Below are 57,272 nucleotides of genomic sequence, written 5' to 3' on the forward strand. Positions count from 1 at the left end.
TCGATGAACGCGGCGCCGTGCCGCGCGGCCAGGTCCGGGCGGTCGCCGAAGGCGCGCACCCCGATCACCGGGTTGAGCGGGTCGGAGTTGACGTCGGCCACCGGGGAGAGCGCGGCGTCCACCCCGACCCCGGCGAGCTCCTCGCCGAGCCTGCGGGCCGTCTCCCGGGTGAGGCCGGTGTCGTCGGCGGCGCCCAGTTCGGCGTGGGACGGGTAGGGCGGCGTGCCTCCGGCGTGCAGCCTGCTGACCGCGCCGCCCTCCTCGTCGGAGGCGATGAGCAGCCCGGGGGCGAGCCGGTGCAGCTCCGCGGAGAGCCGGGCGGTGTCGCCGGTGAAGTTCTGCCCGAAGTACAGCACCGAGCCCAGCCCGCCCTCGATGGCGCGGACCAGCCAGGGCGGCGGCTCCGTGCCCAGGAACCCCGGCATCAGCACCGAGGCGGCCGCCCGCTCGATCCGCTCCGCCGCGCCCATCAGCCCTTCACCGCCCCTTGTACCAGGCCGGAGACCAGCCCGCGCTGAACGAACAGGAAGAACACCATCACCGGGATGGTCACGATGGTGGAGGCCGCCATCATCGCGCCCCAGTCGGTGGTGTTCTGGCCGGCGAACTGCCGCAGCCCCACGGCCACCGTGTAGTACTCCTCCATGTCCAGGAACGCGTACGCGATGAGGAACTCGTTCCACGCGGTGATGAAGGAGAAGATGCCGGTGGCGACCAGGCCCGGGGCCACCAGCGGGAGCAGCACCGACCAGAACATCCGGCCCCAGGAGGCGCCGTCGATGTAGGCGGCCTCCTCCACCTCCACCGGGACCGCCGCGGTGAACCCGCGCAGCATCCAGATCGCGAACGGCAGCGAGAGCGCCACGTAGACGATGGAGAGGCCGAGCAGCGAGTTGAGCATGTCCAGCGAGGAGGCCTGCAGGAACAGCGGGATGACCAGCGCCTCCAGCGGGACCATCTGCACGACCAGCACCATCACCAGCACCGTGGTGCGGAACCGGAAGCGGAACCGGGAGACCGCCACCGCGGCGAGCAGCGCCAGCAGCGCGCTGCCGAGCACGGTGGCCACCGCGATGAACAGCGAGTTGCCCAGGTAGCGGACGAAGCCCGCGTCGCCCAGCACGTAGGTGAAGTTGTCCAGGGTGACCTCGTCGGGCAGCAGCACCTCGGTCCCGGTCACGGTCCGCTTCGGCGCGAGCGCGCTGGAGAGCATGAAGTAGGCCGGGAACAGGGTGAACGCCAGCAGCCCGGCGACCGCGGCGAAGATGCCCGCCGAGGCCCAGGGCGAGCGCGTTCCGGTCCTCATCGGATCTCCTCCTCGCGGAACAGGGCGCGCAGGTAGACCAGGGTGACGGCGAGCAGCATCACGGTGAGCAGCACCGCGATCGCCGCGCCGGTCCCGTAGGCGGTCTGCACGATGCCCTGCTGGTAGGACCAGACGCCGAAGTTGAGCATCGCCGGGTTGGCCCCGTCGCCCCCGGGCATCAGGAAGACCTGGGCGAAGACCTTGAAGTCCCAGATGGTGGAGAGGATGGTGACCACCGCGAAGACCGGGCGCAGGGTGGGCACCGTGACGTTCCAGAACCGCTGCCAGGCGCCGGCCCCGTCGATCACCGCGGCCTCGTACAGCTCCTTGGGCACGGTGAGCAGCCCGGCCAGCACCGTCACCGCCACGAACGGGAAGCCGTGGTGGACGATGTTGAGCGTGACGATCGCGTAGAACGCCAGCCGGTCGGCGAACCAGTTGAACCCCTCGGGACCGAGCGCCCCGACCGCCTCCAGGCCCTGGCGGACGATGCCCCGGTCGACGTCGAAGATCCACACCCACACGTAGGTCCCGGACACCGCGGGCATCGCCCAGGCCACCATGATGCAGCTGATCACGATGGTGCGGGCGAGCGGCCGCAGCGCGGCCAGCAGCAGCGCCACCAGGGTGCCGAAGACGACGGTGGCCCCCACCGCGACCACCGCGAAGAGCACGGTGTTGGGCAGCGCGGTCCGCCACAGGTAGGAGTCGCTCAGCAGGTCGGTGTAGTTCGCGGCGCCGACGAAGTTCGTCCCGCCCTGGAACAGCTCGCGCAGGCCGTAGTCCTGCACCGACAGCCACAGCACCCGGCCCAGCGGGTAGAGCAGCAGGCCGCCGATGACCAGCAGGCCCGGCGCGAGCAGCGCCCAGGGCAGCGCGCGCCGGCGGGCGCGCAGGGACATCCGCCGGCGGCGGTTCGGGGGCGGCGGCGGGGCGGCCGGCGCCGGCCGCCCCGCGGTCACGGTCTCACTCACCTTGCTCGGGCCCTCACGACTCCTGGTTGAGGGTGCCGTCGATCTCTTCGTCGGCCTTCTTCGCCGCCTCCTCCGCGGTGGCGTCGCCGTTCAGGATCGACTGGGTCATCTCCGGGATGACCTGCTTGCCCTCGACCTGGCCCCACTGCGGGGAGACCGGGGCCGAGGCGCCGGCCTCCAGCGCCTGCACGGCGAACGGGGCGACCAGCGGGTCGTCGGACTCGGCGAGCGCCTCGATCTGGTCCTGGCGGCCCGGGAAGTAGGTGCTCTCCTCGGTCCAGCGCTGCGCGAACTCGTCGCCGGTGAGCAGCTCGATGTAGGACCAGGCGGCGTCCTCGTTCCCGCCGGCGAACATGCCCAGGTGCGAGCCGCCCATGAAGGAGGGGCTGTACCCGCCGTCCGGGCCGGGGATGGGGAAGGCGCCCAGGTTCTCGGCCAGCTCCGGGTCGGCCTCGGCGATGGCGGCCGGGGTCCAGCTGCCGGAGATCGCCATCGCCACCTTGCCGTCCACGAAGTTGTCCTGGACGTCGGTCTCCTTCCAGGTGGCGGCGCCGGTGCTGGAGACGCCGTCCTCCAGCGCCAGGTCGGTGTAGAACTCCAGGCCCTCCACCGACTCGTCGGAGGAGAGCGTCCCGGTCCACTCCCCGCCGTCCTGCTCGGCGATGCCGCCGCCGGCGCCCCAGATGAACGGCATCACCGAGTAGGGGGCGGCGCCGGGGACCGGGAAGGCGGTCATGTCGTCCTCCCCCTCCTCGGCGATGGTCTTGGCGGTCTCGCGCAGCTCGTCCCAGTTCTCCGGGACCTCCAGGTCGAGCTCCTCGAACACGTCGGTGCGGTAGATGATCGAGCGGATGCCGGCGTACCAGGGCATGCCGTAGACCTGGCCGTCGTAGGTGCCGGCCTCGACCAGGGCCGGGTTGTAGGCGCCGGTGTCGCCGACCCGGTCGGTCAGCTCGACCAGGGCGCCGACCTCGGCGAACTCGGGGGTGAAGGTGGTGCCCAGCTCGGCGACGTCGGGCAGGGTGCCGCCGGCCATGCCCTTGGTGAACCGGTCGTGCGCGTCCGCCCAGGGGACGAACTCCACCTCGACCGGCATCCCGTGCTCCTCTTCGAAGCGCTCGCCGACCGCTTCGAAGTACTCGGTGGCGTCGGGGTTGGTGCCCTCCATGATCCAGACGGTGAGGGCGCCGTCGTCCCCGCCGCCGCCTCCTCCGCCGCATGCGGTGGCGGCCAGGCCGAGCGCCGCCGCGGCGGCGGCCGCGGGCAGCGCCCGGCGCGCGGTACGTGCGGGGTTCCCTCTCCGGGTGCGGTGTCCGGTGGCGGGCTGGGGATTCTTCGTCTCCATCGGCGTCCTCCCATCCGGGAACGTCCCCGCGGATGCGGGGCGTCCAGGGCCCCCCGGGGGTTCTGTAGAAAAACTACGCACACCGGTGGGTGCTGTGAAGACAAGTAACGCGGATGTTATGACCTGCCCCACAGGCGGGACCCACTGTGCGCATCACGTTACATTCGGCACCCGGCGCGGGCCGCGGACGCCTCGCGGAACCGCCCGTTTTCCCTTCCCCTTCCCCGGCCTCCCCCGGACCCGGCTCAGAAGGCGCACGGCATCGACTTGACGCCGTTGACGAAAGAGGAGAGGAGCCGCTGCGGCGGGGCGGTGGAGTGGATCCCGGGCACCCGCCGGTGCAGCTCGCGCAGCATCACGGTGATCTCCCGCCGGGCGAGGTGGGCGCCGAGGCAGAAGTGCGGCCCGGGCCCGCCGAAGCCGACGTGCGGGTTGGGCGAGCGGGTGACGTCGAACTCGTCCGGCCGGTCGAAGACCGCCTCGTCCCGGTTGGCCGAGGGGTAGATCAGCAGCACCTTGTCGCCGGCCCGGTAGTGCACGCCGTTCATCTCGTGGTCCCGGGTGACGGTGCGGCGCATCCAGTTCACCGGCGAGGAGTACCGGACGACCTCCTCCACCGCGGTCCCGGCGTGCGCCTCGAAGTCCGACCACCACAGCTCCCGCTGGGCGGGGTGGAGGGTGAGCAGTTCGAGCGCGTGGCTGATGCCGTTCCGGGTGGTCTCGTTGCCGGCCACCGCCAGCAGGATGAAGAAGGAGCCGAGCTCCTGGTCGGTGAGGAGCTCGCCGTCGATGTTGGCGTGCACCAGGGCGGAGGTGAGGTCGTCGGCGGGCCGCCGGCGGCGCTCCTCGGCCAGCTCGGCGAGGATCCCGGAGAGCTCCGCCCCGGCCTCCAGCAGCCGGCGCACCGCGGTGTCGGCGTCCTCGCCCAGGTAGTCCGGGTCGTTGCCGGCCAGGACGATGTTGGAGTCGGCGAAGACGGTCTCCCGCCGGTCCTCCGGGATGCCCATCATCGAGCAGATGATGTTGAGCGGCAGCCGGGCCGCCGCCTCGGAGACGAAGTCGCACGGCCCCTTCTCCAGCAGGCCGTCCACGATCAGCGCGGCCTCGCGGTGGACGTCGTCGTCGAGCTTGGCGAGCATCCGGGGGGTGAAGCCGCGGGAGACGATCCGGCGCAGCCGCGCGTGCCGCGGGTCGTCCATGTTGATCATCGACCCGAAGTACTCGGCGAACTCCTGCGGCATGTCCGGGATGGAGATGGCGCTCGGCTCGGAGGCGAAGACCTGCGGGGTGCGGCTGGCCTCGACCACGTCGGCGTGGCGGACCAGCGCGTAGTAGCCGGGCCCGGCGGGCACCGGGCCCATGTCCGGCTCGGCGAAGAACACCGGGGCGTGCCGGCGGAGCCGGGCGAAGTCGCGGTGGCGCTCGCTCGGCGGCCGGCTCCAGAACTTCATCGCGGACAGGTCGATGTCGGCCACTTCGGCCGGCGGTGTGGAGAGCATGGGGGGCCTTCCGACTGGCGTGTCTCACCCCACACTCTTTACACAGCACCCTCTTGTGTCAAGCGTCCTGGTCCGGGCCTCCTTCGGAGACGCCGGCCGCGATCCGCAGCGTGGAGATGAGCTCGGCGGGCCGGTAGACGGCCCGGCCGACCGCCGCGCAGAACGCGGCCAGCATGTGCACCGCCACCATCGGGTCGCCGTGCGAGAGCCGCTCCGCGGCCTCCTCCTCGCCGACCGAGTACGCCTCCCAGACGGTCACCACGGCGAACTCCAGCTCGGGCGGGAGCATGTCGGCGACGGCCGCGGCCACCGCCTCGCGCGAGTCCGCCGGCTTGTAGACGACACCGGTCTCCTGCACCCGGCGGGTCAGGAAGGCGGTGAAGACCCGCAGCTCCGAGGTGACCGTCTCGACGGCCCCCTCCTCCTCTGCCCGGGCGGCGGACGCGGCCAGCGCGTCCCGGTCGGAGCGGACGTAGGCGTCGATGATCTCGATGGCGAGCGCGGCGGCCCGCCGGCGGTCGTCTCGGGGTTCTTCCGGCATGCCCCCATGATCCCCTACCCGGCCCGCCTCCCCGGTGCCGGGCCCGCCCGCGCCGCCCGACGTGTCGCGGCCGGTCCGCCCCGCGGTGCTCTCCGCGGGGCGGACCGGCCGGGGGCGCGGTCGGGAGGAGGCGGTCAGGAGAAGGACGGGCGGAGCGGCATGCGCGCGTCGGTGCCGTCCGGCTTCACCCCGAGGATCTGGTGGAGCTGCACCACGTTCTTCTCGAAGCCCAGCACGCAGCCGGCCATGTACAGCCGCCACACCCGGGCGGTGCCCTCGCCGACCTCGCGCACCGCCGCGTCCCAGTTCCGGTCCAGGTTGGCGCACCATTCGCGCAGGGTGAGCGCGTAGTGCTCGCGGAGGTTCTCCTGGTGGCGGATCTCGAAGCCGGCGTCGTTCATCTTCGCCTGCAGCCAGCCCGGCCCCTCCAGCTCGCCGTCGGGGAAGACGTAGCGGTTGATCACCCCGCCCGGCTTCATCGGCGGCTCGTCGTTGCGCGGCCGGGTGATGCAGTGGTTGAGCAGCCGCCCGCCCGGCTTGAGCTTGGCGTGCAGCGCGGCGAAGTAGTCCGGCACGTTCTTCTTGCCGATGTGCTCGGTCAGGCCGATGGAGCTGATCCGGTCGTAGGCGCCGTCCGGGAGGTCCCGGTAGTCCATGTGCCGGACCTCGGCCAGGTCGCCCAGGCCCTCCTGGGCGATCCGCTTGCTCGCCCACTCGGCCTGCTCCTTGGAGAGCGTCACGCCGAGCGCCTTGACGCCGTGCTCCCTGGCCGCGTGCATCACCATCCCGCCCCAGCCGCAGCCGACGTCCAGCAGCCGCATCCCGGAGCGCAGGTCCAGCTTGCGGGAGACCAGCTCGTACTTGGCGAACTGGGCCTCCTCCAGGGACGCCTCCGCGGTGGGGAACACCGCGCAGGTGTAGGTCATCGACGGCCCGAGCACCAGCTCGTAGAAGGCGTTGGAGACGTCGTAGTGGTGGTGGATGGCCTCCGCGTCGCGGCTCCGGCTGTGCCGCCAGCCCAGCCCGGACAGGCGCGAGCGGGTCATCTCCTGCGGCGGCGGGGCGACCCGGTTGACGAACTTGACCCAGCCGATGCTCCGCACGATCCCGGCCAGCTCCCGGGCGGAGACCGCCGGGCGGTCCGCGAAGACGACGTCGCTCATCCGCTTGAGCGCGGTGTACATGTCGCCTTCGAGGTCGATGTGGCCGGAGACGTAGGCCCGGGTGAGCCCCAGCGCCCCCGGCGACTGGGCCAGGTAGTTGAGCGCCACCGGGGTGCGGACCACGATGGCCACGTCACTGCCGGGATCGCCTGCCGTGCTGCCGTCATAGGCGCGGAACGCTACGGGCGCGTCGGTGCCCACGACGCGTTCGAAGATCTCCGCAAGCCGCATGTTCGCTCCTCTTCGTCACGGCACGTCGCCCCGACTCCCCCGGAGCGGGGCCGGCGTGTCATCTCACCTGCTGCTGACGCATTTGGCGTAGAGGTCGAGAAGGCGCCCCTGGGGGTCGTAGGCGTCCTTCAGCGCCCGGTAGCCGTCGCCGTTGTAGAGCCGCCAGAACTCGTCCTCGGTGTAATAGGCGTCCGAGTAGAGGGATTTATGCCCGCCCAGCCGGGAGACCTCCTCCTCGACCAGCCGGTTGTGGTGGTGCCGGCGCTGCCCGCGCGTCATCGGCACCATCCCCCAGAACCCGAAGTTCACGTAGAGCCGGTCCCGCTCCAGCGGGTAGAGCGGCCAGGCGGGGCCGTCCTCCCCGGCGCCCGGCGCCGCCGCCCCCTCGGGCCGGTCCCGCAGCCGCATCGGGCACATCCAGATCGGCGACAGCCCGATCTCGGAGTGGAAGAACTCCAGGAACTCCGCGCCGCGCTCCACCCCGACCTCGATGTCCTGGATGACCGGCTCCTGCTGGGGCAGCCCCCGGTAGTGGTTGAGCAGCCGGCTGAAGTCGGTCCGCCGGTCCAGCGCGATCAGCCTGCGGTAGACGTCGGAGCGCTTGAGCGAGCGCGGCCAGAACCTCCGGATCCTCGGGTTCTGCACGCCGAACGCCCGCGAGCACCAGAACCAGTCGGTGTCCCAGCGCCACAGGTAGTCCTCGGTGGTGAGGTAGTCGCCGGGGCCGCTGCCCGCGTAGCGCGGGATCGACGTGTAGTAGATGTCGTTGCCGGCGTAGTCGCTGGTCCACGGCGCGCTGTCGGTGAAGGAGGCGACGGTCAGGTAGAGCTCGTCGGGACCGAAGGCGACCCCGTCCACGAAGTCGGCCCGCTCGCCCTCGTGCTCGCGCTCGGCGCAGATCCGGGAGAAGGCGTCCATCGCCTCCTTCGCGTCGGCGAACCGCAGGTGGCGCAGGTGCACGAAGGGCGCGACCGGCTCCAGCTCGATGCGGAGCCGCAGGCTGTAGCCGAGCGTGCCGTAGGAGTTGGGGAACCCGCGGAACAGCTCGGCGTGCTCGTTGTCCGGGCGGGCCACCACGGTGTCGCCGGTGGCGGTGAGGATCTCGATCTCCTGGACCGACTCGTGCGGCAGCCCGTTCCGGAACGAGGTGGACTCGATGCCCAGGCCGGTGACGGCGCCGCCCAGGGTGATGGTGCGCAGCTGCGGCACCACCAGCGGCATCAGCCCGTGCTGCAGGGTGGCGGCGACCAGGTCCTCGTAGGTGGTCATGCCGCCGACCTCGGCGGTCCGCCGCTCCGGGTCCACCGAGATCACCGAGGTGAAGGCGGAGACGTCCAGCCGGGGGCCGTCGTCGGAACCGCGGAACCGGAACAGGTTGGAGGTCGGTTTGGCCAGGCGGACCGGCGCCCCCTCGGGCAGCGCGGCGAAGTCCCTGCGCAGTCGCTGTACGGCCGCGACGTGGTCGGCGAAGTCCCGCTGCGGAGGCTGACGATGCACGTTCACTCACCCACTCCGGCGCTGCGCGGCGCCATAGACGACGGACGGCCCCGAGCAACCCTACGCCTACCGGTCGGTAGGGCTGCTCCGCCTACGCTGTTCCGCTCGCCACTCTTTCAATTCGAGGGCGCGAAGCCCAGCATCGCCCCCCCGGCATCGCCCCCGGGGCACGGGCCGCCCCGGCGGGTCGCACCCGGGCCGGGCGGGGCGGGGAGGCCATATCATCGGGTGACGTGCGCATAGCCCTCATCGACTCCGGTATCGGAATGCTGTCCACCGCCGCCGCGCTCCGCGCGGCCCGCCCGGACGCCGACCTGATCCTGTCCATGGACCCCGACCACATGCCGTGGGGGCCGCGGACGCCCGAGGACATCATCGGCCGGGTGCTGGCCGGAGCCCGCGCCGCCGCCGCGCTGGAACCCGACGCGATCGTGGTGCCGTGCAACACCGCGTCGGTGAACGGCCTGGTGGCGCTGCGCGCCGAGTTCGAACCGGGCACCCCGGTGATCGGGACGGTCCCGCCGATCAAGCCGGCCGCCGAGAACGGCGCCCCGATCGCGGTGTGGGCCACCCGGGCCACCACCGCCAGCCGCTACCAGCAGGACCTGATCGACCGGTTCGCCCCGGGCGGCGAGGTCGCCGCGGTGGCCTGCCTCGGGCTGGCCGAGGCGGTGGAGTCGGCCGACCCCGGGGCGATCGCCTCCGCGGTGGCCTACGCCGCCGAGCGCACCCCGGCCGGGGTGCGCGGCGTGGTCCTCGGCTGCACCCACTACGACCTGGTGGACGCGGAGATCTCCGCGGCGCTCGGCGGCGGCCCCGCGCTGTTCACCGCGGCGCAGGCGGTCGCCGCCCAGGCCCTGCGCCGGATCGGCGCGGAGCCGGACCCCGGGGCCCGGCGCACCGGCACGGTCCGGGTCCTGGCCAGCGGCCGCCCGGCCGACCTGCCCAAGGCCGCCCTGGCCTACCCCGCCGGCGAGGTACTGGCCGAGCCCGCGCTGCCCGCCTGAGCCAGCTCCCTCGCCACTCCCGGCGGTCCCCCCGGCGGGTCAGTTCGGGGTGGACGGGGTGAGCGCCGCCTCGGTGAGCGTGCGGACCAGGACCCGCACCCCGGCGGTGTCGTTGTCCTGCAGCAGGGTCTCCAGCAGGGAGAGCGCGGCGCGCTGGTCGCCGGGGGCGCGGCGGACCCGGGACCACTGCGGTTCGGCGGCGGTGTCGCCGAGCTTGAGCGTCCGCCCCACCTGCCCGAGGGCGCTGAGCAGGACGGAGTCGTCCGGGCGCTCGGCGCGGGCCGCGACGACCAGGTCGGCCTGGCGCTCGGGGTCGACCGTCTCCCTCGACTCCCTGCGCAGCTCGGCGACGAGGTCGGCGGCGCCGACCGGGAGGACCACCGGGGGCAGGCCGAGCACCAGGCCGCGGGCCTCGTCCAGGTCGGCGGCGAGCTCGTCGGAGCGGCGGATGCGCCCCAGCGCGCGCCGGGCCCGGCCCAGCGCGCTCTCCCCCACCCAGCGGGCGCCGCGCGCGGCCGCCAGCCGGGCCGCGGCCAGCGAGAGCTGCGCGCACCGGCGGTCCGCGCCGACCCGCTCGGCGTAGCGGGACCAGGTGGTCAGGGCCACCCCGGTCTTCCAGTCGTTGGCCAGCGCGCCCTGGGCGGCGAGGTCCTCGGCCGCGTCCGCCCAGGCCTTGCGGAGCAGCGGGTGGGCGTCGGCCTCGGTGACGTCGGGCAGTGCGGCCGCCGCCTCCTCGGCCGGCTTCAGCCCGGCCCGGGAGAGCCAGGCCAGCAGCCGGGCGCGCTCGAACCGGAGCCGCCGGGCCGCGGCGGTGCGCGCCGTCCCGGCCGGAACCGAGGCCAGCGCCCCCTCCTCCAGCCGCTCCAGCACGAGCAGCGCGTCGGTGTGGCGGTCCTGGTAGCGCAGCGCGCGCACGTAGGCGAAGCCGTACTCCATGCCGACCTCGGCCCCGGCCTCGCGGATCTCCGCGGCGCGCAGGTCCAGCTCGCGGACGGCCTCCTCGGGGCGCTCGTCGTCGATGAGCATGTCGGCGTGCGCGACGACCAGCGCCTCCCAGGCCGGGTGGCCCGGGACTGAGTGCGCCATGGCCTCGGCGAGCAGCGCGGTCCGGTCCGCGGTGCGGCCGGGGCCGTCGATGTTGGCGTAGCAGTCCAGCACGTTCTGCGCGGCGCACGACGCCGGGCCGCAGGAGGCCGCCGCGTCGTCGGCGTCCTCGGCCTCGCCGTGCGCGGCGACCAGCGCCTCCTCGGCGGCGGCGAGCGCCGCGGTCCCCTCCCCGCGGTGGCCGACCCGCGCGGCCAGCGGCCAGTGCCGGTAGTAGCCCTCCAGCCACACCGGGAGGAAGCCGTCGGCCTCGCGCAGCGCGCGCAGGGCCGACGGCAGCACCGCGCGGATCCGCTCGGTCTCCCCTTCGGCGGCCAGCAGCGGCAGCCGCACCACCGCGTCGGCCAGCTCCGGACGCTCCTCTTCGCGGAAGCGCCGCGCCGTCTCGGCCACCCACGTCCACAGAGTCACGACAAGCAACCCCCCTCGCCCCTATCGGGCACCGAACGTAGCAGTGCGGTCACTCCGACGTGCGGGAAATGCGAAAAGTCCTGTCGCTTCGGGCGGATAGACTCCTCTGCAAGGGCCGAGCACAGAACCCGGGTACCGCGTGGACGGGAGCACGACGCACATGGGATGGCGAGACCGGTTCGGACTCCGCAGGGCGCGGCGGCGGGGCAAGGCCCGCTTCGACCGCCCGGCCGAGGACTCCGATGTGAAGGCGCTGATCGATTTCGCCCGGTCCAGGACGGGCGTGGAGTTCTACGTCGAACCGGAGACGTTCGCCACCGGGACCACCGCCGTGGGCGTCGCGCACGACGGCGAGTGGACCCGGCGCCGGGTCGGGTCCCCCGAGGTGATCCGCAAGGTGGCGCGGAAGCTGGCGGTTCCCGTCTACGATGTCCTGGTCGTCGGCTATCCCAAGCGGATGCGCGAGTGGACCGCTCGGAACAAGCGCGGGCTCTCCCTGGACGACTGAGGCCTCCGGGCGCGGACGACCGCTCCTCTCCGCGGGTTCGCGGCGGGGGCGGGCAGGGCGGCCTCCGCCGCGCGGCCGGCCGGGGCGGGCCCCGGAACCGGACGCGGGCCCGACGGCCCGGCCGCTCTCGGCACGGCCGGGCGATCCGAGAGACGAGGAGGAAGCGCCGCCTTCCGCCCGCAGGGCGGGAGTCCCCGCGCCAACGCACCCATGACCCAGCCTGACAAGACCGGCATGCCGTCGTGGCTGCCGCGCGCGATGATGCTCGCGGTGTGGACCGTCATCGGCTTCGCCGTCGCCGGATGGCTCTTCTTCCAGCTGCGCGGCCTGCTGGTGCTGCTGCTCATCTCGCTCTTCCTCGCCCTGGCACTGGAGCCCGCGGTCAACTGGCTGCACCGGCACCGCTGGCCGCGCGGGGTGGCCACCGGCGCGGTGATGCTGGCCGCGCTGGGCGTGCTCGCGGTGTTCGTCTCAGTGCTCGGCTCGATGCTGGTCGGCCAGGTGCTGGAGTTCGCCGCGCAGATCCCGGCGATGAGCCGGGCCCTGCTGAGCTGGGTCAACAGCACCTTCAACGCCGATTTCCAGCCGGAGATCCTGCTCGCCGAGCTGACCGACGTGAGCGGCCAGCTCAACCAGTGGGCCTCCAGCGCGGCGGAGAACGCCTGGGGCGCCGGGACGGCGCTGCTCCTGCTGCTCTTCAACGGGCTGACGGTGGCGCTGTTCACCTTCTACCTGACCGCCGACGGGCCCCGGTTCCGGCGCACCATCTGCTCGGTGCTGCCGCCCCGCACGCAGAGCGAGGTGCTGCGGGCCTGGGAGATCGCGATCGACAAGACCGGCGGCTACATCTACTCCCGCGCGCTGCTCGCGCTGATCTCCACCGCCGCCCACTTCGCGGCGCTGGTCGTGCTGGACGTGGACTACGCGTTCGCGCTGGCGCTGTGGGTCGGCGTGCTCTCCCAGTTCATCCCGACCGTCGGCACCTACATCGGCGGGGCGCTCCCGGTGGTGGTGGCGCTGATCGGCGGCCCGTTCCCGGCGCTGTGGATGCTCGTGTTCATCACCGTCTACCAGCAGTTCGAGAACTACGTGCTGCAGCCGCGGATCACCGCCCGGACGCTGGACATGCACCCGGCCGTGGCGTTCGGCGCGGTGCTGGCCGGGGCCGCGGTGCTGGGCGCCCCGGGCGCGCTGCTCGCGCTGCCCGCCGGCGCCAGCCTGCAGGCGTTCCTCAGCGTGTACATCAAGCGCTACGAGGTGGCCGAGCACCCGCTGCTCGAAGGGACCGAGGAGGAGCGGCGGGCCGCCGGGGAGGCCGGTGCGGACGGGGCGGACGGTGCGGAGCCGGCCCCCGCCGACCGGACGGCGGCGGAGCCCGGCGGCTCCGGGAAGGCCGCGGACGGCGGGGCGGCGGAGCGGGCCGGGAAGGCCGCGGAGGGCGCGTGAGTCTCCGGCTCTGGCGCCCGGGCCCGGGTGGAGGGCAAGCTATCTCACAGCGGCGCCGGAAGGCGCGGATCGTCTGGTGCGATTCGGGTAATACGCGGCTTTTTGGCCATTGATCGGCACAAGTTTGAAGCATCTCCCCGAGCCGGGCGGTTCCCTTACCCGCCGCTTCCATCGCATACTCCCCTGGGAGGGGGACTGAGGAATGAAGCGGGATCTCACGGCCTTGTGCTGCGAATGCGGCCAGAGCCGCCAGGTGAGCGACTACCAGGGCACCGGCGAGGCGCAGTCCGCCTACGGCCTGGCCCGGTGCGTCGTCCGGCGCCTCTGCCGCGTCTGCGGCCATCGCACCTACCACGCCTACCTGCGCGACGACGCCGACCGCGACGAGCTCGAAGAGGCCCTGAAGCTGGACGACGCGATGGCCGGGGAGGCCTTGGAGGAGGAGATCCAGCAGCTCCGTCTCTGCGACGTCGAGATCGGGCACGCCCCGGTGCCGGCCGTCTGGGACGGCCAGCCGGTCGGGATGGTGACCCAGCGGCTCGCGGACCGCTCCTACTCGGTGGTCCTGGACCCGGCCGCCTCGGTGGTCGCCCGGCTGAAACTGATCGACCTGGTCTGGAACGAGCTGACCACCGGCGAGCACGACGACCGCTGGCAGTTCCAGCCGGGCGAGGACGAGGAGTCGCCCGGGTACGCGGTACGGCTCTTCGGCTACCGCCTGCGCCGCTAGTGGCGGGAGACCCCCCAGGGCGATGATCTCGACGCTGCGGGGGCAGCAGAGCGCTCTGCTGCCCCCGCAGCGTCGAGATCATCGGGGAGAGGCGGGCCCGGCCGTCAGCCGGCCGCCGCGGCGGGCTCGCGCTCCGCGGCGAGGGCGTCGAGGCGGCGGAGCGCACCCCGGGCCACCTCCGGGTCGCCGGTCTCCCAGTAGGGCGGCAGCGAGGAGCGGAGGAAGCCGCCGTACCTGGCGGTGGCCAGCCGCGGGTCGAGCACCGCGATCACGCCCCGGTCGGCGGTGGAGCGCAGCAGCCGCCCGGTCCCCTGGGCCAGCAGCAGCGCGGCGTGCGTGGCCGCCACCGCCATGAAGCCGTTGCCGCCGTGCGCGCCGATGGAGCGCTGCCGCGCCGAGGCCAGCGGGTCGTCCGGCCGCGGGAAGGGGATCCGGTCGACGATGACCAGCTGCAGCGACGGCCCGGGCACGTCCACCCCCTGCCAGAGCGAGAGGGTGCCGAACAGGCAGCTCTGCTCGTCCGCGGCGAACCGCTCCACCAGCTGCCCGGTGGAGTCCTCCCCCTGGCACAGGACCGGGACGTCCAGCCGCTCGCGCATCTCCTCCGCCGCGGCGGAGGCGGCCCGCATCGAGGAGAACAGCCCCAGGGTGCGCCCGCCGGCCGCCCCGATCAGCTCCTCGATCTCCTTCAGGTACCGCTCGTCCAGCCCGTCCCGGCCGGGCGGCGGCAGGTGCCGGGCCACGTAGAGGATGCCGCTGCGCCGGTGGTCGAAGGGGGAGCCGACGTCCAGCCCGCGCCAGCGCGGCTCGCCCGCCGCGGTGTCGGCGTCGCCGCGCCGCTCCGCCCCGTCCGCGGCCTCCCCGCCGCCGTTCGGGCCGTCCGCACCGTCCGCGCCGGGGGGCTCGGTGTCGGTCCGCCGGCCCAGGCCCCACTGCGCGGCCAGCGCGCCGAAGCCCCCGCCCAGGGCGAGGGTGGCCGAGGTGAGCACGGTGGTGCGGTCGCCGAAGAGCTTCTCCCGGAGCAGCCCGCCGACGCCGAGCGGGGCGACGTGCAGCGCGGGCGCGGTGTGCGGCCCCTTGGCCAGCCAGACCACCGAGGTCCGGTCGCGCAGCGGCGGCTCGAAGGACTCCAGCAGCCGGACCGCGGCGTCGTGCACCTCCTCCAGGGCGGCCAGGGTGCGGCGGCGGGCCGCGGTGGTGTCCGCGTCGCCCTCGGCGCTGACCGCCTTGACCGCGGTGATGCAGGAGTGCGCGGTGTCGCGGACCGACGCGACCGCGCCGGCCAGCCCTTCGTCGATGTGGTCCAGCCGGCCCGGGTCCAGGTCGGCGACCATCAGGGCGAGCCCGTCGGCGGCCTCGCCGAGCCGCTCGGTGGTGTCCGGCTCGACCAGGCGCGCGGCGCGCTTGGCCGCGGCCGAGACGGCCCGGTCGCCCAACACCGCGGTGGCCACCGAGGTGACCCGGTCGACCAGCTCGTGGGCCTCGTCCACGACCAGCACCGGGTGCTCCGGGAGGATGTGGTAGCCCTGCATGGCGTCGATCGCGAGCAGGGCGTGGTTGGTGACCACGATGTCGGCCTCGCCGGCCGCCTCGCGAGCCAGCTCGGCGAAGCACTCCTGGCCGAAGGGGCAGGCCGCGGCGCCGATGCACTCGTTCCCGGACACCGACACCTGGCGCCAGGCGAGGTCGCCGACGCCGGGGACGAGGTCGTCCCGGTCGCCGCTCTCGGTCTCCTCCGCCCACTCGTGCAGCCGCTTCACCTGGCGCCCCATCGCGGAGAGCCGGCGCGGGTCGAAGAGCTCGGCCTCGGGCTCCTCGGCGGCCTCCCCGGTGCCGTTCAGCTTCTGCCGGCACAGGTAGTTCCGGCGCCCCTTGAGGATCGCGAAGGTCGGCTCCCGGCCGAGCATCGGCGCCAGCGCCGCGGCCAGCCGGGGCAGGTCCCGCTCGATCAGCTGGCGCTGCAGCGCGAGGGTGGCGGTGGAGACCACGACGGTGGTCTCCTCGGCGAAGGCGTGGCGGATGGCCGGCACCAGGTAGGCCAGCGACTTCCCGGTTCCGGTTCCGGCCTGCACCACGAGGTGCTCCTGGGCGGCGACGGCGCCGGCGACGGCCGCGGCCATCTCCGCCTGGCCCTCGCGCCGGGCTCCGCCCAGGGCGGTGACGGCCGCGTCCAGCAGGGTCTCGACATCGGGGAGTTCAGGCACGCATGCGACAGTACCGCTCCCGTGGGACGCGCGGGGACCGCTCCGCGGAGGCTGTGGACGGCCGCGCGCGCCCGTCCCGGCCGGGCCTTCACTTGGGCTCGGTGGTGATCTCCAGCTCGTCGTGGAGGAAGCAGTAGTGGTCGCGCACGTCCCTGCCGTCGGAGAGCGGGGCGGTGAAGCTCCAGGCCGCGTCGACCAGGTCCCGGTCGCCGGTGCGCAGGTGCCAGTAGCGCGCCCGGCCCTTGTACGGGCAGTGGTACTCGGTGCCGCTGGGCGCGAGCAGGTCGGTGCGGACGTCGTCGGGCGGGAAGTAGTAGCGGTTGGGCAGGCCGGTCTCGGAGAGCACCCTGGCGTTCCCGCTCAGCGCGACGACCTGGTCGCCGTGGCGGACCCGGACCAGCACGCTCGCCGGCCGGGTGTCCACCCGGTGGTAGGGGTCCCGCAGGTGGGCGCGGACCTCCTCCTCTTCGTCGAACCAGGAGTCGGCGGCGTCCCAGTAGAGCGCGGACAGGCCGCGCAGCCAGGACGCCTCCGGCCTGGGGTCGGGGTAGGCCCAGACCGCGTTCTCCGCGGTGCGCCCGCCGACGGTGAGGTGCCAGTAGGCCGCGTCCCCCTTGTAGGGGCAGTGCGTGGTGTGGTCGCTGGGGGTGAGGCTGCCGCCGCGCAGGTCCTCGGTGGGCACGTAGAGCTGCGGCATCAGACCGGTCTCGTGCAGCAACCGCCCCTGGACCGTGTCGAGCACGGCGGTGCCGGCCAGCACCGCCCGCACCCGGCGCGGGAACGGCTGCATGAACAGCGCGTGCCGCGGCGCCGAGAGGGTGTAGTTCACCGTCGCGGGCGCGCTCCTGCTGAGCGGACCGCCGCCGAAGGTCAGTGACATCCCGGTCTCCCCCGTCATCGCCGTGACCGTCGGCGGTGGTTATGCCCAGGCCGGCCTCTTCTCTACCGGCCGGCGGCGAGCCTGCGGGCGTCCCGCTCGGGGCGGGTGAAGACCACCGCGACCGTGCCGCAGACCAGGGTGAGGCCGCCCCAGAACATCAGCCCGGTGTCCAGGCCCGCCGCCTGGGTGGCGCCGGCGTCGGCGAACAGCCCGGTGACCAGCGGGCCGATCACGCCGGCGATGCCGTAGACCGCGGCGTAGGCGCCCAGCACCCCGGCGCGCTTGCCGGTCGGGGCGATCTGCCCGATGACGGTGCTGCCCACCGGGAAGGCGATCAGCCCGAGGGCGCCGAGGATGCTCACCCCGAGCTTGAGCGGGACCAGCGGCAGCAGCACGAACCCGAACAGCGAGACCCCGGCGGCCAGCAGGCACACCCCGCCGAGCACGCCGCGCGCGCCCCTGCTGCTCACGCCCCGGCCCATCAGCGCCTTGATCAGGAAGGCCAGCCCGATGTAGACGCAGAGCACGGTGAAGAGCTGGCTGGCCATCAGGTAGAGGCTGGTCTGGTGCTCGGTGAGGCCCAGCACGTTCTGCACGTAGAGCGGCATGAAGGCGAGCTTGACCGAGATGCCCCAGTTGGCGGCGAACGCGGCCAGCGAGACCGCGATGAAGGTGGGGGTGCGCACGATCTGCCAGAAGCCGGGCTCCGCGCCGGAGGCCGCCGCCCGCTCCGGCCCGGCGGCACCGGCCCCGGGCCCGCTCCGCTTCGCCTCCTCCGCGCCGGTGGCGCCGGTGAGCGGCCCCTCCCTGCCGATGAGCAGCCACACCGCGCACCAGGCGATGCTGGCCAGCCCGGACCCGAGGAACGCCGCCCGCCAGCCGTGCTCGACGATCAGCCAGGTCAGCACCGGGGCGCCGATCAGGACGCCGAGCGAGCCGCCGGCCGACAGCAGCGAGCTGGCCAGGCTCCGGTCGGCCTCTCGGAGCCACTTGAAGGCGGCGTGGTTGACCAGCCCGTAGGTGGGCCCCTCCGAGCCGCCGAGCAGGAGGCGGGAGAAGAGGATCATGCCGAGCCCGGCGGCGAAGACCATGGAGATCTGGGCGACGCCCCACAGCACCGCGATGACGCCGAGCAGCCGGGTGGCAGGGGCCCTGTTCGCGTAGAAGCCGACGGCCAGGGTGGCGATGAAGAAGGGCACGTAGAAGATGCTGTTGGCGAAGCCGTACTCGGTCGCGGTGAGCCCGAACTCCTCGATCACCGGGTTGGCCGCGAGGCCGAACGCCAGCTTGTCCGCGTAGTTGAGGCCCATCAGGATGACGAGCATTCCGACGATGACCCAGGCCCGCGGGGAGCCGGGGACCCCTTCGCCGCGGGCCGCCGCGGCCGGTCCGGAGGTGCGCAGTGCCATGGGGGACCCTTCCTCGCTCCGACATTCCTAACAGTGTTCGGTTAGAGTGGTGCGAGTCACATTAGGGTCGGCCGCCCTCCCGGACAACCCCTTACCGACCGGTAGGAATGTGCGCCGCCCCGGAGAGCCGCCGGAGCCGGCCGGCGCGGGCGCCCGTAGCATCGGGCCCATGGAAGCGGGTACGGACGACGACCGGTCGGAACTGCGCCGGATCAGCGGGGAGGCCGCGGTGCTCGGCGGCGCCGCCTACGCGATCCTGATGCAGGTGAGCCATCCCGGGGTGGGGCAGGGCGTCGCCGACCACAGCGACTTCGCGCAGCGCCCCGTGGACCGGCTGCGCGCCACGCTGACCTTCGTCTACACCATGGCCGCGGGGACCCCGGAGGAGGTCGACCGGGTGTCCCGCACCGTCCGGGCGGCGCACGCCCGGGTCCGCGGCCCCGGCTACGACGCCCGCGACCCCGACCTGCAGACATGGGTCGCGGCCACCCTGTACGAGGGCGGCCTCCGGCTCTACGAGACCGCGCTGGGGCCGCTGCCGCCGGACCGCGGGGAGGCCGCCTACCGGCAGGCCGCGGTGTACGCCACCGCGCTGGGCTGCCCGGCGGACCACTGGCCGCCGACCCGGGGCGACTTCGAGCGCTACTGGTCCGAATCGGTCGCCGCGCTCCGCCCCGGCGAGACCGCCCGGGGCATCGCCCGCGACCTGTTCCACCCGCGGAACCCGCTGCTGGGGCCGCCGATGCGGCTGCAGCGGTTCCTCGCCGCGGGCCTGCTCCCCGCGCACGTGCGGGACGGGCTGGGCCTGCCCTGGGGGCCGCGCTCGCAGCGCCGCTTCGACCGGTTCACCGCCGCCCTCCGCGCCGTCTACCCGCGGCTGCCGCTCCGGGTGCGCACCGCCCCCATGGCGCTGTGCCTGTGGGACATGCGCCGCCGGGCCGCCCGCGGCGGCCGCCCGCACCGCGGTTCGCCGCCCCGGCGACACCGCCCGGCCGGCTGACCCCGGCGGCGGGGCGGACACGGATCGGCGCGCGCCGCCCGGGCAGGCGCCCGGCGGACTCCCGGGCCCGCTCCGCCCGGGCGGCCCGCGGCCGCCCTGCGGCGGCGGGGCGGGCGGTCAGTCGTCTCCGGAGGCCGAGGAGCGGGAGCGGCCCAGGTAGAGCGCGGCGGCACCGGCGGCGAGCGAGGCCAGTCCGGTGGCGGCCATCCCGATCAGGGCCTGGCCGGTGACCGGCAGCCTGCCGCCGCCACCGCCGGTCGACGCGTCGGGGTCCAGGGCGAGGCCGTCCGCGCCGGACTCCCCGCTCGGGCTCTGCGGCTCCGCCGAGGGGCTCGGGGAGGCGCCGCCGCCCGGGCCCGGCCCGGTGGACCCGGCACCGCCGCCCGGCTCGGTGGGGCGGTCGCCGGTACCGCCGGGGCCCTCGGTCCCGGGCTCCTCCCCGGGCCGCTCCCCGCCGCGGTCCCCGCCGCCGGTCTCCTCCGGCGAGGGCTCCGTCCTCGGGGCGCGCTCGGGGCCGGGGGACGGCCGCGGGCTGGGGTCGGTCCCGCCCTCCTCGGGCGGGGAGGGCTCGGTCAGCACCCGGCCGCCGTGCACGCCCGCCCCGGCCAGGTCGACCCGGTAGGTGCCGCTGACGTCCGCCGCCGCCTCTTCCTCCGCGCCTTCCTCCGCACCGCCGGCCGCGGTGACGTCGAACTGCAGGGTGAGGCCGGCCCAGGCCGCGGTGGCGGTCTCGCCGCCCTCCGACAGGCCGTGCTCCGAGGCCCGCGCGGTGAGGTCCACCCGGACCGGGCCCGCGGGGCCATCGGCGGTGAAGGTGCGCTCGACCGCGCCGTCCCCGGCCGCCTCCAGGTCGACCGGTTCGCCGAGCACCTCCAGGCCGCGGACCTCGAGATCGGCCGTGGCCCCGCGCTCCTCGGTCCACCGGGCCCGGGACTCGACCGCCTCGACCGCGGCCAGGTCCTCGGCGCCGAAGGCCTCGGCCAGCCGCCGGTCCGGCTCGCCGTCGGCGGCCGGCAGCAGGGCGCAGGAGGGGTCGAGGCGGGCATCGGTGATCGACGCGCGGGCGCTCAGGGCGGCGCCGTCGGCGGAGACCCTGCTGTAGGCGCGCTCGGGCGCGGACCGGAAGTGCTGGTCGCCCCCGGCGCCGTCGTCCGCACCGTCCCAGTGCGCGACGGCCGGGCCGCCGCCGTAGCCGGTCTCGACCTCGCCGATGGTGCCCATGCCGCACCATTCGACGGCGGCGATCCTGGCTGTGGCGGCGTGTTCCGCGCCGGCTCCGGGGGATGCGGAGCCCGCCGCGTCCGCGGCGGCCGGGGCGGCGGCCGCCAGGGCGCCCGCGCAGCCGATCGCCGCCAGGGCGCGTGCGATGGGACGGAACCGGGTGGGGGAACTCGGTGTCACGGTCGTCCTCGGCTCTGTCGGTGACGACACGAATCTACCCTCCGCCCGGCACTCCCGGTAGTCCGCCCCTGTCCTCCGCAGAGGCCGCGGCGGGGGTGCGGCGGCCCCCTCCCCTCCGAACCTCCCTGGAGGAACGGCGCATATGCCTACCCGGATCCGCCGGGTTCCCGATCGGCCGCTATCGGCCACATCCGGCCGCTTCCGGCGCGGCGGTACGGCCGGCCGGCGGTCAGTGCTCGGCGGGGAGCGGGACCAGGCCCGCGGCGACCTCCCCGGGCCCGCCCGCGCAGACCGACTTGACCAGCGAGTACAGGCAGAGGTTCAGTGCCTCGTGCCGGGAGACCGAGGACTGGTGGCAGTAGGCCCAGCCGGAGTAGAGGTGCCCCCAGAGCAGCTGCTGGGCCCAGAGCGGGCCGATCCGCCGGTCCAGGGTCCCGTCCGCGTGGCCCCGCTCGACCAGTGCGTAGAGCGCCCGGTCGTACTCCTCCGGCTCCTCGGCCCACGCCGACTCGTCGATCTCCTCGCCGCTCCCCCAGGCCAGCATGACGGCGTCGCGCAGCGGGAAGTACTCGGCCGCCAGGCGCACGAGCGCCTCGGCCCCGGTCCCCTCGGCGGGGCGCGCCCGCTCGGTGGCCTCCCGGAGGACCTCGTCGGCGTGCTCCTCCAGGGCGGCGAGCAGGTCCGAGCGCTCCGGGAAGTAGCGCTGCAGGGTGCTGCGGGCCACCCCGGCCGCCCGGGCGACGTCGGAGAGCGGCGCCGCGGAGCGCTCGGCGAGCACGGTCACCGCCGCCTCCAGGATCGCCCGGCGGGTCCGCGCCCGCGTCCTCGTCTCTTCCTCCACCGGAGCCCGTTTCGCCATGGCCGCATGGTAGCCCCGTCGGTAATCGCTTGACAATAATCGGGCACTCATGACCTAATTTCGAGCATGAACGCTTCAATCCCGACACGTCCCGACCCGCCCGGACCGGCGCCGGGCCGCTTCCCCGACCTGCGGCTGCTCTGGTCGTTCCTGCACCCGCACCGGCGGACCGTGCTGCTGGGCCTGGTGCTCGCCCTGGTCGGCTCGGCCCTGGAGCTGGCCACCCCGATGGTGACCAAGCTGCTGCTGGACAACCTCTCCGCCGACGCCGACCTGCGCACCCCGATCCTGCTGCTGCTCGGGCTGCTGGTGGTCGGCGGCGCCCTGGGCATGTGGCACTGGGTGCTGCTCGGTACCCTCGCCGAGCGGGTCGTGCTGGACGCCCGCGGCTCGCTGGTCCGGCGCTACTTCCGCGCCTCGCTGGTCCCGCTGACCCGGCGCAGCACCGGCGAGCTGGTCACCCGGGTCACCTCCGACACGGTGCTGCTCCGCGAGGCGGCCTCGACCGGCGTGGTGAACCTGATCAACAGCGGTGCGCTGCTGATCGGGACGCTCGTCATGATGGCCGTGCTGGACCTGCCGCTGCTCGGCGTGACCGCGGCCGCGGTGGCCGTGGTGACGGTGCTGTTCCTGCTGCTGATGCCGGCGATCGCCCGGGCCCAGGAGCGGGCCCAGGAGGCGCTCGGCCGGATGGGCGGCCTGCTGGACGGCTCGCTGCGGGCGATCCGCACGGTGAAGGCGGCCCGCGCCGAGCAGCGGATCATCGAGCGGATCGGCGAGGACGCCGAGGAGTCGGCCCGGCACGGGATCAGCTCGGTCCGGCACGAGGCGGCCGCCTGGACCATCGCCGGCACCGGGATCCAGCTGGCGATCATCGCGATCCTCGGCGTCGGCGCGCTGCGGATCACCACCGGCGGCATCGAGGTGTCCACCCTGGTGGCCTTCCTGCTGTACGCGTTCACCCTGCTCAACCCGGTCAGCGAGCTCTCCCAGAGCGTGACCTCGCTGCAGGCCGGGGTGGCCGCGGCCCGGCGCATCCGGGAGACCGAGGCGCTGGCGCCGGAACCCGGGGCCGAGCCCGCCGGCGGCCTCGCCGAGCCGGGGCCGGGCGGTCCCGCCGAGGGCGCGCCGGACCGGGCGCTGCTGGAGCTGCGCGGGGTCACCGCCCGCTACGCGCCCGGGGCCGCGCCGGCGCTGCGCGGAGTCGACCTGGCCGTCCCGGCCCGCGGGCACACCGCGATCGTCGGCCCCTCCGGCGCCGGCAAGACCACGGTGCTCTCCCTACTGCTGCGCTTCCTCGAACCCGAGGAGGGGCGGCTCTACCTGGACGGAGTCCCCTACTCCGGCCTCACCCCCGGCGAGGTGCGCCGGCGGTTCGCCTACGTGGAGCAGGACACCCCGGTGCTGCCCGGGACCATCCGGGAGAACCTGCTGTTCGGCCGGCCCGACGCCGGCGAGGAGGAGATCCGGCGGGTGCTCGCCGAGGTCCGGCTGACCGGCAAGATCGACGCGCTGGAGGAGGGGCTGGACACCCCGCTGGGCTCCGACTCGCTCTCCGGCGGCCAGCGCCAGCGGATCGCGCTCGCCCGCGCCCTGCTGCACGCCCCCGACGTGCTGCTGCTCGACGAGGCGACCGCCCAGATCGACGCGATCACCGAGGCGGCCGTCACCCGCAGCGTGCGCCGGCACGCCGACCGCGCGGCGGTGGTGACCATCGCCCACCGGCTGTCCACCGTCATCCGCGCCGACCGGATCGTGGTGCTGGAGGACGGCCGGGTCCGCGCCCAGGGCACCCACACCGAGCTGCTCCGCTCCGACGACCTCTACCGGGACCTGGTCGCGGCCCTGCACATCGCCGAGGAGGAGAACGCCCCCGCCCCCGGCTGACCCGGGCACCGGAAGCGCGCGGCGCCCCCGCCGGGCGCGGAGCGGCGGGAGGCCGGCCGGTGCGGCATGCGGACCGGACCGGCGGCCCCGGAGTCCCCGCCCCGAACGGGGAACCGGGCCCGGGGAAGGGGACCGAAGGCGGTCGGTGTGCGCGGACCGGCCCCCGGAACCGCGCTCGGACGCCGGTCGTCCGCCCCTCTCCCACCGGAGGGCGGGACGGCCCTCCGCCCCGACGGGACGGCGTCGGGGGAGCGGCCTCGGGCGCGATACGCGCAGGTCGGAGGCGTGCGGGCGGCTTCGGGGCCTCGGCCGTCCGGCTCGGCGGCGTTAACATGGACCCCTGGAGCCCCGCTCGGGCGGGCCCGCCGCGAGCCACGGGACCGCGCGGGGCGCGAGCACCGATCCCGGAGCCGACCGTGCCGCCTCTCGTCCCGCCCGGTGCCCGCCCGGAGACCGCCGCGCTCGACGGCGGACGGGTGCGGGTGCTGCGCAGCCCCGCCGAATCCGGCCCGGCCGTCGTGCTGCTGCACGGCGGCGGCTGCGACAACGCCTCGATCTCCTGGTACCGGGCGTTCGAGCCGCTGGGCGCCGACTGCCGGCTGATCGCCCCCGACCTGCCCGGTTTCGGCTCCACCTCCGGTATCGCCCCGCTCGGCGGCCCGGCGCCGATGGCCGACTTCACCGCGCGGCTGATGACCGTCCTCGGCGAGGAGCGGGCCGTGGTGGCCGGCGTGTCGATGGGCGGGGACGTCGCGCTCAACCTCGCCCTCCGCCACCCCGACCGGGTCCGCGCCCTGGTCCCGATCGCCCCGGCCGGGCTCTCCGCCGGGCTCTCCCGCCCCTGGATGCAGGCCGCGCTGTGGGCGCTGTGCCGGCTCCCCGACCCGGTCCTGCTGCCCGCCGCCCGGCTGGCCGGGCGGTTCACCGGAGCCGCGCTCCGCCGCGTGCTGCACGACCCGTCGGTGCTCCCGCCGGAGGCGGCGGCGGAGTTCCGCCGGGAGAGCACCCGGCCCGGCGGCCAACTGGGCTACCTGCGGTACGGCCAGGCCATCGTGGGGCGCCGCTGGATGCGCAACGACATCCTCCCCGAGGTGCACCGCATCCGGGTGCCCACCCTGTTCTTCCACGGCGACCTGGACCCGCTGATCCCGCCGCGCGACTCCCGGCTGGCCGCCGCCCGGATGCCCGACGCCCGGGTCGTCCTGGCATCGCGGTGCGGCCACTGGGCCCAACTGGAGGCGCACGACCGCTTCCTCTCCGAGGTACGGGGGTTCCTCGCCGGCCTCCCGCGTTGATCTCGGCGCTGTCGCCGTCTCGATCGGCGGTGGTTTCCACTGCCCGTTGCAACCCCGCACACCAGAGGGCGGGAGTGGGACAGGAGGGGGACCGGCCGGTCGGTCGGGCGCGGCACCCCACGGGGCGAAGGTTCAAGCGGGCAGCGAAGGCGGGAGGGGACCGGCTGGTCGGTCGGGCGCGGCGCCCCACGGGGTGGAGCTTCAGACGGGCAGCGAAGGCGGGAAGGGGGCGTGCCGGCTGGTCGGTCGGGCGCGGCGCCCCGCAGAGCGAAGGTCAAGACGGCGGCGACGGCAGCGGTAGGAGCGTGGTCGGGCGTCTCACCCGGGCGCGGCACCCCACGGAGCGAAAGTTCAAGCAGGCGGCGAAGGCGGGAGGGGGCCGGGCGCCGCGTTCACCGGCCCGCCTGGACCCCAGGGGGCCTTATCCCTGTATGCCCGGTTCGCGGCGGGGATCGGGCGGGGGCGGGGGCGCCCTGCGCACCGCGAGAGCACCCCGATTACATCTACCAGCGAGTAGTAAGCCCCGAAGCCCCCACCGCCCCCTCGTCGATCACCCAGAGTGGCCAAGGCGGGCCCTTCCGGCAGAGCAAAAGCGACATCCCGCCCCCACTCTGCCCCTGCCCGGGTTCCGGCCCCCTGCCTCCCGACCTTCCGGGCCGCTCGAACCCCCGAACACCGGCCCGATCGGCCCCAATCGGGCCGCCAAGGGGCCGATCCGGGCCGGGATGCGCGCCCGGGAATCACTGGGGTGCTCTCGCGGTGCGCAGGGCGCCCCACCCCGCCATCACCGTGCGTATTCACCCAGGTCAGAGAGGTGCAGCGGTTTCACAGGCGGCCGGCCACGACGCCCGGGCGACGCGGGAACGGCGAACCTGCCGCTCCGGCCGCCCCTCCCTGCTCTGCCGCACCCGACCGACCAGCCGGTCCCCTGCCCGCCTTCGCCGCCTGCTTGAACCCCCGCCCCGCGAGGCGCCGCACCCGGCTGGGTGCCTGGCCCCGGCCCTGCCTTCGCCGTCGCCGCCCGTCTGAACCTCCGCTCCGTGAGGCCCGCGCCCGGGCGACCACCTGCACCCCGCCCCTACCGGCGCCGTCGCCGCTGGCTTGAACCTTCGCTCCGCGATGCGCCGCGCCCGACCGACCAGCCGGTGCCCTCCCCGCCTTCGCCGCCCGCTTGAACCCTTGCCCCGTGGGGCCCGCGCCCGGGTGGCCGCCTTCGCCTCGCCTCGCCGCTGCCGTCGCCGCCGGTTTGAGCCGTCACCCTGTGGGGCGCCGCGCCCGACCGGCCGGCCGGTCCCCACGCCGAGGGCGACGCGGAAGGGGTCTCGTGTCCGGCGGCCGGTCAGGCCTGGCCGGTGTCGAACCGGGTGATCCTGCCTCCGTCGACGGTGAAGCGCCAGCGGGTGCGCATCGTTCCCCAGGTGGAGTTGGTGTAGGCGGCGACCAGATCGCGGCCGCCGTCGCTCTCCGATTCGACGTTCATCCTGCCGTCGCTGGAGAAGATCTCCCGGTCGACCCACTGGTCCAGGTCGCGCTCGCTCCCGTCGTCGGTCATGGTCGCCCCCGGTGCGAGCAGGGCGTAGAAGGCGTCGCGGTCGCCGCTGTTGACCGCGTCGACGAACGCGCGCACCACGGGGTCGCTCGGTATCTGGCTCATGGCCGGTCCTCCTCCTGCCTGGCGGGCCGCGCCGCCGGGCTCCCTCCCGCCCGGTGGGAGCGCAGGATCGGTGCACTCCCCCGGCCCGACTGGATGATCGCAGGTCGGAGCGGTCGGACCAAGCACCCGCCCGGCCTGTCGGGACGGAGGGGTCCCCCGGGAACGACGAAGGCGGGCCCCGGTCGGATACCGGTGGCCCGCCTTGTGCGGTGTGGAGCTATGGGGATTCGAACCCCAGACCTCCTCCATGCCATGGAGGCGCGCTACCAACTGCGCCATAGCCCCTCAGGTGTGACTCCATGGTAGCGGATGCCGGCGGTGGAAAAGCCGGTTTTCCGGGCCGGGTGGAGGTGAGGAGGCGCACCGGTCCGCGGGAGTTCGCCCTCCCCCGGTGGTCGCGGCGGCGCCGACCCGGGGCCGGCCGGAGCGGCTCCGGCCGGCCCCGGGAACGACGAAGGCGGGCCCCGGTCCGATGCCGGTGGCCCGCCTTGTGCGGTGTGGAGCTATGGGGATTCGAACCCCAGACCTCCTCCATGCCATGGAGGCGCGCTACCAACTGCGCCATAGCCCCGCGTTCATCTCCGGTTCCCCGGAGGAACACTGACGATTCTATCGGACCTGCGGGACCGCTGTGACCGGCCAGCGCCCCGGGGGCGCCGGAAGCGCCGGGGCGCCCCGGAGGGCGTCCACTCCGGGAGGCGGGAACACGAATAAGGCCCCGCCGTCGGGCGGGGCCGTCATCGCTCTTCTCGAAACCGGGTGGAGCTATGGGGATTCGAACCCCAGACCTCCTCCATGCCATGGAGGCGCGCTACCAACTGCGCCATAGCCCCGTGCCGCTCCGGGCGGTCCGCCCGGCGACCCCTCGACTCTACCGGATGTCCGGGACTGCTCGGACAGGCCCGGCCTCGGGGCCGGGCCGAGCAGAGCGCCCCGGAAACGGATTAATCTTGCAGGGTGTCCGAAACGAAGCTTGAGATCCAGATGCTCCACGACCGCCTCCTCCTGCGCGAGCTCCCGGAGAAGGGCGAGCGGCGCAGCAGCGGCGGACTGGTCATCCCGGACACCGTGAAGATGGCGACCCGCCTCGTATGGGGCGAGGTCTGCGGCGCGGGCACCAGCGCCCGCCACGTCGCCTCCGGTGACCGGGTGCTGTTCAACCCCGAGGACGCGTTCGAGGTGGAGCTCCATTCGGAGCGCTACCTGGTGCTGCGCGAGCGGGACGTGCACGCCGTGGCCAACGAGGCCACCGAGCACGGCACCGGCCTCTACCTGTAGGGCCGCCGGCGGCCGCCCCTCCCCCGCCGCACGGCGGGCGGGCGGCCGCCGCGGTCCGGCGCGCCGCCGCCTTTCCGGGGCGCCCGCCCGGGGCCGGGTGCGCACGGACCGGGCGCACGCGGGCCCATATGAACAGGCCTATATGAACGGGCGCATGCGGACAGGGGCATACGAAGGAGCGCCCGGAGGCGGGTTCCCCCGCCGCCGGGCGCTCCTTCCGCTGTGGAGCTATGGGGATTCGAACCCCAGACCTCCTCCATGCCATGGAGGCGCGCTACCAACTGCGCCATAGCCCCGTATCCGGGCCGGTGGGCCGGTCTCCGCCGTCCCGCCGACTCCAGGAAGGATAGCGGAATCCCGCCGTTCCGTCGAAACGGGGGATCAGCGGTCGTCGCCGAGGATGCGGTCCTCGGGCAGGCTGGAGGCGTTGTGCTCGAGCAGCCGCCAGCCGCCGGTGTGCAGCGGGCCCAGCAGCGACCAGGAGCAGTTGCCCAGCGGGCCGAGCGCCTGGCGCATCTCCTCGGGCAGGCCGATCATCCGGTTGATGCCGGCCCGCAGCGCCGCGCCGTGGCCGACCGCGACCAGCAGGCCGCCCTCGGGGACCCGGGCCAGCGCGCGCTGGACCGCGTCGTGCACCCGTTCGCCCACGTCCAGGATGGGCTCGCCGTCGGGGATCGCCATCCGGGCGTTCTCCTCCGGCCAGCGCCGCCGGATCTCCTCCCGGGTCAGCCCCTCCCAGGAGCCGCCGTGCCGCTCGCGCAGCCCCTTGTCGACCTCCGGGGCCAGCCCGGTCTCCGCGGCCAGGTAGCCGGCGGTGTCGGCGGCGCGGCGCAGGTCCGAGCAGACGATCGCGTCCGGGCGCAGCGAGGCGAGCAGCCGGGCGGCGCGGCGCGCCTGCCCGTGCCCGGTCTCGTCCAGCGGGATGTCGGTCTGCCCCTGGAACCGCTTTTCGAGGTTCCACTGGGTCTGGCCATGGCGCCAGCAGATGACGCGGCGGGTCATGCGATCGGCTCCGGTCCGGGTGGGGAACAGGGGGCTGGGGTCGGTTCCGGGGCGCGGCCCGGGCCCGGTCCCCCGGCCCCGGCGCCCCGGCCCGGGGTCAGTTTCCGTTCTCGGCCGCGCTGCGGTCGCGGCCCCGCGCGCTCTCCGGCAGCGGGATGACGGGGCAGTCCTTCCACAGCCGCTCCAGGCCGTAGTGGCCGCGCTCCTCCTCGTGCTGGATGTGCACGACGATCTCGGCGTAGTCGAGGAGCACCCAGCGGCCGTCGCGCTCGCCCTCGCGGCGCACCGGCTTGATCCCGGCGCCGTCCCGGAGGCGGTCCTCCACCTCGTCGACGATGGAGCGGACCTGCCGGTCGCTGGGGGCCGAGCAGAGCACGAAGGCGTCGGTGATGACCAGCTGGTCGCTGACGTCGTAGGCGACGATCTCCTCGGCCAGTTTGTCCGATGCCGCTTCGGCGGCGATGTTGACGAGCTCCAGGGCCCGGTCGGTGGCGGTCACGATGAAGAAGCTGCCTCCCCAGGGCGCTGCCCCGGCTGATCGTCGAGGTAGAGCCCGGTCTTGTTGATGTAGCGGACGATGCCGTCGGGGACGAGGTACCAGATCGGCTCGCCCTTGCGCACCCGCTCCCGGCACTCGGTGGAGGAGATCGCCAGTGCGGGGATCTCCACCAGGCTGACCTTGCCGTCGGGCAGGCCGGAGTCGGTCAGCCGGTGCCCGGGGCGGTTGCAGCCCACGAAGTGCGCGAGATCGAAGAGTTCGTCCACGTTCTGCCAGCTCAGGATAGCGCCCAGCGCGTCGGCCCCGGTGATGAAGAAGAGCTTCACCTCGGGCCCGTAGGCCTTCCTGAGTTCGCGCAGGGTGTCGATGGTGTAGGTGGGGCCGTCCCGGTCGATCTCCACCCGGCTCACCCGGAACTGCGGGTTCTCCGCGGTGGCGATGACCGTCATCAGGTAGCGGTCCTCGGCCGGCGCGACCTTGCTGAGGTCCTTCTGGTAGGGCCGGCCGGTCGGTACGAACAGCACCTCGTCCAGGTGGTAGAGGTGGGCGACCTCACTGGCCGCGACCAGGTGCCCGTGGTGGATCGGGTCGAACGTGCCGCCCATGACCCCCACGCGCCTGGCCGGCGCCCGGGGCCCGCGCGGAGCGTCCGCGCCCGCCGCGTCCTTTGCCACCTGCCGCTCCTTTTCCACCGCTTCCTCCAGCTGGAGCCGAGCGTAGCCGACCCGCGGGCGCGCGGCGTCCCCGGCCGTTCCGGAGCGGCGCGCGACCGGTGCGAAATTCACGTCATATCTCGTCACCCGAAATCGTGGCGTGCCCCGGGGAGCGGCGCATAGCATGCCGATATGGCCACCAACACACCAGACCGTGCCCGCGTCCGACTCACCGAAATCTCCTCGCGCGCCTATGAGCACCCGGCCGACCGCGGCGCCCTGGTGGCGCTGCGCTCGCTGCGCGGCTTCGACGAGGTGTTCAAGCGCCTCTCCGGCCTGTTCAACGAGCGCGCCCTGAGGCTGATGTTCCTCTCCGGCTCGGTCCGGGTCAGCGAGCGCCAGTTCCCCGAGGTGTACGACTACGTCCGGGACGCCGCCTACGTGCTCGACCTGGACGAGGTCCCCGAGCTCTACATCCAGATGGACCCCCGGCCCAACGCGATGGCCATCGGCAGCCAGCGGCCGTTCATCGTGATGACCACCGGCCTGTTCGATCTGCTCGACGCCGAGGAGCAGCGGTTCGTCGTCGGCCACGAGGTGGGGCACATCCTCTCCGGCCACGCCGTCTACCGCACCATGCTGCTGGCCCTGATCCAGCTGGCCGCCCGGGTCGCCTGGATCCCGCTGGGCTACATCGGGCTGCGCGCGATCGTCGCCGCCCTGGAGGAGTGGTACCGCAAGTCGGAGCTCTCCTGCGACCGGGCCGGCGTGCTGGCCTCGCAGAACCCCGACGCCGCCAAGCGCGCCCTGATGAAGATCGCCGGCGGCTCCCGGCTGGCCGAGATGAACCCGGACGCCTTCCTGGAGCAGGCCCGCGAGTACGACCGGGGCGGCGACGCCCGGGACAGCCTGATCAAGCTGCTCAGCCTGATGGGCACCACCCACCCGTTCGCCGTGGTGCGGATGGCCGAGCTGCACCGGTGGATCGAGGACGGCTCCTACCGGCGGATCGTCAACGGCGACTACCCGCGGCGCTCCACCGACCGGGACGCCTCGGTGAGCGAGGAGGCGCGCAGCGCGGCCAACTCCTACAAGGAGTCCTGGGAGCGCTCCGCCGACCCGCTGGTGGGCATGGTGCGCGACGTGGCGGGCAGCGCGGCCAGCGCCGGCGGCAAGATCTTCGACACCGTCGCCGAGCGCTGGAAGAACGCCGGCCGCTCCGGGAGCGGCGGGCAGAACGGCTCGTGAGCCGCCGCGGCGCGCCCGCGCGGGCGCGCCGCCCCCTCCCCCGCAGGTCCCCGCAGTGCGGCCCCGCCGGAGCGCTCCGGCGGGGCCGCAGTGCCGGGGCCGCACTGCCGGGGCCGCCGGTTCGGCGCACTACGCCTTGCGCGCGACCCCGCCGGTCATGAAGCGCGCCGCCACCGAGGTGCTGTCCCGCACGATGCCGTCCGGCCGCCACAGCGGCAGCGGCACCATCCCGGGCGGGAGCAGCTCCAGGCCGTCGAAGTAGGCCAGCAGCTCCTCGACCGTGCGCACCCGGCCGGTGCCGAGCTGGCTGAGCAGCACCTGCTCCAGCTCCTGGCTCTCCGGGGCGTCGCCGAGCCGGGTGAAGTTGGTGATGAAGAAGAAGGAGCCCGGCACCACCGCCTCGCGCAGCGCGGCCACGATCCCGTTCGGGTCCTCCTCGTCCAGGATGTGGTGGAGGATCCCGCAGAGCATCACGCAGACCGGCCGGTCGAGGTCGATCGTCTTCCGCACCTCGGGGTGGTCCAGCACGGCGCGCGGGTCGCGGAGGTCCGCGGTGACCACCTGGGTGTTGGGGTTGTCCGCCAGGATGGCGTGCCCGTGCGCGGAGACCAGCGGGTCGATGTCCACGTAGACCACCCGGGAGTCCGGGTTCGCCTCCAGCGCGACCTCGTGGGTGTTGCGCACCGTCGGAAGGCCGGAGCCCAGGTCCAGGAACTGGTCCACGCCCTCCTGCTCGGCCAGGGTGCGCACCACCCGGTGCAGGATCGCCCGGTTGTGCAGGGCGATCTCCTTCAGCTCGGGCATCACCTCGAGGCTGGCCCGGGCCACCTCGCGGTCGACGGCGTAGTTGTCCTTGCCGTCGAGCATCACATCGTAGACCCGGGCGGCCGTCGGCACGCCCTGGTCGAACACCGAGGTCGGCGGGGCCGAGCTCCTGTCATCGGTCATGGGGGGCTCCTGAGGGTGCGAGAACGCCTGCGGCAGCGGCATCCTAGCGTTTCCGGCCCCTCCTCCGGGACACCCCCGGGCCCGTTCCGGGGCGGCGCCCGCGGCGCCGCGGCCCCCTCGGCGCGCCGAGGGGGCCGCGGGATCCTCCGGCCGCTGCCTAGCGCACGTGGCCGTCGCCGGTGACCACGTACTTGGTCGAGGTCATCTCGCGCAGCCCCATCGGGCCGCGGGCGTGCAGCTTCTGGGTGGAGATGCCGATCTCCGCGCCGAAGCCGAACTCGCCGCCGTCGGTGAACCGGGTCGAGGCGTTGACCATGACCGCGGCCGAGTCGACCCGGGAGACGAACCGGCGGGCCGCCGACTGCGAGTCGGTGACGATCGCCTCGGTGTGCGAGGTGGAGTACTCGCGGATGTGCGCGACCGCCTCGTCCAGCGAGTCCACCACCTTGACCGCGATGTCCATGGACAGGTACTCGGTGCCCCAGTCCGCCTCGGTCGCCGGGACCACCCGGTCGTCGTGGGCCAGCACCGCGTCGTCGCCGTGCACGGTGACGCCCAGGTCGGCCAGGGCGGAGAGGAACCGCGGCAGGAACCGGTCGGCCACCGCCCGGTGCACCAGGGCGGTCTCCGCGGCGTTGCACACCGAGCACCGCTGCGCCTTGGCGTTCAGCGCGATCGCCAGGGCCTTGTCCAGGTCGGCGTGCTCGTCGACGTAGACGTGGCAGTTGCCCTCGCCGGTCTCGATCACCGGGACGGTGGACTCGCGCACCACCGCCTGGATCAGCGACCCGCCGCCGCGCGGGATGAGCACGTCGACCAGGCCGCGGGCGCGCATCAGGGCCTGCGCGGAGTCCCGGCCTGCGCCGGGGACCAGCTGCACGGCGTCCGCCGGCACGTCGGTCTTGTCCAGCGCCCCGCGGATCACCTCGACGATCCGGGTGTTGGAGGAGTAGGCGGAGGAGGAGCCGCGGAGCAGCGCGGCGTTGCCGCTCTTCAGGCAGAGCACGGCGGCGTCCGCGGTGACGTTGGGCCGGCCCTCGTAGATGATGCCGATGACGCCCATCGGGACCCGGATCTGGGTCAACTCCAGCCCGTTGGGCAGCACCGAGCCGCGGACCACCTCGCCCACCGGGTCCGGCAGCTCGGCGACCTCGCGCACCGCGGCGGCGATCGCGGCGACCCGCTCCTCGGTCAGGGTGAGCCGGTCGACCATCGCGCCGGGCTCGCCCGCCTCCCGGGCCCGCTCCACGTCCTCGGCGTTGGCCTCGACGATGGAGGCGGCCTCGGCCACCAGGGCGTCGGCCACCGCGTGCAGCGCCGCGTCCTTGGCCTCCCGGCCGAGCGGGGCGAGTTCGGCCGCCGCCTCCTTGGCCCGCCGTGCGGCGGCGTGCACCTCGCGCTCGGTGTCACTCATGGCGTTCCGTCCGTTCTGCGCTGTCGTTTCCTGGGGGTCCTGCCGTGTTCGGGTGCGGTTCCGGCCCGGGGCGGCGCCCGTCGCGGGGCGCGCCTCCGGGCCGGGTCAGGGGCGTTCGCCGTCCAGCACGACCAGGTCGTCGCGGTGCACGATCTCCCGCTCGTACTCCGGTCCCAGCTCCCGGGCGAGCCAGCGGGTGGACCGGCCCATCAGCTCCGGGATCTCCGCGGCGTCGTAGTTGACCAGGCCGCGGGCGATGGTCCGGCCGTCCTCGTCGCACAGGTCGACCGGGTCGCCGGCGCTGAACTCGCCCTCGACCTTGACCACGCCGGCCGGGAGCAGCGAGGCGTGCTCCGCGGCGACCGCGCGGACCGCGCCGGGGTCCAGCACCACGCTGCCGCGCCCGGCGGTGGCGTGCGCCAGCCACAGCTGGCGGGCCGACGGCCTGCGCTCGGTGCTCGCGGTGAACAGGGTGCCGACCTCCTCGCCGGCCAGCGCCGGCCCGGCGTCGGCCGCCGCGGCGAGCACCGTCGGCACCCCCGCCTCGGTGGCGATCCGGGCCGACTCCAGCTTGGTGGCCATGCCCCCGGTGCCGACCCCGCGCCGCCCGGTGCCGCCGACGTCGACGCCGGTGAGCCCGCGCACCGCCGGCACCCACGGGATGCGCCGGGTGCCGGGGCGGGACGGGTCGCCGTCGTAGAGCGCGTCCACGTCGGAGAGGAGCAGCAGCGCGTCGGCGCGGAGCAGGTGGGCGACGAGGGCGGCGAGCCGGTCGTTGTCGCCGAAGCGGATCTCGTGCGTGGCGACGGTGTCGTTCTCGTTCACGATGGGCACCGCGCCCATGTCCAGCAGCCGCCGCAGGGTGCGCTGGGCGTTGCGGTACTGCACCCGGCGCATCATGTCCTCGACGGTGAGCAGCACCTGGGCGGCGGTCAGCCCGTGCCCGGCGAACGCCGCGGTGTAGTGGGCGACCAGCAGGCCCTGCCCGACGCTGGCCGCCGCCTGCTGGGTGGCCAGGTCCTTGGGGCGGGACGGCAGCCCCAGCGGGGACATGCCCGCGGCGACCGCCCCGGAGGAGACCAGGACCAGCTCGGTCCCGGCCGAACGGCGCCGCGCCAGCACGTCGGTGAGTACCGCGATGCGCTCCCGGTCGATGTGCCCGTCAGGGGTGGTCAGCGAGGAGGAGCCCACCTTGACCACGACCCTGCGCGCGGTCCCCAGCCGGGCCCGCTCGGCCTCCGCACCGCCCTGCCCGCTCGTCCCCGCATGTGTCGTACCTGTTCCGTGCACGGTGCACGACTTCCCATCTGCCTCGGTTCCCGGACGGCTGAGCCTCCGAACGCCGCCGCCCCGGGACAGGGGGCGGCGGGTACCCCGCGCGACGTCAGGCCAGCCGGTCGTCGGTGCCGCGCGGGCCGGTCGGCGGGAGCGAGGCATCGAGGTCGGGGGCCCAGTCGAAGACCACGGAGTCCTCCTCGGTGCCGATGTAGACCTCGGCGCCCTCGGTGGCGCCGGCCTTGCGCAGCGCGTCCTCGATACCGAGGCGGTCCAGGCGCTCGCTCAGGTAGCCGACGGCCTCCTCGTTGGAGAAGTCGGTCTGGCGGACCCAGCGGGCGGGCTTGGCGCCGCTCACCCGGAAGGCGTTCTCGCCGACCTTGACCACCTCAAAGGAGGCGTCGCCGATCTCGCGCGGGCGCAGCACCACCCGGGTCGGCTCCGGTGCGGGCCGGGCGGCCCGGGCCCGGGCGACCTCCTCGCCCATCGCGTAGGACAGGGCGCGCAGCCCCTCGCGGCTGGCGGCGGAGATCTCGAAGACCTTCAGGCCGCGCTCCTCCAGCATCGGGCGGACCATCTCGGCCAGCTCGCGCGCCTCGGGCACGTCGATCTTGTTCAGCACGACCATGCGCGGGCGGTCGGAGAGGTCGACGTCGGTGAGCTCGCCGTAGGCGGCCAGCTCGGCCTCGAGGGCGTCCAGGTCGCTGACCGGGTCGCGGTCCTTCTCGTAGGTGGCGCAGTCGAGCACGTGCAGCAGCATGGAGCAGCGCTCGATGTGCCGCAGGAAGGACAGGCCGAGGCCCTTGCCCGAGCTGGCGCCGGGGATCAGGCCGGGCACGTCGGCGACCACGTACTGCACGGTGCCCGCCTCGACCACGCCGAGGTTGGGCACCAGCGTGGTGAACGGGTAGTCGGCGATCTTGGGCCGGGCCGCGGAGAGCGCCGCGATCAGCGAGGACTTGCCGGCGCTGGGGAAGCCGAGCAGGCCGACGTCGGCGATGGTCTTGATCTCCAGCCGGACGTCGGCGGAGGCCCCCTCCTCGCCCTTGAGCGCGAAGCCGGGCGCCTTCCGCTTGGGCGAGGCCAGCGCCGCGTTGCCCAGGCCGCCCGCGCCGCCCTCGACCAGGACCAGCCGGGTCCCGGCGCCGACCAGGTCGGCGACGGGCTCGCCGTCCAGGGTGGTGACGACGGTCCCGTCCGGGACCGGCAGCACCAGGGTCTCGCCGTTGGCCCCGGCCCGGTTGCCGCCCTTGCCGGGCGCGCCGTTGCCCGCCTTGCGGTGCGGCCGGCGCTGGTACTCCAGCAGGGTGGCGCTGCCCGGGTCGACCTCCAGGACGATGTCGCCGCCCCGGCCGCCGTTGGCCCCGTCCGGGCCGCCCAGCGGCTTGAACTTCTCACGGTGGATGGAGGCACAACCGTGCCCGCCGTCACCGGCCTTGACGTGCAAGACCGCTTCGTCGACGAAATCGGGCATGTGCTCTTCTCCCCGTGTCCTCAGCGGCCCGGTGGGGCGGACGCCCCTCCGGAGCACGCAGGGCGGGCCAGTCGGCCTGGCCCGCCCTGCGGTGAAGCGTGATCGTTCGGGCCCGCTACTCGGCGGGGACCGGGACGATGTTCACGGCCTTGCGGCCGCGCCGGTTGCCGAACTCGACCTTGCCCGCGACCAGCGCGAACAGGGTGTCGTCGCCACCGCGGCCGACGTTGTCGCCCGGGTGGAAGCGGGTGCCGCGCTGGCGGATGAGGATCTCACCGGCCTTGACGGACTGGCCGCCGAAGCGCTTGACCCCGAGCCGCTTGGCGTTGGAGTCGCGCCCGTTACGGCTGGACGATGCGCCCTTCTTGTGTGCCATCTCGAGCCCCTCCTCTACTTCGCAGCGATACCGGTGACGCGCACGCGGGTGTACTTCTGGCGGTGACCCAGGCGCTTCTTGTAACCGGTCTTGTTCTTGTACTTCAGCATGTCGATCTTGGGGCCCTTGGCCTCGCCGATGACCTCGGCGGTGACCTGGTACCCGTTCAGCTCGGTGGCCTCGCTGATGACCTTGCCGTCGTCGACGACAAGCAGCGGCTCCCACGTCACCGTCGAACCGGCCTCGTCGGAGACCCTGTCGATGTTCAAGACGTCATCGACAGACACCTTCTCCTGTCGGCCGCCCGCTCGCACGATCGCGTACACCGGGGAACTCTCTTCCTGCTCGTGGACCATCCCCGCCGAAGCGGGGGTGAAATGCGCTGCTTTTGACCGCAGCTCGTTACCCATCAGGGCCCGTAGCGGGGCATGGGAATCAAGTCGGGTCTCGGGCGCGCGAACGATTGGGGCGCGCCGACGCACCGACCCATAGATTACCATCCGCCGCTCGGCGGCGGACACGCCGCGGCCCGGCCGGACCAGGGGCCTCCCCGGTCCGGCCGGGTCCGTCAACCGGCCTCGACGGGGGCCGAGTCGGGGGCGGTGCCCGCCGACTTGGCCGTCCGCCGGGTGCGCCGGCGGCGGGGCCGCTCGGCGCCCTCGTCCTGCTCCCCGCCGGCCGGCTCGGCGGCCGCGGAGGACTCCGCGCCGTCCGCCGCCGGGGCGGGGGCCGCCTCCGCGGCGCCCGACGGCGCCGCGGCAGCCTCCTCCGCGCGCGGCTCCGCGGACCCCTCGGCGGCCTGCTCGCCGCCGGTGTCCGCGGTCGCGCCGGCCGCCTTGCGGGTCCGGCTGCGCGCGGTGGTCTTCTTCACCGTCCGGGTGCGCTTCGGGGCGGCCTCGGCCGCCGGCTCCGCGGCGCTCTCCCCGGACGCGTCCTCCTGCTCCGCGGCGGGGGCCGGCTCGGCCTGCCCGGCCTCGGGCGCCTCGGCGGCGGGCTCCTTGGCCGCGGACTCCTTGGCCTTGCGGGTCCGCTTCCGGGGCGCGGCGGCCTTGGCCGGCTGCTCCACCGGGGCCTCGGCGGGCTCGGCCGCCGCCTCCGCGGGCTTCTCCTCGGCCGCGGCGGCCTCCTCGGCGGGCTCGGCCCCGGCGGCGGCCTTGCCGGCCTTCTTGGCCCGGCCGCCCTTCCTCGCGGCGGCCTTGCCCTTGCCCTCCTTGGCGCCGTCCTCGGCCTTGGCGGCCTCCCGGGGCTCCTCGGCCGCGGGCGCCTCCTCGGCGGGCTCGGCCTTGGCGGCGGCCTTGTCGGCCTTCTCCTCCTTGGACTCCTTGGCCTTGTCGTCCTTGGCCTTGGCGTCCTCGGCGGAGCCGCCCTTGCCCTTCTTCTTCCGGCCGGAGCCGGACTGGTTGCCGGAGCCCTTGCCCTCCACCGGCTCGGAGGAGAGGATCAGGCCGCGCCCGTTGCACTGCTCGCAGCTGTGCGAGAACGCCTCCAGCAGCCCCTGGCCGACCCGCTTGCGGGTCATCTGCACCAGGCCCAGCGAGGTGACCTCGGCCACCTGGTGCTTGGTGCGGTCCCGGGAGAGGCACTCCAGCAGCCGGCGCAGCACCAGGTCGCGGTTGCTCTCCAGCACCATGTCGATGAAGTCGATCACGATGATGCCGCCGATGTCGCGCAGCCGCAGCTGGCGGACGATCTCCTCGGCCGCCTCGAGGTTGTTCTTGGTGACCGTCTCCTCGAGGTTGCCGCCCTGGCCGGTGAACTTGCCGGTGTTCACGTCGACCACGGTCATCGCCTCGGTGCGGTCGATGATCAGCGAGCCGCCGCTGGGCAGCCAGACCTTGCGCTCCAGGCCCTTGGAGATCTGCTCGTCGATCCGGTACGCCTCGAAGATGTCCCGGTCGCCGTCCCACCTGGTCAGGCGCTCGGAGAGCTGCGGGGCCACGTAGTCCACGTAGTCGTGCACCGTGTCCCAGGCCTCGTCGCCGGAGACGACCAGGCTGGTGAAGTCCTCGTTGAACACGTCCCGGACGACCTTGACGGTCAGGTCCGGCTCGCTGTTGAGCAGCGCGGGCGCGGTCGCCGACTTCGACTTGCGCTTGATCGACTCCCACTGCGCGGCCAGGCGCGAGATGTCGCGCTCCAGCTCCTCCTCACTGGCGCCCTCCGCCGCGGTGCGCACGATCACCCCGGCGTTGGCCGGCATGACCTTCTTCAGGATCTGCTTGAGCCGGGCCCGCTCCTTGTCCGGGAGCTTGCGGCTGATGCCGGTCATCGAGCCGTCCGGCACGTAGACCAGGTACCGGCCGGGGAGGCTGATCTGGCTGGTGAGCCGGGCGCCCTTGTGCCCGATCGGGTCCTTGGTCACCTGGACCAGCACCGACTGGCCGGACTTGAGCACCGACTCGATCCGCTTGGGCTGGCCCTCCAGCCCGGAGGCGTCCCAGTTCACCTCGCCGGCGTAGAGCACCGCGTTGCGGCCCTTGCCGATGTCCACGAAGGCGGCCTCCATGGACGGGAGCACGTTCTGCACCCGGCCCAGGTAGACGTTGCCGACGTAGGAGCGGTGGGTGGAGCGGTCGACGTAGTGCTCGACGAGGACGTCGTCCTCCAGCACGCCGATCTGGGTGCGGTCGCCGATCCGCCGGATCACCAGGTCCCGCTTGACCGACTCGCGGCGGGCCAGGAACTCCGACTCGGTGATGATCGGGGTGCGCCGGCGGCCCTGCTCGCGGCCCTCGCGGCGGCGCTGCTTCTTCGCCTCCAGCCGGGTGGAGCCGCGGACCGACTGGACCTCGTCCTCGATCGGCTTCTCGGCGCGCGGCTCGCGCACCTTCACCACGGTGTTGGGCGGGTCGTCCTTGCCGGGGGCCTCGTCCCCGGCGGAGTCGGAGCCGGAGCGGCGGCGCCGGCGGCGCCGGCGGCGGCTCCCGGAGCCCGAGCCCTCGGCGGACTCCGCCTGCTCGGCGCCGTCCCCGGAGCCCTCGGCGGCCTGCTCGCGGCCCTCCTCGGCGGCGGCCTCCCGGCCGTCCTCGGCGGCCTGCTCCTCGGCCTCCTCCTCGCCGGTGCGGGACCGGCCGCGCCCGCGCCCGCCGCGGCGGCGCCGGCGGCGGCCGGGGCGGTCCTCGTCGCCCTCCGCGGCCTCGGCCTCGGCGGCCTCGGCGGCCTCGGTCTCTTCGGCCTCCTCCTCGGGGGCCTCCTCGGCGGTCCGCTCCACGGTCCCGTTGGCCTCGGCCGGCGGTGCGACCGGGGGCTGGAACAGCACCATGGGCGCCTGGAAGGAGAGGGCGGAGGGGTCGGCGGCCTCCTCCGGCTCTTCGGCCGGGGGCGCCTGGAAGGCGGTGCCGGCGGCGGGCGCCTCGGCCTTGCGGGAGCCGCGGGCGCGGGTGCGCGGGCGCCGCTCCTCCTCGGCGGGCTCCGCTCCGGCGGGCTTCTCCTCGGCGGCCGGCTCGACCGCGGGCTCCGCGGCCTCCTGGGCCTTCTTCCGGCTCGTCCGGGTGCGGGTCCGGGCGGCCCGGGCCTTCGCCGGGGCCTTCTCCCCGGCCGGCGCGGCCGCCTCTTCGGCTGCGGCCTCGGCCGCCTCGGCGGGCTCCGCCGCGGGGGCGGAGGCGCGCCGCGCGGCGGCGCCCTTGCGCGGCGTGTTCACCGCGACCGCGGTCTCCGGCTCCACCTTCCCCGCCGGAGCGGTCAGCGGAGCGGAGGAGGCCGGCGCCGCCGGCTCGGGCTCGGGCGGCGGCCCGGCCGCGCGCACCGCTCCCTTGGCGCGCTTCACCGGGGCGCTCACCTTGACCTCGAAGTCCTGCTGGGGCTGGGCGACCGTCACGGTCGTCCGCCCCTGCTTCGGGTCCTGCGCGGTCTCCGTCGTTTCAGTTGTACCCGCGGTGCCGTCGGCACCGCCGTTGGGCTCGTTCTCGAGCATCCGGGCGGTCTCCCGTCAGAGCCCTCGGGCGCGGCCTCGGCTCGCCGAGCCTCTGCCGCCGCTCGCGAGGACTGTCGTCGCTGTTTCGGCGCCGGTGGTGTTCGCACACCCCCGGGCAAAGTCGTCATCGTTCGCCCGCGTCCCCCGTCGAGGGCGGCGCGTGCGCGCCCTCCGCGGGCGGGGACGGCCGCGGAGTCCACTCCGCGCGTCCGGGCGGGTCGGCCTTTCGATCCGCTCCGAGCGGATCGGCGACCACGCCGGACTCCTCGTCCAGCGGCCCCTGCGCCAGCCGGGTCATCACCGGTGATGACGGCGGCGCCAGGCCGGCCGCTTGACGAAGGCCGGTCACTACATCGTCCGGTCGTACGGCTGGTGTGGTATGCCGTATGACCATTCGAAGTATGGCATATGTCGCTTCTCGTCCCGTTCCGGTGCGCCCCGCCGACTCGAGTCGGACGACGGCACCGCGGGCGTCGAAGCGCCGGCGGCCCTTCTTGGTGAGCCGCTCGACCTCCACACCGTCGGCCGCCAGGAACACGGCCGCGGCCCGCTCGGCGTCTTCGGGGGCGACGCCGGGCAGTTCCACTCTCCACTCCGATGCTTCCAGGCGGTCCGCCAGGCCGCCGGTGCCCGCCGGTACGGCCTCCGCGACGTCCAGCCCTTCGGGCAGCGCCGCGTCGAGGCCGACCTGTACCTGCTCGACGCCGGCCGGTTCGGCCAGCACCATCTCGAAGTACTCCGCCTCGCTCGCGACTCCGGTGGGAGCCGCGCCCGCGTAGGAGATCTTCGGGTGCGGGGAGAACCCGGCCGAGTAGGCAACGGGCACCCCCGCCCTCCGCACGGCCCGCTCCAGCACCCGCGCGATGTCGCGGTGGCTGGCGAACCGCATCCGGCCGCTCTTGCGGTAGCGGACGCGGATCCGGTGGCCGGTCCGTTCGTCGGAGGGCGGAGCCTCGCCCTGAGGTACCGGGGGCAGCGGTACTCCTTTCCTGTCCAACTCCCCGAGCGGGCGGCCGATTCCTGCACGACACACCCACCTGGGGAATTCACGTCCCATTCAGCCTACGGCCCGCGGCGGGGGGCGCGCGCCACCGACCCGGCCGTGTCGGCCGATCACCCGACGTAAGGGAGATCTCGCCCGTCGGCCGGTTCCATGCGTCTCGCACGTAGATGCTCTTCCCCCGGCGCGCCCCGTTGAAAAGCCCGGCGGCGGCGTTCCATCCCGACCGGTACGGACACCGCCCCGGCCGCCTCCCCGGACTCCCCCCGCCAGACCCCCTCCGACCTGCTGTTTCGAGCGGTCCAAAATTTTCTTCGAGTTTTTTCGCCGATCGTGCAAACCATTCGGCGACCACGTCCGTCCTACTGCACGTATGGCCCGGCGCGAGCGGGGCGCCGGGCCATACCCCTTCCGCCCGGCCCGATCGGGCCCGCTCCGCCGCCCTCCGGCCGCGTCGAGCACCCGGGCGAACCCCGTTCTCCTCCGGCGCCCCGCGCGCCCGGTCAGCGCACCGACAGCGGCAGCAGCTTCGAGCGGTCCTGCGGCCCCACCCCGATCTGGATCTCGGCGCCGGTGCTCGGGCAGACGCCGCAGTCGTAGCAGGGGTTCCACCGGCAGTCGTCGACCTCGACCGACTCCTCGCCGTGCCGGGCGTCCTGCCAGTCCTGCCAGAGCCAGTCCCGGTCCAGGCCCGCGTCCAGGTGGTCCCAGGGCAGCACCTCGTCCTCGGCGCGCTCGCGCACCGTGAACCAGTCCAGGTCGACCGGCCCGCCGGCGAACGCCTCCGCGGCGCAGCGGTGCCAGCGCTCCCGGTCGAAGTGCTCGCTCCACCCGTCGAACCGGCCGCCGTCCCGCCAGACCCGCTCGACCACCGCGCCGACCCGGCGATCGCCCCGGGAGAGCAGCCCCTCGATGACCGACGGCGCGCCCTCGTGGTAGCGCAGCCCGATCGCCCGGCCGTAGCGCTTGTCCGCGCGGAGCTCGTCCCGCAGCCGGCGCAGCCGGGCGTCGACCACCTCGGCCGGGGCCTGCCCGACCCACTGGAACGGGGTGTGCGGCTTGGGCACGAACCCGCCGATGGAGACGGTGCACCGGATGTCGCTCCGGCCGGTGGCCTCCCGGCCGGTCCGCACCACCTCCCTGGCCAGGTCGGCGATGGCCAGCACGTCCTCGTCCTCCTCGGTGGGCAGGCCGCACATGAAGTACAGCTTGACCTGCCGCCAGCCGGCCGCGTAGGCGGCGGTGACGGTGCGGATCAGGTCCTGCTCGGTGACCATCTTGTTGATCACCCGGCGCATCCGCTCGCTGCCGCCCTCCGGGGCGAAGGTCAGCCCGGAGCGGCGGCCGGAGCGGGCCAGCTCGCCGGCGAGCTCGATGTTGAACGCGTCCACCCGGGTGGAGGGGAGCGACAGCCCGGTGCCGGTGCCCTCGTACCGGTCGGCCAGGGTCTTGGTGATCGAGCCGATCTCGCTGTGGTCGGCGCTGGACAGCGAGAGCAGGCCGACCTCCTGGAACCCGGAGGCCCGCACCCCCTGCTCCACCATGTCCCGCACCACCGCGCCGCTGCGCTCGCGCACCGGCCGGGTGATCATGCCCGCCTGGCAGAACCGGCAGCCGCGGGTGCAGCCCCGGAAGATCTCCACGCTGTAGCGCTCGTGCACCGACTCCGCGATCGGCACGATCGGCCGCTTCGGGTAGGGCCACCGGTCCAGGTCCATCACGGTGTGCTTGTGCACCCGCCACGGCACGCCCGGCCGGTTCGGGCGGTAGCCGCCGATCCGCCCGTCGGGCAGGTAGTCCACGTCGTAGAAGCGCGGCACGTACACCCCGCCGCCGGCGGCCAGCCGCTCCAGCAGGCCGTCCCGGCCGCCGGGCCGCCCCTCCCGCTTCCACTCCCGCACCACCTCGGTGACGGCCAGCGCGATCTCCTCCCCGTCGCCGAGCACCGCGGCGTCCAGGAAGTCGGCGACCGGCTCCGGGTTGAACGCGGCGTGCCCGCCGGCCAGCACCACGGGGTGGTCCTCGCCCCGGTCGGCCGCGTGCAGCGGGATGCCGGCCAGGTCCAGGGCGGTGAGCAGGTTGGTGTAGCCCATCTCGCTGGCGAAGCTCACCCCGAGCAGGTCGAACCCGCCGACCGGTCGGTGCGCGTCCACGGTGAACTGCGGGACGCCGTGCTCGCGCATCAGCGCCTCCAGGTCGGTGCCGACCGCGTAGGTCCGCTCGGCCAGCACCCCGTCCCGCTCGTTCAGGATCTCGTAGAGGATCTGGATCCCCTGGTTGGGCACGCCCACCTCGTAGGCGTCGGGGTACATCAGCGCCCAGCGCACCTCGGCGGCGTCCCAGTCCGCCGCGACCGAGTTCAGCTCACCGCCCACGTACTGGACCGGTTTGCGCACCCGCGGCAGCAGCTCCTCCAGCCACGGAAAGACACTCTCACCTGCATCGGCGACCATCGGGCCCGTCCCTCCGGATCGGATGGCGGGCCGCGCCGGCACTCCCGGCGGACCCGCGGAGTCCTGTCGGTCCAGGTTAGATCGGCCGGGGAGCCCGCCGCTCAGCTCCGGCCCCGGTCCCGGGCCCCGATGCCCAGCACCATGCCGACCGCGGCGAGGTTGGCGATGGCGGCGGTACCGCCGTAGGAGACGAACGGCAGCGGGATGCCGGTGATCGGGGTGATGCCGATGGTCATCCCGATGTTGATGAAGCTCTGGAAGGCGAACCAGGAGGCGACGCCGGTGCAGAGCAGCCGGGCGTAGGGCTGGCTGCACAGCGAGGCGATCCGCAGGATCCGCCAGAGCACCACGCCGATCAGCGCGATGATCAGCGTGCTGCCGATGAAACCCAGCTCCTCCCCTGCCACGGTGAAGATGAAGTCGGTGTGCTGCTCGGGCACGAACCGGCCGCTGGTCTGCTCGCCCTGGAACAGCCCGGTCCCGGTGAACCCGCCGGAGCCCACCGCGATCATCGCCTGGTTGGCGTTGTAGCCGCGGCCCAGCGGGTCCGAGGACGGGTCGACGAAGCTGGTCAGCCGGGCCAGCTGGTAGGCCTTGAGCAGGCCCAGCGACCAGACCGCGACCAGGGCGCCCACGCCGCACGCGGCCAGCCCGGCGATCCAGCGCAGCGGCGCCCCGGACAGCGCCAGCATGCCCAGGTAGGTCGCCCCGATGACCAGCAGCGACCCCAGGTCGGGCTGGAGCATCACCAGCACCGCGGGCACCGCCAGCACCGCCAGGCTGAACAGCACGTCGCGGGAGGTGGGCGCGTGCTCGCCGTCCCGCGGCTCGCCCAGCAGCACCGCCACCATCATCACCAGGCCCAGCTTGGCCGGCTCCACCGGCTGCAGCTGCAGGCCGCCGATGACCAGCCAGGACCGGGTCCCGTTGATCACCGCGCCGAGCGGGGTGAGCACCAGCACCAGGGCGATGGAGCAGAGCACGAAGACGATCGGCGCGTAGGCCCGGACCGTCCGGTGGTCCAGCGCGGTCAGCCCCGCGCAGCACAGCCCGCCGATGGCCGCGTAGAGCAGGTGCCGCTCCACGTAGTGCAGCTGCTCGGCCGGGTCGCCGGGCGTGTAGGTGGCGGCGGCCAGCAGCACGGTGCCGATCGCGACGAGCGCCGCGACCGCGCCGACCAGCGGCCCGTCCACCCGGCGGGGCAGCGCCCCCGCGATGGCGCGGGCCGCGCGCTCACCGGAGGACCTGGGCCGGGGTTGGTTTCCGATGCTCAAGGCGGACCGTCCTCCGGGTCGCTGGGTCGTCGTCGGGTCGGGGCCGGGCTCAGGCGTCCGCGCCCGGGTGGTCGAAGGAGCCGTCCGGGCGGACCTTCGGCAGCTCGGAGCGGGGTTCGCCGCCGGGCAGCGCGGGCTCCACCGGGCCGCGCTCCTCGGGCTCCTCCTTCTCCTCGCCCTCCTCGGCCTCGGCGGCCCCGTCCTCCTCCTTGGTGAAGCCGTAGATCCCGTCGTAGATCTCCCGGGCGATCGGCGCGGCGGTCTCGCCGCCGGTGCCGCCCTTGGGGACCAGGACCACCACGGCCAGCCGCGGGTCGTCGGCCGGCGCGTAGGAGGCGAACCAGGCCGAGGACTCGCTGCCCAGCGCCGAGGCGGAACCGGTCTTGCCGGCGATGGAGACCTCGTCCTGCGGGAACCCGTTGAACGCCCCGGCGGCCGTACCGGACTTGGGCACCTCGGTCAGCGCCGACTGCAGGTAGGACAGGACCTCGCCGGGGATCTGCAGCTCGCCCGCCTTCTCCGGCTCGATCCGCTGCACTTGCTCGCCGTCCGGGGAGACCAGGGCCTTCCCGACCCGGGGCTGCCACAGCGTGCCGCCGTTGGCGATGGCCGCGTAGGCCCGGGCCAGCTGCAGCGGGGTGACCAGCACGTCGCCCTGGCCGATGGAGAAGTTCACCGCGTCACCGGCCCGCCACCGGTAGCCGTCGGTGCAGTTCTCCTCGGCCACCGAGCGCAGGTAGGAGGCGCGCTGCGGGTCGTCGACGTCGGGGTAGCCCTCCTCGGCCCGCTTGCAGCTCTCCTCCTTGGTCGCGTCCCACAGCTCCTTCTTCCAGTCCCGGCTGGGGATCCGCCCGGCGGCCTCGTGCGGCAGGTCGATCCCGGTGGGCTCGCCGAAGCCGAAGCCCTCCGCGGTCTTCCGGAACACGTCGGCCGTCTCCCCGGTCGGCGCGGAGCCGCCGTCGGCCTTCCACTGGTCGTAGGCGAGCTGGTAGAAGACGGTGTTGCAGGAGACCACGATGGCCCGGTGCAGGCTGAGCGAGCCGTGCGTGGTGCCCTCGTAGTTCTCGAAGGACCGGTTGCCGACGCTGATCGAGGAGGGGCAGGCGTAGGTGCCCTCGAGGTCGGCCCCGCCGGCCACCCCCGCGGCCAGCGAGGAGACCTTGAAGGTGGAGGCCGGCGGATACTGGCCCTGGGTGACCCGGGAGGTCAGCGGGTTGCCGGCCTTCTCGCTGAGCAGCTCGTCGAAGGTCTCCTGGTCGATGCCGCCGTTCCACACCGACGGGTCGTAGCTCGGCAGGCTGGCCATCGCCACCACGCCGCCGTTCCGCACGTCCAGCACCACGGCCGCCCCGGCCTCGGTCGGCTTCCCGGAGGACCTGGCCCTCTCGATCCCCGCGGCCAGCGCCTTCTCGGTGATCTCCTGGACCCGCGCGTCCATGTGGGTCACCAGGTGCATGCCGGGCTCGGGGGCCTTCTCCCGGACCACCCCGGTCACCTGGCCCCGGTTGTTCACCGCCAGGGTGCGCACCCCGGCGGTGCCGCGCAGCCGGTCGTCGTAGACCGCCTCCAGCCCGTCCCGGCCCACCTGGTCCACCCCGCTGAACTGGGCGCGCAGCTCCTCGCGGGCCTCCAGCTCCTCCTGGGTGACCGGCTGCAGGTAGCCCAGGACCTGGGCGGCGCCGGTCTCCAGCGGGTAGTCGCGCACGGCGAGCTGCTGCGCGGAGATGCCGGGGAAGTCCTCGCGGCGCTCCAGGATCTGCAGCGCCTCCTGCGGCTCCACCCCCTCGGCCAGGGTGACCGGCTGGTAGGGCGAGCCCGGCCAGCACGGCCGGCTCACGTCCGGGCCGCACAGCCGCATCCGCTTCTGCAGCTCCTCCAGGGGCTCGCCGACCACCTCGGCGACGCGCGCCAGGACCTCCGCGCCGCCGTCCTCCCGCTCGCGCAGGGCGTGGAAGTCGGCCGAGACGACCAGCTCGACCCGGTTGCCGACCATCGGCCGCCCGGCCGCGTCCACGATCAGCCCGCGGGTGGCCGGCACGATCAGGTCCTGGGTCCGGTTGGAGGCGGCCAGCTCGGCGTAGTGGTCGCCCAGCGGCACCTGCAGGTACCACAGCCGGACCGTCAGCACCGCGAGCAGGGAGAGCACCAGGACCTGGGCGGCGATCATCCCGGCCCGCCCGGTGGTGCGCTCCCCCGGCCTCGGCGCGGGCCGGGCGCCGCTGCGCCCGCTCCGGGCGTCCCGGAAGTACCGGCGCTCCTTGCGCTCCTGCCTCATCCGCGCCACCCTCCGCCGATCCGCACCGGCGCCACCGGCGGCCCCAGCCCGTCGTAGCGCTCCGAGTCCAGCAGCCGGAGCAGCCGCTCCGCCGGGGCCAGCAGCACCGGGGCGACCAGCATCGTGGCCAGCACGGTGGCCGGGACGGCGAACGCCGCGGCGGCCCAGCCGACCCGCGGGTCGGCCAGCACCGCGCCGAGCAGCGCGAAGCCGACCGCGGTGCCCAGCGAGGCCGCGGCCGCCACCCCGTACCGGGCCCATGCGCTCCGGACCTCGCTCCGGCCGTGCCGGCTCACCAGGTAGCCGACCAGGCAGTACAGGAGCGCGAACCGCCCGGCCTCGTGGTCGGCGGGGGGCAGCAGGTCGACGGCGAGCCCGCAGGCGAACCCCGCCGCCGCGGCGCCCGCCGGGCCCGAGTGCAGGGCGACCGCGACCAGGACGAGCAGCACCGCGTCGGGCACCGCCCCCCACGGCAGCGGCAGCCGGTCGACCACGCCCACCTGCAGCAGCACCGCGGCCACCAGGAGGACCGCGCTCACCGCCCGCTTCATCCCTGCTCCTCCTTCGGCGGCCGGCCGGCGTCGGTCGGCGGTTCGGAGGGCAGCACCGCGTCCCGCGGGTCCTCCTCCGGGGCGGCCAGCACCACGCCCACGATGTCCAGCGCGTCCAGGTCGACCATGGGCCGGACCTCGGCGGTGCGGGTCAGCGCCCCCGGGGTGTCGCGGACCTCGGTGACCGTGCCCACCGGGACGCCGGGGACGAACGGCGCGCCGTCGTGCGACCCCATGGTGACGATCCGATCCCCCTCGGCGATCTTCGCGTCGGCCCGCAGCAGCTCCAGCTCGGCGGGGGCGCGGGAGTCCAGCGGGTGCGACCGGCCGTGCACCGCGCCGATCTGCCCGGTGGACTCCATCCGGACGCCCACCGACGAGGCGCCGTCGCTGATCAGCAGCACGGTGCTGGTCCGCTCCGCGGCCCGCACCACCCGGCCGACCAGGCCGCCGCCCTCGATCACGGTCATGTTCGGCCGCACCCCGTCGCGGGTCCCCACGTCCAGGGTGACCGCGTCGGCGTAGCCGCCGGTGCCCACCCTGGTCACCGAGCGGGCCGGCAGCATCTCGTAGCCGCCCAGCCCGGACAGCTGGAGCAGCTCCTCCAGGTCGCGGGCGCGGCGGTCGTCCAGGTCCCGGGCGGCGAGCTCGGCGGCGAGCTCGCTGTTGCGCCGCTCCAGCTCGTCGATGCGCCGTTCGGCGCCGGGTGCGGCGGCGATCGCGGCGGCGGCGCCGGTGACCGGCCGGAAGACCACCGAGGCGGCCTCCGACACCGGGGCGAACGCGGCCGCGGCCGCGTGCCGCCCGGCGGAGGTCAGCGGATGCGGCTCCTCGCCGGCGTCCACCGCCATCAGCCCCACCGACGCGGCGGCCAGCACCGCCAGGACCGCCCGGCGGCGGATGCGCTCGCGCCGCATGTCAGCGCCGCCGTTCCGGAACGAGGACCTGGTTCAGCCGCTCGAAGTTCTCCACGCAGGTGCCGGAGCCCAGGGCCACCGAGTCCAGCGCGTTCTCCGCCAGATGGATGGGCATCCCGGTCTCGTGCCGGAGCCGGTCGCCCAGGCCGCGCAGGAGCGCGCCGCCGCCGGTGACCGCGATGCCCCGGTCCATGATGTCCCCGGACAGCTCCGGCGGGCACTTGTCCAGGGTGGTGCGGACCGCGTCGACGATCGCGGTGACCGACTCCTCGATGGCCTGGCGGACGTCGGCGGCCGAGATCACCACCGTCTTGGGCAGGCCGCTGACCAGGTCGCGGCCGCGCACCTCGGCGTGCATCTCCTCCGAGCCGGTCGGGTAGGCCGAGCCGATGGCGACCTTGAGCTCCTCCGCGGTGCGCTCCCCGATCATCAGGGAGAACTCCTTCTTCACGTAGGTGCCGATCGCCTCGTCCAGCTCGTCCCCGCCGACCCGCAGGGACTGGGAGGTGACGATGCCGCCCATGGAGATCACCGCGACCTCGGTGGTGCCGCCGCCGATGTCGACCACCATGTTCCCGGTGGGCTCGTGCACCGGCAGCCCGGCGCCGATCGCGGCGGCCATCGGCTCCTCGACGATGTGCACCCGGCGCGCGCCGGCCTGGTAGCCGGCCTCCTTGACGGCGCGGTGCTCCACCGAGGTGATCCCGCTGGGCACCGCGACCACCACCCGGGGCTTGGCGAAGTGCCGGCGGCGGTGGATCTTCTGGATGAAGTAGCGCAGCATGCGCTCGGTGATCTCGAAGTCGGCGATGACGCCGTCCTTCAGCGGGCGGATCGCGGTGATGTTGCTCGGCGTGCGCCCGATCATCTGCTTGGCGTCCGTGCCGACCGCCACGATCTTGCCGGTGGAGGTGTTGAGGGCCACGACCGAGGGCTCGTTCAGCACGATCCCCCGGCCCCGCACGTACACCAGGGTGTTGGCGGTACCGAGATCGACCGCCATGTCGCGGCCGAGAAAGGCGAGATTGTTGGTCATATATCGTCCTCAGCGGCACCGAAGGCCACGCATCGGCGCGAGGCGGGCAATACGGTCTCGATCGTGCACGGATGTGTATCCAGCACCCGTATCGTAACGCTGAGCACTCAGACCGTTACGCAAACACACCGAATCGTTGCCTTCTTGCCACCACAGAGAACGGATCGGCACCCTCCGGGATGACCCGCCCCGGAAAGGACGCTCCTCCTGCGCCGCTCCGACCTGCGCTTTCCGCCCGGTTCGCGGACGCTCCAGGCGGTTCGGGGCGGCCCCGGCCGGCCCGGAGACCGGCCCGGAAACGCCGAAGGCGCCGGGGGCGAGATCGCCGCCCGGCGCCCGGGGCGCGGGTGACCGCACGGCCGGAGCCGTGCAGGGTCAGTGCTCGAGGTCGGGGAAGAAGAGCTTGATCTCCCGCTCGGCCGAGTAGGTCGAGTCCGAGCCGTGCACCACGTTGGCCTGGACCTCCAGGGCGAAGTCGCCGCGGATGGTGCCCGGGCCGGCCGAGACCGGGTCGGTGGCGCCGGCCAGCGCGCGGAACGCCTCGACCGCCCGCTCGCCCTCGACCACCATGGCGACCAGCGGGCCGCCGGTGATGAACTCGACCAGCGACGGGAAGAACGGCCGCTCGGCGTGCTCCTCGTAGTGCGTCTTGGCGGTCTCTTCGTCCAGCGTGCGCAGCTCCAGCGCGACGATCGCGAGGCCGCGGCGCTCGATGCGGGAGATCACCTCGCCGATGATGTTCCGCCGGACGCCGTCGGGCTTGATCAGGACAAGGGTGCGCTCCACGGTGAATTACTCCTCAGGGCTGATGGGCGTCGGACGGCGCGGGCCCGGTGTTCCGGTCCGCGCACGAGGGGGCTCCGGACGGCCCTGCCGACCGCCACACTACCGCGCCCGCCGCACCGCCCGGCGCGGCTTCGCACAGGCCGCTCATGGCCCCTCTCCCCCGATGATCTTGACGTTGCGGCCCTATCAGAGCGCTCTGATAGGGCCGCAACGTCAAGATCATCGCCCGGGGGCGGGCTTCGCACAGGCCGCTCAGGCCGCCTGGGGGCCGGCCCCGTCCTCCGCGGCCGCCTTCATCGCGTCGGTCCGGCGGCCCAGCACCACCCCGGCCGTCCACAGCCCGGCGAAGACGATGCCCAGCAGCGCCAGCCCGGGCACCAGGAAGCCGCTGACCAGGAAGGCCGCCTGGAGGACCCAGCCGGCGTAGTGCGCCCAGCGGAACCGCTGCAGCCCGGCCAGGACCAGGGCCGCGGCGGCCAGGCCGCCCCAGACCCCGCCCGCGACCGCGGGCGAGAACCCCGCGAGGTTGATCGCGACCGGCACCGCCAGGCCGATCACCACGACCTCGAAGGCCAGCACCACCGCGCAGATCGTCCGCACGTCACTCCCCCTTGAGCAGCAGGCCGGCGTCGCCGGCGGTCACCACGGAACCGGTGATCAGCACGCCGGTCCCGGAGGTCTCCCCGGTCTCCTCGGCGCGCCCGATCGCCAGCTCGATCGCGTCGTCCAGGCGCGGCGCCGCGAGCACCCGCTCGGCGCCGAAGATCGGCTCGGCGATCCGGGCCAGCTCCTCCGGCGCGAGCGAGCGCGGCGAGGAGTTCCGGGTCACCACGATCTCGGTGACCAGCGGCTCCAGCGGTTCCAGGATGCCCTCGACGTCCTTGTCCGCCATGATCGCGACCAGGGCGATCAGCCGGGTGAAGCCGAACGACTCCTCCACCGCCGCCACCGAGGCGGCCATCCCGGCCGGGTTGTGCGCCGCGTCCAGGATGACCGTCGGGCCGCGCCGCACCACCTCCAGCCGGCCCGGCGAGCCGACCTGGGCCAGCGCCTCGCCGACCAGCTCCGGGTCGAGCGCGTCGTCGCCCTCGGCGGGGGCGGCGAACGCCTCCACCGCCGCGATCGCCACAGCGGCGTTGCCCGCCTGGTGCTCCCCGTACAGCGGGAGGAAGAGGTTCTCGTAGCCGCCGCGCAGCCCCTTGACCGTGATCAGCTGCCCGCCGAGCGCGACCTCCCGGTGCGCCACGCCGAACTCCAGGCCCTCCCGGGCCACCGTGGCGCCGGTCTCCGAGGCCCGGCGGACCAGCACCTCGGCGGCGGCCAGCGGCTGCTGCGCCAGCACCGCGATCGACCCGGGCTTGATGATCCCGGACTTCTCCTCGGCGATGCCCTCCACCGTGTCCGGCAGGAAGTCGGTGTGGTCGATGCCGATCGGGGTGACCACGGCCACGTCGCCGTCGGCGACGTTGGTGGCGTCCCAGGTGCCGCCCATGCCGACCTCGATCACCGCCACGTCCACCGGGGCGTCGGCGAAGAGCGCGTAGGCCATCACCGTGAGCACCTCGAAGAAGGAGAGCGGCACGTCGGAGCCCTGGTCGACCATCTGCACGTAGGGCAGCACGTCGTCGTAGGCGGCGACGAAGGCCTCCTCGGAGACCGGCTCGCCGTCCACCACGATCCGCTCGCGCATGGTGCGCAGGTGCGGACTGGTGTAGCGGCCCACGCGCAGCCGCCGCTCACGCAGCAGCGCGTCGGCGATCCGCGCGGTGGAGGTCTTGCCGTTGGTGCCGGTGATGTGGATGATCCGGTAGTTGCGCTGCGGATCACCGAGCAGGTCGAGGACCTCCCGGACCCGCTCGATGGTGGGGTCGATGTCGGTCTCGACCCGGCGGGCCGTGATCTCGGCCATCACCTGCTGGTAGCGCTCGTGCGCGCCGGGCTTGCTCATGGCGTCGCTCTGGTCGGGGTGAACACGCCTCCAGCCTACTGACCGCGCGCGGTGCCGCCGTCCCGCCCCGCGCATGGCCGATCGCACATCCCGGCCCGCGCCCCGGCCCTCCGGCCCGCGCCCGGGGCCCTCCGCCGCCGCTCCCTCCGGCCGGGCGTCCGGCCGCCCCTCCCCCGCGCCCCTCCCGGCGGCCGCCCGGGCGCGGTCCCGCGGTGCCCCTCGCGCCGGCCCCGCCTCCTCCGCCCCGGACCGCCCCCGCGGTGCTGTAGAACTGGCGCATGTCCGATTTCGAACCCGCCCCCGGCGTCTTCACCGAGGAGTGGGACGCCCGCGCCCCCGGTGAGCGCCGCAGCCTGCCCCGGATGGCCGCCCTCCTGCGCGAGCTGGGCGACCCGCAGGACGCGGTGCCGGTGCTCGGCGTGGTCGGCTCCAAGGGCAAGGGCACGACGGCCGCGTTCGCCTCGGCCCGGCTGGCCGCCGCCGGGCTGCGGGTGGTGACCGTCACCGGGCCGAGCCACCGCAGCCACCGCGAACGGGTCCGGGTGGACGGCCGCGCGGTCTCCGCGGAGCGGCTGGAGGCCCTGGCCGCCCGGATCGCCGCGGCCCGGGACCGGCTGCCCGCCCCGGACGGCGGCTACCTGGGCCCCAACGGCCTGTTCCTGGCGGCCGGCCTGGTGGAGGCGGTGCGGATCGGCGCCGACGCGTGCGTGCTGGAGGCCGGGATGGGCGGGCGCCGCGACGACCTGTCGCTGACCGGCCCCCGGGTGGTCGCGCTGGGCTCGGTCTTCGCCGAGCACATCGGCGTGCTCGGGGACACCCCGGCCGAGATCGCCGCGGAGAAGGCCGGCGTCTGCAGCCCGCGCACCGAGGCCTTCGTGCACCTGCCCCAGGACCCCGGGCCGGACCGCGCGATGCGCGCCGCCCTCCGCGAGGCCTGCGCCGGCCGGGTCGCCCCCGAGCAGGTCGACCCCGCCTCCGGCGCCCCCGGCCTGCTCGCCCCCGGCCTCCGCCCGGCCGGGCTCTCCGCCTCCTCCGCGGTGCTCGGGCACGCCGCGGCCGAGCGGATGCTCCGCGTCCTCGGCCGGGACCCCTCCGCCGACGACCCGGCGCGCACCGCCGCCGTGCTCGGCTCGGTCCGCCTGCCCGGCCGCCTCTCCCACCACCGGATCGGCACCGCCCGGCTGATCGTCGACTCCGCCATCGACCGCACCGGGATCCGCGCCGCCCTGGAGCACGCCCGCGCGCACTGGCCCCGGATCGACCACGTGCTGCTCTGCTTCCCCGACCACAAGGACGTCCCCGGCGCCATCGCCGAACTCGCCGGCCTCCCGGTCACCGCCGCCGACCTCCCCCTGGCCCACCTGCGCTTCGACCGCGATCTGCCGCCGCACTGGCACCGGGTGCACTCCACCGACCTGACCCCCGCCTCCGTCGCCGCCCTCGGCGACCACATCCTCGCCCTGGGCACGGTCTACTTCGCCGCCCGCCTCCTCACCCTGGCCGGCGCCGACACCGAGCTCATGTTCGACGCCGGGGCGCACTGAGCCGGCGGCGCGGAGGCGGACACGGCGGCGCCCCGCCCCTCCCCGGAGCGGACCGGGGAGGAGCGGCTTTGCCTACGGCTCAGTACCTCGGCTGGTTTTGAGGGTTGAATTCGTCGAAGCGGACCTTCTCGGCGCCCTTGAGGCGCTTGTCGGTGACCTTGAGGACGTCGAGGCCGCGGTCGATGTCGGAGTTGTAGATGTAGCCGTTGTAGTAGTAGGTGGACCAGGTGTTGGTGTTGGTCTCGATCGAGTCGTCGACGCGGTCGTCGGCGTCGAAGTAGGCGATCTCCTTCGGGGCGGAGAGGTCGTTGAAGTCGATGATCGAGATGCCGCCCTGGTACCAGGACTGGACGAAGTAGTTCTTGCCCTTGACCGGGATCAGCGAGCCGTTGTGCGCGACGCAGTTCTGCTCGGTGCCCTGGTGCCGGTCGATCTTGAAGTAGCTCTCGAAGTCGAGCCGGGGGTCGCCCTTCCCGCCCTTCAGCGCGAAGACCGCGTCGGCGCCGCGCTCCGGGCCGATCTCCGGGGTGCAGGTGGCCGCGCCGCCGCCGCCGAGCTCGTCGGTGAAGAGCACGCCCTTGCCGTTGTTGGTGAAGGTCGCCGAGTGCCAGAAGGCGAAGTTCTCATCGCGGACCCGCTCCACCACCTCGGGCTCGAGCGGGTCGCTGATGTCCATCAGGATGCCGTCGCCCATGCAGGCCCCGGCCGCCAGGTCGCGCTCGGGGAACATGGTGATGTCGTGGCAGCCCTCGGTCGGGCGGAGCAGGCCGTCCTGGTCGTGGTTGCCGCCGTCCGGGAAGAGCACCGGCTCCGCGGCGATCTCCGCCGAGGCCGGGTCGTCCAGCGGCACCTCGATGATGGCCACCTTGTCGTGCGGCGGCTCGCAGTTGGGGTAGCGGTCCGAGGGGGCGTAGGAGGAGACGTAGATGTAGTCGCTCTCGCCGTCCTCGCCCTGCAGCAGGGTGTTGGTGTGCGACCCGCAGTCGGTGCGCACCGCCGAGACGTACTGCGGGGACTCCTTGTCGGAGATGTCGAAGATCCGGATGCCCTCGAAGGCGTTCGGGTCCGTCGGGTCGGACTCGGCGGCACCGCACTCCTCGCCCGCCCGGGGGTAGTCCACCGAGAAGTAGAGCAGGTCGCCGCTGACCGACACGTCGCCCTGCCCGCCGGGGCACAGCACGGTGCTGGTGATCTCCGGTTCGGCCGGGTCGGAGATGTCGTAGATGACGAAGCCGTTGTAGTTGCCGCCGATGGCGTAGTCGCCGGTGAAGGCCAGGTCGGAGTTGGTGCTCTCGAACCCTTCCGGCTTGGGGACGTTCGCCAGGTGCTCGATGTTGTCGCTGGAGATCGAGTCGGCGGGCGGCGCGTCGGCCGCGGCGGGGGGCGCGAAGGCCAGGCTCAGCAGCAGGCCCGCGGCGCCGACCGCGGCGGCGCCGATGCGCCGCAGCCGTCTCGCGGATCTCCGGGGGGATGGCGACATGCGGACTCCTCGTTCAGACGGGGACCCGGGTACCGGAGGCGCACGCCGTCTCGTCCGGCCCCGTTGCGGCCGGCCACGGAAGCGGGCCGCGCGGTCGCTTGGGGGTGGGTGGTGCGGCCGGCCGGTCCTGCTCCGGACCGGCGCGGTGCGGGACGCTTCGGGGACAGGGTCAGGTCCCGCCGTGCTCGAGGGGCTCCGCCCGGAGGCGTCCGAACGGACCGGAGGATGTCGACATCAGACCTCCTTCTCCTTAGGCGGGTACAAGCACACCGAAACACCACGAAAGCTACAGAGGCCGTTCCCGTTCTGTACAGGGGAGCACCACCGGACGGTACATATCCGTCACTTCGCCGCCTTTCCCGCACTTCCCCCGGCTCCCCGTCCGGCCGCCCGGCGGCGGCGCGAGTTCCCACGCGGCAGGGCTTTCCGCGATACGGAGCGCCCCTCGGACCCGGCCGCCCGGGGCGGCGCAGCGGCCCCGGTTTCGGAATCGCGTGAAACACGGTAGTGCGGAACCGAAACCGGGGAAATCCCGCTTCGCGCCTTTCGGAAAGGCCGCCCGGCGGCCTTCCCGGTCCCCCTCCCCTCTGGACAGGACCCCTCCGGAGGCAGTAGACATCGCGGAGAGCGGCGCGGGCGCCACCGGACTCTCCCCGCCGAGTCACGCCCCGCCCGAGAGGAGCCCCCCTGTGCACCGTTGGGTCCCGGCCGCGGTGGCGGCCGCCCTCCTGCTCACCACCGCCTGCTCCGGCTCCGAGGCCGCCGACGCGCCCCCGGTGCTCGACCCCGGCGCGCCCGGGGACACCGCCTCGCCGGCCTCCCAGGAGCAGATCGACGCGGCCGACGCGGACGTCCGGCACAACGAGGCCGACGTGGAGTACGTGCTGAAGATGATCGAGCACCACACCCAGGCCCTGGAGATGACCGACCTGGTCGAGGAGCGGGTGGAGCGGGACTCGGTGGAGAAGATCGCCGGGCGGATCGCCGCCGCCCAGGAGCCCGAGATCGAGGCGATGGAGACGTGGCTGGAGGACAACGTCTACGGCCCCGCCGAGGGCAACCCGAACTACGCCGACCAGTGCGGGCTGACCGCCTGGCGGGACGGGGGCGGTGCGGGCCACCACGGCGGCGGTGACTGCCCGATCGACATCGACCACACCGACATGCCCGGCATGGTCGCCCAGGAGGACCTGGACGACCTGGAGGCCGCCGAGGGCGACGGGTTCGACCGGCTCTTCGTCGAGCTGATGACCTCCCACCACGAGGGCGCCATCGAGATGGCCCAGGACGCCACCGTCGACGGCAAGCACCCCGACGTGCTGCGGATGGCCGACGATGTGGTGGCCGAGCAGTCCGCCGACATCGAGCGGATGGAGCTGGCACTGGAGGACTGAGCCGCGCGCCGGCCCCGCAGGGCCCTGCGGGGCCGGCGGCCGGAGGAGACGGCGAGGGGGCGGGCCCGGTCTCGGGCCCGCCCCCTCAAGGCTCTGCAAGGCTCTGTCGCCGCGGCACTGCGCCGCCGTCGGTGCGGTGCTCCGGGCCGCTGCGGGACGCGGTCAGGCCGACTTCTCCTCCGG

Annotated in this window: 47 protein-coding genes and 4 tRNA genes (1 of these 51 running past the window's edge); 11 read left to right on the forward strand and 40 right to left on the reverse strand. The window is 74.2% G+C overall.

The genetic code is table 11. The features are described from left to right. From D459_RS0117755 to D459_RS0117790, 8 genes are all read right to left on the reverse strand, one after another. Positions 1-470, reverse strand: partial view of a glycoside hydrolase family 3 N-terminal domain-containing protein gene (locus D459_RS0117755; protein WP_017594356.1) — the start only. It extends 568 nt beyond the left edge of the window; the window shows 470 of its 1,038 coding nt (coding positions 1-470); its start codon is at positions 468-470; its stop codon lies off the left edge, out of view. Beyond that, entirely contained in the window at positions 470-1,306 is an 837-nt protein-coding gene (locus tag D459_RS0117760) for a carbohydrate ABC transporter permease (protein ID WP_017594357.1), read from the reverse strand. Before D459_RS0117760 ends, D459_RS0117755 begins: the two co-directional genes overlap by 1 nt. Further along, complete coding sequence (locus tag D459_RS0117765; protein WP_169558464.1) at positions 1,303-2,208, reverse strand: carbohydrate ABC transporter permease; 906 nt, start codon at positions 2,206-2,208, stop codon at positions 1,303-1,305. The genes D459_RS0117760 and D459_RS0117765 overlap by 4 nt, the downstream gene beginning before the upstream one ends. An 85-nt stretch (positions 2,209-2,293) precedes the next feature. Continuing rightward, complete coding sequence (locus D459_RS0117770; RefSeq protein WP_017594359.1) at positions 2,294-3,625, reverse strand: sugar ABC transporter substrate-binding protein; 1,332 nt, start codon at positions 3,623-3,625, stop codon at positions 2,294-2,296. A 245-nt stretch (positions 3,626-3,870) separates the two neighbouring features. Continuing rightward, positions 3,871-5,124, reverse strand: coding sequence for a cytochrome P450 (locus D459_RS0117775; protein WP_017594360.1), 1,254 nt, complete (start codon positions 5,122-5,124; stop codon positions 3,871-3,873). 58 nt (positions 5,125-5,182) lie between these two features. Then, positions 5,183-5,665, reverse strand: a complete 483-nt coding sequence (locus D459_RS0117780; RefSeq protein WP_017594361.1) for a hypothetical protein — start codon at positions 5,663-5,665, stop codon at positions 5,183-5,185. 134 nt (positions 5,666-5,799) lie between these two features. Beyond that, the gene (locus D459_RS0117785; protein WP_017594362.1) at positions 5,800-7,059 is read right to left on the reverse strand and encodes an SAM-dependent methyltransferase; all 1,260 of its coding nucleotides are present in this window, start codon (positions 7,057-7,059) and stop codon (positions 5,800-5,802) included. A gap of 63 nt (positions 7,060-7,122) precedes the next feature. Then, a complete protein-coding gene (locus tag D459_RS0117790) occupies positions 7,123-8,562 on the reverse strand; it encodes an FAD-binding oxidoreductase (protein WP_017594363.1) in 1,440 nt (479 codons plus the stop codon). Positions 8,563-8,789: 227 nt separating this feature from the next. On the opposite strand from D459_RS0117790, the gene D459_RS0117795 reads away from it, so the two are divergent. Continuing rightward, complete coding sequence (locus D459_RS0117795; protein ID WP_081620606.1) at positions 8,790-9,563, forward strand: glutamate racemase; 774 nt, start codon at positions 8,790-8,792, stop codon at positions 9,561-9,563. Between the two features lie 39 nt (positions 9,564-9,602). Here the strand turns inward: D459_RS0117795 and D459_RS0117800 are convergent, their stop codons facing one another. After that, on the reverse strand, positions 9,603-11,078 hold the full coding sequence (locus D459_RS0117800) for a hypothetical protein (RefSeq protein ID WP_026120497.1): 1,476 nt from the start codon (positions 11,076-11,078) through the stop codon (positions 9,603-9,605). A gap of 160 nt (positions 11,079-11,238) precedes the next feature. On the opposite strand from D459_RS0117800, the gene D459_RS0117805 reads away from it, so the two are divergent. From D459_RS0117805 to D459_RS0117815, 3 genes are all read left to right on the forward strand, one after another. Beyond that, on the forward strand, positions 11,239-11,586 hold the full coding sequence (locus D459_RS0117805; protein WP_017594366.1) for a hypothetical protein: 348 nt from the start codon (positions 11,239-11,241) through the stop codon (positions 11,584-11,586). Positions 11,587-11,796: 210 nt separating this feature from the next. Further along, positions 11,797-13,032, forward strand: a complete 1,236-nt coding sequence (locus D459_RS32025; RefSeq protein ID WP_020380238.1) for an AI-2E family transporter — start codon at positions 11,797-11,799, stop codon at positions 13,030-13,032. Positions 13,033-13,234: 202 nt separating this feature from the next. Continuing rightward, positions 13,235-13,762, forward strand: a complete 528-nt coding sequence (locus D459_RS0117815; RefSeq protein WP_026120498.1) for a DUF6315 family protein — start codon at positions 13,235-13,237, stop codon at positions 13,760-13,762. 104 nt (positions 13,763-13,866) lie between these two features. On the opposite strand, the gene D459_RS0117820 is transcribed toward D459_RS0117815, so the two are convergent. The 3 genes from D459_RS0117820 to D459_RS0117830 form a co-directional block, all read right to left on the reverse strand. After that, positions 13,867-15,966, reverse strand: coding sequence for an ATP-dependent DNA helicase (locus D459_RS0117820; protein ID WP_017594369.1), 2,100 nt, complete (start codon positions 15,964-15,966; stop codon positions 13,867-13,869). An 88-nt stretch (positions 15,967-16,054) separates the two neighbouring features. After that, positions 16,055-16,846, reverse strand: coding sequence for a DUF427 domain-containing protein (locus tag D459_RS0117825; protein WP_017594370.1), 792 nt, complete (start codon positions 16,844-16,846; stop codon positions 16,055-16,057). A 62-nt stretch (positions 16,847-16,908) separates the two neighbouring features. Next, a complete protein-coding gene (locus D459_RS0117830; protein ID WP_017594371.1) occupies positions 16,909-18,255 on the reverse strand; it encodes an MFS transporter in 1,347 nt (448 codons plus the stop codon). A 169-nt stretch (positions 18,256-18,424) separates the two neighbouring features. On the opposite strand from D459_RS0117830, the gene D459_RS0117835 reads away from it, so the two are divergent. Beyond that, the gene (locus D459_RS0117835; protein WP_017594372.1) at positions 18,425-19,255 is read left to right on the forward strand and encodes an oxygenase MpaB family protein; all 831 of its coding nucleotides are present in this window, start codon (positions 18,425-18,427) and stop codon (positions 19,253-19,255) included. Positions 19,256-19,372: 117 nt separating this feature from the next. Here the strand turns inward: D459_RS0117835 and D459_RS0117840 are convergent, their stop codons facing one another. Continuing rightward, positions 19,373-20,656: a hypothetical protein gene (locus D459_RS0117840; RefSeq protein WP_026120499.1), complete on the reverse strand. Its 1,284-nt coding sequence runs from the start codon at positions 20,654-20,656 to the stop codon at positions 19,373-19,375. A 229-nt stretch (positions 20,657-20,885) separates the two neighbouring features. Continuing rightward, positions 20,886-21,515, reverse strand: coding sequence for a TetR/AcrR family transcriptional regulator (locus tag D459_RS0117845; protein WP_051065465.1), 630 nt, complete (start codon positions 21,513-21,515; stop codon positions 20,886-20,888). Between the two features lie 135 nt (positions 21,516-21,650). Between D459_RS0117845 and D459_RS0117850 the strand changes: the two genes are divergently transcribed. Together D459_RS0117850 and D459_RS0117855 are read left to right on the forward strand one after the other, a co-directional pair. Beyond that, positions 21,651-23,402 (forward strand): ABC transporter ATP-binding protein, encoded by a 1,752-nt coding sequence (locus tag D459_RS0117850; RefSeq protein ID WP_026120500.1) that lies wholly within the window; start codon positions 21,651-21,653, stop codon positions 23,400-23,402. A gap of 416 nt (positions 23,403-23,818) precedes the next feature. Further along, positions 23,819-24,697, forward strand: a complete 879-nt coding sequence (locus D459_RS0117855) for an alpha/beta fold hydrolase (protein ID WP_020380240.1) — start codon at positions 23,819-23,821, stop codon at positions 24,695-24,697. Between the two features lie 1,339 nt (positions 24,698-26,036). Here the strand turns inward: D459_RS0117855 and D459_RS0117860 are convergent. The 4 genes from D459_RS0117860 to D459_RS0117875 form a co-directional block, all read right to left on the reverse strand. After that, positions 26,037-26,351 (reverse strand): nuclear transport factor 2 family protein, encoded by a 315-nt coding sequence (locus D459_RS0117860; protein ID WP_017594376.1) that lies wholly within the window; start codon positions 26,349-26,351, stop codon positions 26,037-26,039. A gap of 212 nt (positions 26,352-26,563) precedes the next feature. Next, a tRNA-Ala gene (locus D459_RS0117865) sits at positions 26,564-26,636 on the reverse strand. A 213-nt stretch (positions 26,637-26,849) separates the two neighbouring features. Continuing rightward, positions 26,850-26,922: transfer RNA gene (locus tag D459_RS0117870), tRNA-Ala, on the reverse strand. A gap of 189 nt (positions 26,923-27,111) precedes the next feature. Beyond that, positions 27,112-27,184, reverse strand: a tRNA-Ala gene (locus tag D459_RS0117875). A 151-nt stretch (positions 27,185-27,335) separates the two neighbouring features. Between D459_RS0117875 and D459_RS0117880 the strand changes: the two genes are divergently transcribed. Continuing rightward, the gene (locus tag D459_RS0117880) at positions 27,336-27,629 is read left to right on the forward strand and encodes a GroES family chaperonin (protein WP_017594377.1); all 294 of its coding nucleotides are present in this window, start codon (positions 27,336-27,338) and stop codon (positions 27,627-27,629) included. 223 nt (positions 27,630-27,852) lie between these two features. On the opposite strand, the gene D459_RS0117885 is transcribed toward D459_RS0117880, so the two are convergent. The 4 genes from D459_RS0117885 to nadD form a co-directional block, all read right to left on the reverse strand. Beyond that, positions 27,853-27,925, reverse strand: a tRNA-Ala gene (locus D459_RS0117885). Positions 27,926-28,010: 85 nt separating this feature from the next. Then, positions 28,011-28,631 (reverse strand): histidine phosphatase family protein, encoded by a 621-nt coding sequence (locus tag D459_RS0117890; protein WP_017594378.1) that lies wholly within the window; start codon positions 28,629-28,631, stop codon positions 28,011-28,013. Between the two features lie 97 nt (positions 28,632-28,728). Beyond that, on the reverse strand, positions 28,729-29,130 hold the full coding sequence (rsfS, locus tag D459_RS0117895; RefSeq protein WP_017594379.1) for a ribosome silencing factor: 402 nt from the start codon (positions 29,128-29,130) through the stop codon (positions 28,729-28,731). Then, positions 29,127-29,804, reverse strand: a complete 678-nt coding sequence (nadD, locus tag D459_RS0117900) for a nicotinate-nucleotide adenylyltransferase (protein WP_026120501.1) — start codon at positions 29,802-29,804, stop codon at positions 29,127-29,129. Before nadD ends, rsfS begins: the two co-directional genes overlap by 4 nt. A gap of 171 nt (positions 29,805-29,975) precedes the next feature. Here nadD and D459_RS0117905 point away from each other — a divergent pair, with 171 nt between their 5' ends. After that, the gene (locus D459_RS0117905) at positions 29,976-31,031 is read left to right on the forward strand and encodes a M48 family metallopeptidase (protein ID WP_017594381.1); all 1,056 of its coding nucleotides are present in this window, start codon (positions 29,976-29,978) and stop codon (positions 31,029-31,031) included. 129 nt (positions 31,032-31,160) lie between these two features. On the opposite strand, the gene D459_RS0117910 is transcribed toward D459_RS0117905, so the two are convergent. From D459_RS0117910 to D459_RS0117990, 17 genes are all read right to left on the reverse strand, one after another. Continuing rightward, positions 31,161-31,979 (reverse strand): SAM-dependent methyltransferase, encoded by an 819-nt coding sequence (locus D459_RS0117910; RefSeq protein ID WP_020380241.1) that lies wholly within the window; start codon positions 31,977-31,979, stop codon positions 31,161-31,163. 157 nt (positions 31,980-32,136) lie between these two features. Next, the gene (locus D459_RS0117915; protein ID WP_017594383.1) at positions 32,137-33,393 is read right to left on the reverse strand and encodes a glutamate-5-semialdehyde dehydrogenase; all 1,257 of its coding nucleotides are present in this window, start codon (positions 33,391-33,393) and stop codon (positions 32,137-32,139) included. A 105-nt stretch (positions 33,394-33,498) separates the two neighbouring features. After that, positions 33,499-34,614 carry a glutamate 5-kinase gene (proB, locus tag D459_RS0117920; RefSeq protein WP_193790262.1) on the reverse strand — a complete coding sequence of 372 codons (1,116 nt, stop codon included), beginning with the start codon at positions 34,612-34,614 and terminating at the stop codon, positions 33,499-33,501. Between the two features lie 163 nt (positions 34,615-34,777). Continuing rightward, entirely contained in the window at positions 34,778-36,142 is a 1,365-nt protein-coding gene (gene obgE / locus D459_RS0117925) for a GTPase ObgE (protein ID WP_017594385.1), read from the reverse strand. 115 nt (positions 36,143-36,257) lie between these two features. Further along, complete coding sequence (gene rpmA, locus D459_RS0117930; protein WP_017594386.1) at positions 36,258-36,518, reverse strand: 50S ribosomal protein L27; 261 nt, start codon at positions 36,516-36,518, stop codon at positions 36,258-36,260. A gap of 14 nt (positions 36,519-36,532) precedes the next feature. After that, positions 36,533-36,844, reverse strand: coding sequence for a 50S ribosomal protein L21 (rplU, locus tag D459_RS0117935; RefSeq protein WP_026120502.1), 312 nt, complete (start codon positions 36,842-36,844; stop codon positions 36,533-36,535). Between the two features lie 242 nt (positions 36,845-37,086). Continuing rightward, positions 37,087-40,431, reverse strand: a complete 3,345-nt coding sequence (locus tag D459_RS0117940) for an Rne/Rng family ribonuclease (RefSeq protein WP_026120503.1) — start codon at positions 40,429-40,431, stop codon at positions 37,087-37,089. 124 nt (positions 40,432-40,555) lie between these two features. Next, a complete protein-coding gene (locus D459_RS0117945; protein WP_081620607.1) occupies positions 40,556-41,488 on the reverse strand; it encodes a TIGR03936 family radical SAM-associated protein in 933 nt (310 codons plus the stop codon). Positions 41,489-41,934: 446 nt separating this feature from the next. Beyond that, a complete protein-coding gene (locus tag D459_RS0117950) occupies positions 41,935-43,884 on the reverse strand; it encodes a TIGR03960 family B12-binding radical SAM protein (protein WP_017594390.1) in 1,950 nt (649 codons plus the stop codon). A gap of 101 nt (positions 43,885-43,985) precedes the next feature. Further along, entirely contained in the window at positions 43,986-45,158 is a 1,173-nt protein-coding gene (gene rodA / locus D459_RS0117955; protein WP_017594391.1) for a rod shape-determining protein RodA, read from the reverse strand. Between the two features lie 49 nt (positions 45,159-45,207). Beyond that, positions 45,208-47,442 carry a penicillin-binding protein 2 gene (mrdA, locus tag D459_RS0117960; protein ID WP_020380242.1) on the reverse strand — a complete coding sequence of 745 codons (2,235 nt, stop codon included), beginning with the start codon at positions 47,440-47,442 and terminating at the stop codon, positions 45,208-45,210. Next, on the reverse strand, positions 47,430-47,984 hold the full coding sequence (gene mreD / locus D459_RS0117965; protein ID WP_017594393.1) for a rod shape-determining protein MreD: 555 nt from the start codon (positions 47,982-47,984) through the stop codon (positions 47,430-47,432). The genes mrdA and mreD overlap by 13 nt, the downstream gene beginning before the upstream one ends. After that, positions 47,981-48,901: a rod shape-determining protein MreC gene (gene mreC / locus D459_RS0117970; protein WP_017594394.1), complete on the reverse strand. Its 921-nt coding sequence runs from the start codon at positions 48,899-48,901 to the stop codon at positions 47,981-47,983. The genes mreD and mreC overlap by 4 nt, the downstream gene beginning before the upstream one ends. A 1-nt stretch (position 48,902) precedes the next feature. Further along, entirely contained in the window at positions 48,903-49,937 is a 1,035-nt protein-coding gene (locus D459_RS0117975) for a rod shape-determining protein (protein ID WP_017594395.1), read from the reverse strand. A 375-nt stretch (positions 49,938-50,312) separates the two neighbouring features. After that, the gene (gene ndk / locus D459_RS0117980) at positions 50,313-50,723 is read right to left on the reverse strand and encodes a nucleoside-diphosphate kinase (RefSeq protein ID WP_017594396.1); all 411 of its coding nucleotides are present in this window, start codon (positions 50,721-50,723) and stop codon (positions 50,313-50,315) included. A 252-nt stretch (positions 50,724-50,975) separates the two neighbouring features. Beyond that, the gene (locus tag D459_RS0117985) at positions 50,976-51,323 is read right to left on the reverse strand and encodes a DUF4233 domain-containing protein (RefSeq protein WP_017594397.1); all 348 of its coding nucleotides are present in this window, start codon (positions 51,321-51,323) and stop codon (positions 50,976-50,978) included. A gap of 1 nt (position 51,324) precedes the next feature. Beyond that, positions 51,325-52,671, reverse strand: coding sequence for a bifunctional folylpolyglutamate synthase/dihydrofolate synthase (locus tag D459_RS0117990; protein WP_017594398.1), 1,347 nt, complete (start codon positions 52,669-52,671; stop codon positions 51,325-51,327). A 278-nt stretch (positions 52,672-52,949) separates the two neighbouring features. On the opposite strand from D459_RS0117990, the gene D459_RS0117995 reads away from it, so the two are divergent. Next, the gene (locus D459_RS0117995) at positions 52,950-54,215 is read left to right on the forward strand and encodes a folylpolyglutamate synthase/dihydrofolate synthase family protein (protein WP_017594399.1); all 1,266 of its coding nucleotides are present in this window, start codon (positions 52,950-52,952) and stop codon (positions 54,213-54,215) included. Between the two features lie 79 nt (positions 54,216-54,294). On the opposite strand, the gene D459_RS0118000 is transcribed toward D459_RS0117995, so the two are convergent. Beyond that, the gene (locus D459_RS0118000; protein ID WP_017594400.1) at positions 54,295-55,695 is read right to left on the reverse strand and encodes an LVIVD repeat-containing protein; all 1,401 of its coding nucleotides are present in this window, start codon (positions 55,693-55,695) and stop codon (positions 54,295-54,297) included. A 689-nt stretch (positions 55,696-56,384) separates the two neighbouring features. On the opposite strand from D459_RS0118000, the gene D459_RS0118005 reads away from it, so the two are divergent. Continuing rightward, positions 56,385-57,089 carry a DUF305 domain-containing protein gene (locus D459_RS0118005; protein ID WP_017594401.1) on the forward strand — a complete coding sequence of 235 codons (705 nt, stop codon included), beginning with the start codon at positions 56,385-56,387 and terminating at the stop codon, positions 57,087-57,089. The last annotated feature ends 183 nt before the right edge of the window (positions 57,090-57,272 follow it).

Source organism: Nocardiopsis potens DSM 45234 (assembly GCF_000341105.1).
GTDB lineage: Bacteria > Actinomycetota > Actinomycetes > Streptosporangiales > Streptosporangiaceae > Nocardiopsis_A > Nocardiopsis_A potens.

Excerpts from the sequence above, each read along its gene's own strand:
- D459_RS0117760 (WP_017594357.1), bottom strand. The coding sequence starts at position 1,306 with ATGAGGACCGGAACGCGCTCGCCCTGGGCCTCGGCGGGCATCTTCGCC.
- D459_RS0117765 (WP_169558464.1), bottom strand. The coding sequence starts at position 2,208 with ATGTCCCTGCGCGCCCGCCGGCGCGCGCTGCCCTGGGCGCTGCTCGCG.
- D459_RS0117770 (WP_017594359.1), bottom strand. The coding sequence starts at position 3,625 with ATGGAGACGAAGAATCCCCAGCCCGCCACCGGACACCGCACCCGGAGA.
- D459_RS0117775 (WP_017594360.1), bottom strand. The coding sequence starts at position 5,124 with ATGCTCTCCACACCGCCGGCCGAAGTGGCCGACATCGACCTGTCCGCG.
- D459_RS0117780 (WP_017594361.1), bottom strand. The coding sequence starts at position 5,665 with ATGCCGGAAGAACCCCGAGACGACCGCCGGCGGGCCGCCGCGCTCGCC.
- D459_RS0117785 (WP_017594362.1), bottom strand. The coding sequence starts at position 7,059 with ATGCGGCTTGCGGAGATCTTCGAACGCGTCGTGGGCACCGACGCGCCC.
- D459_RS0117805 (WP_017594366.1), top strand. The coding sequence starts at position 11,239 with ATGGGATGGCGAGACCGGTTCGGACTCCGCAGGGCGCGGCGGCGGGGC.
- D459_RS32025 (WP_020380238.1), top strand. The coding sequence starts at position 11,797 with ATGACCCAGCCTGACAAGACCGGCATGCCGTCGTGGCTGCCGCGCGCG.
- D459_RS0117815 (WP_026120498.1), top strand. The coding sequence starts at position 13,235 with ATGAAGCGGGATCTCACGGCCTTGTGCTGCGAATGCGGCCAGAGCCGC.
- D459_RS0117825 (WP_017594370.1), bottom strand. The coding sequence starts at position 16,846 with ATGTCACTGACCTTCGGCGGCGGTCCGCTCAGCAGGAGCGCGCCCGCG.
- D459_RS0117830 (WP_017594371.1), bottom strand. The coding sequence starts at position 18,255 with ATGGCACTGCGCACCTCCGGACCGGCCGCGGCGGCCCGCGGCGAAGGG.
- D459_RS0117835 (WP_017594372.1), top strand. The coding sequence starts at position 18,425 with ATGGAAGCGGGTACGGACGACGACCGGTCGGAACTGCGCCGGATCAGC.
- D459_RS0117845 (WP_051065465.1), bottom strand. The coding sequence starts at position 21,515 with ATGGCGAAACGGGCTCCGGTGGAGGAAGAGACGAGGACGCGGGCGCGG.
- D459_RS0117860 (WP_017594376.1), bottom strand. The coding sequence starts at position 26,351 with ATGAGCCAGATACCGAGCGACCCCGTGGTGCGCGCGTTCGTCGACGCG.
- D459_RS0117880 (WP_017594377.1), top strand. The coding sequence starts at position 27,336 with ATGCTCCACGACCGCCTCCTCCTGCGCGAGCTCCCGGAGAAGGGCGAG.
- D459_RS0117890 (WP_017594378.1), bottom strand. The coding sequence starts at position 28,631 with ATGACCCGCCGCGTCATCTGCTGGCGCCATGGCCAGACCCAGTGGAAC.
- D459_RS0117905 (WP_017594381.1), top strand. The coding sequence starts at position 29,976 with ATGGCCACCAACACACCAGACCGTGCCCGCGTCCGACTCACCGAAATC.
- D459_RS0117910 (WP_020380241.1), bottom strand. The coding sequence starts at position 31,979 with ATGACCGATGACAGGAGCTCGGCCCCGCCGACCTCGGTGTTCGACCAG.
- D459_RS0117915 (WP_017594383.1), bottom strand. The coding sequence starts at position 33,393 with ATGAGTGACACCGAGCGCGAGGTGCACGCCGCCGCACGGCGGGCCAAG.
- obgE (WP_017594385.1), bottom strand. The coding sequence starts at position 36,142 with ATGCCCGATTTCGTCGACGAAGCGGTCTTGCACGTCAAGGCCGGTGAC.
- rpmA (WP_017594386.1), bottom strand. The coding sequence starts at position 36,518 with ATGGCACACAAGAAGGGCGCATCGTCCAGCCGTAACGGGCGCGACTCC.
- D459_RS0117940 (WP_026120503.1), bottom strand. The coding sequence starts at position 40,431 with ATGCTCGAGAACGAGCCCAACGGCGGTGCCGACGGCACCGCGGGTACA.
- D459_RS0117945 (WP_081620607.1), bottom strand. The coding sequence starts at position 41,488 with ATGGGACGTGAATTCCCCAGGTGGGTGTGTCGTGCAGGAATCGGCCGC.
- D459_RS0117950 (WP_017594390.1), bottom strand. The coding sequence starts at position 43,884 with ATGGTCGCCGATGCAGGTGAGAGTGTCTTTCCGTGGCTGGAGGAGCTG.
- mreD (WP_017594393.1), bottom strand. The coding sequence starts at position 47,984 with ATGAAGCGGGCGGTGAGCGCGGTCCTCCTGGTGGCCGCGGTGCTGCTG.
- mreC (WP_017594394.1), bottom strand. The coding sequence starts at position 48,901 with ATGCGGCGCGAGCGCATCCGCCGCCGGGCGGTCCTGGCGGTGCTGGCC.
- D459_RS0117975 (WP_017594395.1), bottom strand. The coding sequence starts at position 49,937 with ATGACCAACAATCTCGCCTTTCTCGGCCGCGACATGGCGGTCGATCTC.
- D459_RS0117990 (WP_017594398.1), bottom strand. The coding sequence starts at position 52,671 with ATGAGCAAGCCCGGCGCGCACGAGCGCTACCAGCAGGTGATGGCCGAG.
- D459_RS0117995 (WP_017594399.1), top strand. The coding sequence starts at position 52,950 with ATGTCCGATTTCGAACCCGCCCCCGGCGTCTTCACCGAGGAGTGGGAC.
- D459_RS0118000 (WP_017594400.1), bottom strand. The coding sequence starts at position 55,695 with ATGTCGCCATCCCCCCGGAGATCCGCGAGACGGCTGCGGCGCATCGGC.